Here is a 57,671-nt window from a genome sequence, read left to right as displayed (position 1 = left end):
CCTTTGTGAGCATGTTTTTTGGTACCATTCTTGGCTTTTTTATCGCTCTTGCCAGGATGGCGAATTCATGGATTCTTCGGCTGCCTGCACGACTGTATATCTCATTCATGCGAGGCGTGCCCATTCTGGTGATTTTGTTTATTCTCTATTTTGGATTCCCCTATATCGGCATTGAGTTCACAGCGGTCACTGCCGCCATTATTGGGTTCAGCTTTAATAGTGCTGCCTATATTGCAGAAATTAACCGGGCGGCCCTCTCCTCTGTTCCAAGTGGACAGGTGGAAGCTGCTAAATCATTAGGTCTCAGCTATTGGCAAACGATGCGTGGTGTCATTTTGCCTCAATCCGTCCGCATCGCCCTGCCGCCATTGACCAATGTCATGCTCGATTTAATCAAAGCTTCCTCACTGGCAGCAATGATTACTGTACCAGAGCTCTTCCAGCAAGCAAAAATTGTAGGCGGACGAGAATTCGATTATATGACCATGTATATTTTGGTCGCACTCATTTACTGGGGCATTTGCAGTGTCGTCTCATTGCTTCAGGACTTTTTAGAAAAACGCTATGCGAAATATCTGTAGCAAAAAAAGAGCAGATCTCATGGATCTGCTCTTTTTCAGCATGATAGAAAACCTTTGCAGCCCTAAGCACCGGAGCGCAGACCTGCGGGCGAATGCGAGGATTTGTCTACACGATAATTAATGAATAAGCCATAACCATACATATAACCCGAGTAATGTGATAATCAAGGTTGGGATGGTCAGGATGATTCCGGCTTTCATGTACGCCCCCCAAGAGATATGGACGCCTTTTTTCTTTAAGACATGAAGCCACAGCAATGTCGCCAATGAGCCGATTGGGGTCATTTTCGGTCCAAGGTTGGAGCCGATGACATTGGCATAAATCAGTCCGTCTCTCATGACACCTGCTGTATCTGTATGTCCAATGGCAATCGCATCAATTAAAACGGTCGGCAGATTGTTCATCACAGAGGACAGCACTGCGGCAAGCACGCCCATAAACATCGTTCCTGCAAGCAAGCCATGTGAAGCCCCTTGCTGGATCCATGCCGCCAATATTTCTGTAAGACCGACATTTTTCAGTCCATATACGACGACATACATACCGATCGAGAAAAACACAATGGACCACGGCGCTTCTTTGATCACTCGCTTTGTCGCCACTTGCGGACTTCTTCTCGCCAGCCACAAGAAAGCAAGGGCAATCCCGCCTACGATGATGGACACTGGAATACCGATCAGCTCCCCCGCAAAATAACCCACAAGCAGACAGCCGAGCACATACCAAGACAAACGGAACATACGGATATCTCGAATAGCTGATGCCGGTTCCTTTGCCTGTGACAGATCGTAGTTTTTTGGGATAAGCTTTCGGTAAAATACATACAGAACCAGCATGCTCGCTCCAAGCGACACAAGGTTTGGCACGAACATATTCGCTGTATATTCTAGAAAACCAATATGAAAATAGTCGGCTGATACGATATTGACCAGGTTACTAATGACAAATGGCAAGGAGGTTGTGTCTGCAATAAAACCGCTTGCCATCACAAAAGGAAGCACCATGCGCTCATCCAGCTTCAACGCTCTCACCACAGATAAAACGATTGGGGTCAAGATCAGTGCCGCTCCATCGTTGGCAAAAAAAGCAGCCACAACAGCGCCGAGCAATGTTAAGTAAATAAACATGCGGACACCGTTGCCTCTTGCGGCTTTTGCCATATGCAGGGCAGCCCATTCAAAAAAACCGATCTCATCTAAAATTAACGAAATGATAATAATGCCAATAAAGGCAAAGGTAGCGTTCCATACAATTTGCGTGACTTCCCACACATCGCCCAGATGAACGACACCAAAGGCAAGTGCAAGAATGGCGCCTCCACATGCTGACCATCCTATGGTGACACGTCCTGGCTGCCAAATGACAAGGACGAGGGTCATGATGAAAATCAAAATGGCTAAGGTGACTGATCCCAAAGGTGGCCCCCCTTTCACTTTTCTCATAAAATCTTTATCTATCATACAACGAAATGCTTCAGTTGTATGCCATTTTCGCATGTCACATGAAAACCCGCAGGTGATCCTATGCACCTGCGGATTCCATCATGATTATTGATCTTTTTTCATCAGCATCAATTCAATAAACAACTCACACCGCTGGCTAAAATGACTTAAGTCGATCGAAGTCATGTCAAAAATTTGTTTCATTCGATAGTTTAATGTATTTTGATGAATAAACAACTGCTCCGCCGCTGGCTTTAGCTTGCAGTTATTCAATAAGTAGACTTCCAGCGTTTTTAAAAACGAGGTTTGACTCTCGCGGTCTTTTTCCTTCAAGCGTAACAAATCTGGATTGAAGTCGTTTTTCTTTTTTTGATGGCTGTAAATAGAGTCTAAAAACCGGAAGACCCCTAAATTCTCATAATCATATGGAATCAGTTCTTGTCCTCCGACAATTTTCACTGCCTTGACGACCTCTATCGCTTCAAATCGACTTGTACTCATTTTCATGACATCACGATACTCTCTTCCCATCCCAATATACAAAGGGGAAGGATGGGCATTCGTTTTTGATTGCAGATGTGCGATGACATCAGCGGCAGTCGCTTTCGGTGAGTGCCGGTCTGACAGGCTGCCAAATATAACGACAATATCTGCTTGAACCGAATAGACGTGATTCACTTTATCCTCTAGCTGCAAATACGTTCGAATGACATCCTTCACATCTTCTGCCGTCTCACTTTTGTTATCGGCAGCGTGCACGACCATAACGGTAAATACGGCTGGCAGTGGAATGCTTAAGTTCTCAGCCTCCCATTTCAGCTCTTCTTCTGTATAAAAATGATCATCCATGACCTTTTTGAAAAACTCTTCAATCTTGCCTTCCTTTTTCTCAAGCTGTTTCTTATTCTTATAAATCACTTTTCCAACCTGAAAGGAAGCTTCGTGTAAAAATTGCAGCTCCTCCTGAGAGAGGGAGTCCTCAATGTCCTGCACCCAAATAAAGCCTACTACCTCTTGTTTATGCTTGGCGCTCACAGCCACCCGCCGATTAAATCCGAGCTCGTCATGGCCGCTCACATAAAAAGGCTTTGACTCCTTGTGAAGCCGCTCAATTACCCCTGTTTTCTTTAACCAATCGACCACAGACCCCGGACATTCCTTGGAGAAAATCGTTTGCTGATTGACTGGGTCAAACTGCTGAATGCTGTAAGAATTATAAGCAAGGAGCTGACACTCTGTGCTTTCTAAAATGACTGGTTTTTTTAAATAGCCGCTAATAAATGCAATTAATTTATCGACATCAAAAAATGTATGAAGCTTTTCTAATATCTCTTCCATCCCGATTGCTCCCTGATTAAGTGATACATTTATCATACTTCTTTCCAGTCAGATTTGTATAGAAACAAGTCGCAAGCAGGCGCAAAAAAAGCATGAACCCGTCAGTGCAGGTTCATGCTTTTCCATATTAAAACATTTCACTAATCGTTTTTGCCTGCATGTGCAGAGCTAGGTAATCTGGACCGCCTGCTTTTGAATCCGTTCCTGACATTTTGAAGCCGCCGAATGGGTGGTAACCAACGATGGCACCTGTGCAGTTACGGTTAAAGTAAAGGTTCCCTACATGGAACTCCTGCTTCGCACGGTTGATGTGATCACGATTATTCGTAATGACAGCACCTGTTAAACCGTATTCTGTGTTGTTGGCTACCTCAAGTGCCTCATCAAAGCTAGAGACTTTCGAGAAAGCCAAGACTGGTCCAAAGATTTCTTCTTGCATTAAACGGGAAGTTGGCTCAAGATCTGCAAAAATGGTCGGGTGGATAAAGTATCCTTCCGAATCATCACTCGTTCCGCCAGTGACTAAGCGGCCTTCCTGTTTGCCAACCTCGATATAATCCGTGATCTTGTCAAAGGACGCTTGATCAATGACAGGTCCCATGTAAACATCGGCAGAAAGTGGATTGGCTGTTGTTTTTGTTTCTGTGATTTCCTTCACTCGCTCAACCACTTGGTCATACAGCTTCTCATGGACGACAGCCCGAGATCCAGCTGAACATTTCTGACCTGAAAATCCGAAGGCTGATGTAAAAATGGCATTGGCCGCTAATTCAACATCTGCATCCTCATCGACAACCACTGTATCCTTACCGCCCATTTCAGCAATGACACGTTTTAAATGCTGCTGGCCTGGCTGCACTTTTGCTGCGCGTTCAAAGATACGTGTCCCTACTTCTCTTGATCCAGTGAATGTAATCAGGCTTGTTTTCGGATGATCTACTAAGTAATCCCCGACCTCTGCTCCGCTTCCTGGTACAAAGTTGACAACACCCTTTGGAAGACCGGCTTGCTCAAGCTCTTCCACAAAACGGGCTGCAATGACAGGCGTCGCACTTGCGGGTTTTAAAACAACTGTATTCCCAGTGACGATTGGCGCTACTGTTGTTCCTGCCATGATCGCAAACAAGAAGTTCCACGGCGGAATCACGAGCGTCACGCCAGTTGGTGTGTAAACATATTGATTGCGTTCGCCTTCGCGGCTGTTCACTGGTTTGCCTTTCGCCAGCTCCAGCATTTGACGGGCATAATATTCTAGGAAGTCAATCGCTTCTGCTGTATCTGCATCCGCTTCATTCCAAGGCTTACCTGCTTCTTTGACAAGAAGGGCTGAATACTCATGCTTTTTACGGCGAATGCTTGCCGCAGCTCTGAATAATACGCCAGCTCTTTCTTCTGGAGACGTGTAGCGCCATGTTTCGAATGCTTTCGCTGCTGCTTGAACCGCCTGCTCTGCCTCTTCCTTGCCGGCCTTCGATACGGTTCCAACCACTTCATCCTTTTTCGCTGGATTGATCGAAACAATTTTGTCTTTCGTTTCAATTCTTTCACCATTAATCACGAGCGGATAGGTTTGACCAAGTGATTCTGTTACTTTAGCTAATGCTTGTTCAAACGCTTTGCGGTTTTCTTCCTGGCTAAAATCCGTGAATGGTTCATGCTTGTAAGGTGTTGTCATTTTTGTCACGCTCCCGTTTCAAATTATTTTTTCGTCATCCCTTTTAGAGCAAAGGCAATGTTTGCCGGCCGTTCTGCAAGACGTCTCATGTAGTAGCCATACCACTCTCGTCCATACGGAGTATAGACCCTCATTTGATAGCCTTCTTTCACGAGTGCCTGCTGCGTTTCTGATCTCATGCCGTACAGCATTTGAAATTCGAACTGACTTGTCTGTATATTGTGTTTTTTCACAATATTTTTCGTGAACTCAATCATTCGATCGTCATGTGTCGCAATGGCTGTATAGTTCCCTGAGAGCAATTGCTTTTCGATCAGCTTTTGATAATTCTGATCGACGTCTTTTTTGTTTGGATACGCCACTTCGGCGGATTCCTTATAGGCACCCTTTACAAGTCTTAAAAATGGCTGCAGCTTATTTAAGTCATCAAGATCCTTTTCTGTTCTGTACAAATACGCCTGCAAGACCGTACTAACATACTCATATTGAGATTTCATCTCTTTAAAAATGTCCAGCGTTTTTTGACAGCGCTGTTCATCCTCCATATCGATTGTCACCATGATACGGTGTTTCTCTGCCGTATCTAAAATCCTTTTCATATTGCGATACACAAGGTCATCGTCAATATCCAGGCCAAGTGATGTCATTTTGAGTGACACGTGAGAATTGAGTCCCGCCTCTGCAATCCGCTGAATGGTTTGTATACACTCAGTCGTCCGTTCATTGGCAATCTCTGCCTTTGTGACAAACTCACCAAGGTGATCAACTGTCACAGCCATTCCTTGTTCATTTAATCGTTTGATGACAGGGATGGCACTCTCAAAGTCCTTCCCTCCGATGATTTTCTTAGATGCAACAGCACTTCCCCAATTACGAGCAATATGGTTCAAGAGACTGCTCTTTGACAAAAACAAGAAGAAATTTCTTGTGACCGACTCCATAAAGGGCACCTCCCACTCTTTGTAAGCTATGTCTTTATTGTAAAGCTCATAAGCTGTCCGCTACAATATTTGAAGATGACAAAAATTCTGACTTTTTTTGTGGTTTTATCACAATAAGAGATAAAAAAGAGCCTGCCGTGATCCGGCTGGCTCTTTCCTACTTACGCCCACACCTCATCAAGGGTAGACTGCAGCAGCTCATTTAATTCTTGCATCAGGTTGTCTTTTGGCTGATTGTAGCTTTTCACCAATTCATCAAATCGCGCGAGCTCTTTGTCGATAAATGGATGGACATAAGCGAGGCGGTTCTCTACATCCATTTCTTCTCCGTCCATTTTACGTTTGAGCAGCTCATGGATTTCCGCTAAAAGCGGACCTTTCTCCACTAGTTCTTCGAGCAGTTCATGAAAGTCCATCGGCGGAACCGTCCGGTATCGTTCAATCCACTGACAGGCAAGCAGCGGACGAAGCACATAGAAATACTTCTTGATTCGCACCTGCTCTCCTCGTAAATGCCCGCTTTCATTCCGCTTCGCCATATTGAGGTAATGATACATCAATGCTGGAGGATAAAACGCTCGATCCTTTAATTCTCTTAGCTGCTTTGCCAAAGAGAAAGATTCAGCATAGATGATGTCAGACGACAGCCATTCCATGATGGACGGATTTGATTTATTGAATAAGCGAAGTGCCTTTCTAAGCTCCCAGCCGCTGATATCAAGCGCATCATCAATCGGCCGTTCAATGACATCACGATGTTCTTCCATTGCCCAATACCATTCTTTTCGAGGAACATATAAAAAACGAACATCGTAATCACTATCAGTCGAGGGGAATCCCCATGCTCTGCTGCCTGACTCGACCGCGAGGCAAATTTTCACGTCATACGTTTCTTCGATGATTTTCAGCTCTTCCTTGATTCTCTCTCTCATCATCCATCAACTCTTTCTATAGAAATCTGCATGACTTCTTCACGTTTTGGTAAAATACGAATAAGACATATATGAAAAAGGAGTTGGATCTCATGTCTATATCTCGCATCATGAAATGGATCACCGGAATTTTTGAAGCCTGTCTTGCCATCCCTGTCATCGGAGGCCTATTTATTATTAGCAATGGCTATTCACCGCTCATGGTCATGCTTATTCTGCATATTATCACACTCGTCTTATCGAAGCGAGACCAAGGACCAATGATTGGCAGCATCATTGGGATTATCACATCCTGCCTCGCCTGGATTCCGATACTTGGATTCATCCTTCATATCATCACAGCTCTTGCCCTTATTATCACCGCGTTAGTGCCTGATGAAAAAACGAGACAAAATACGAGTTATTAAAAAAGAGGCCCTCCTAGAGCGGCCTCTTTGTTCTTTTATTTGAGTAAGTGCTTTTGTAAGAAGGAGAGCTTCTCTGTTTGAAAAGCCGGGATAAACTCGTGTCCAAAATAGCGATATACCTTAAGGTCTTTATCTGTTTCTAAATGGTTGTATGCCGCAAACACAGTAGATGGCGGGGTAATTTTGTCAATCAGACCGATCGCCATCAATGTTGGCTGTTTCACCCATCCAGCTAAATTGATTAAATCAAAATAGCTTAATGTCTCAAATGCCTTTTCTTCCACTTCCGGGTCACTATTTCTCCGAAAGTATGAATTGATTTCTAAATAAGGCTGCTCCAATGCCACGTCCACTGCACGCTCGAAGTTTGATAAATAAGGGTAATCTGCCGCGACGACCTTCGGAATATCTGAAAGAGCTGCTGCTGCTACCGCTAATGCGCCTCCCTGGCTTCCACCAATTACGCCGATCCGGTGTTTATCCACTTCAGGGAAGGACTGAATGACTTCGAGTGCACGAACCGCATCTAAATAAACACCGCGATAATAGTAGGTCTCTTTTGATAAAATGCCTTTTGTCATCCACCCTAAAGCGTGACCGCCTGGTGTCACTGTCTGATCTTCACTGCCGCCTTGACCGCGGACGAGCATACCAAATGTGGCGTAGCCGTGGAGCGCCCAGTTGACGATGTCGTGAATGCCGCCGTCATAGCTGGCATTATAGCCATGAAAACGAACGAGCGCTGGATGCGGGCCAGTTTGATCAGGTACAGCATAAAAGCCTTCAATTTTAGAATGTCCAAAGCTTTGATATGTCAGGCGGTACACCTTGACGCCTTTCACTGGATAGTCATAAGGTTCAAGTGATGGCTTTGCCTCCACTTGGCGCAGTTCTTCGAGCGATTTCTTCCAAAAGTCTGAGAAATCAGGACGTGCAGTTTTCTTTGGTTTATATTTTTTTAGCTCTTCTAGTGATAAATCGAACAATTGCATATCATACTATTCCCCTTTGTTTTATTAGTTATAGGTATCATACCACTCATTTCTTGATTGAGAAAGTCATTTAACAAAACCTTCTGACATTTCTATTGGCAAAGATGATGGAAACCTTTATGATAAAGAAACTGGCCTTGAAGACTAGAATAAACCATTACATACATTCATGATTTCCACATGACATATAGCAAATAAAGGAGGAGCCCATATGAAAATCGCCCTTGTCCAAATGGACGTACAAATTGGAGAACCTGAAGTGAATTTTAGAAAAGCAGAAGCGTTTTTAGAAGAAGCGGTCCGCGAGCAGCCTGATCTGATCATTTTACCCGAAATGTGGAATACCGGCTACGCCCTTGAACAAGCCGATCAGCTTGCGGATATAAACGGTGAACGCACAAAACAGCTCTTTTCCTCCTTTGCACGGAAGCACCAAGTGTATCTCATCGCAGGCAGTGTATTAAATAAACGGACAGAAGATGAACACATTACCAACACAATGTATGTTTTTAACCGCCAAGGTGAGCTTGTGTTAGATTATGATAAAATTCATTTATTCCGCTTAATGGATGAGCACAACTATTTAACCGCTGGTGATCAGCTTGGTTTATTTGACTATGGTGAAGATGTGACGATTGGTGCGATGATTTGTTATGACCTCCGCTTCCCGCAACTTTCCAGAACACTTGTGAACAAAGGAGCGAAGGTGCTCGTCAATACGGCACAATGGCCGTCAGCAAGAGTGGACCATTGGCGCAGCCTGCTCATCGCAAGAGCGATTGAAAACCAGTCATTTATGATTGCTGTTAACAGAACAGGCACAAGCAGAGACACGGCATTCCCTGGACACTCTATGGTAATTGATCCACTCGGCCGCATCCTGCTTGAAACAAAAGATGACGAAGATATTTATTATGCGGAAATTGATCTTCAGCTGGTGGATGAAGTCAGACAGCAAATTCCGGTTATGACGGATCAGCGTCTGGACTTATATTAAAAAGCAGGGTGCCCCCCTGCTTTCAGCGTGTAGACAAACCCTCGCATTCGGTGTCAGGTCTGCGCTCCGGTGCTCACGAATGTCAAATTCGCTCCGCTCCTGTACTCGCCCTTCCTAGACTGCAAAGGTTTTCTATCACGCTGAAAAGAAGACAAAGGGCTAAAATCAAGATCATTTTAGCCCTTTGTCAACAATCTTAAAGCAGGGTGCTCCCCTGCTTTTTGCGTTTAATTAAACGTTTGTTTAAGCTTTCCCTTGATTCTGATAAAGGTCCATGAAGGCTTGAGCGGCTTTCGTTAAATACCTTTCTTCCACATATGCAAACACAAGTGTGCGGGTTGGGCATGAATCAATGTGTAAATAAATGACCCCGTTCCTATCCTCTTGTGCCACCATTTTCGGCACAACGGTCACACCTAGTTCGTTTTTGACCAATGCCTGTGCTGTTTGAATATGGCTTGTTTCAAAAGCCACTTTTGGCTGAAAACCGTGATGACGGCACAGTTCCATGACCACTTGCCGAAAACCGTATCCCTCTTTCAGCATAATAAATGGGATACCTTCAAGAAGTTGAAAGGGAACGATTTCGTGACCGGACGCTTTTTGCCCTGCTTGCTTGATGATCTCGTTCAATTCCTCTGATAACCATGGCTGAGCAGCTTGCGGAACTGCAAGAAGGAGCGGCTCTGTCAGCATTTGTTTCGTTTTCAATGATTCATGCTCGACAGGCATAGATAAAATAGCCAAATCCAGTTTTCCAGCCAATAGACGTTTTTCGAGCTCACGAGGAGACTCTTCTATCAGTTGAACGTGAACATGAGGATACGTTTGACAAAAGGTTTTTAATAAACCGGGCAAGACATATCCCCCAGTCACTGCTGGCGCTCCAATGTTCAGCTCTTTCCCGATTTCATAAGCTGCTTCTCCCATTTCACTCAGCAAATCATCTCTTTCCTTCAAAATATTCTCAGCCCTTTTAATGAATCGTCTCCCTTGAGGTGTGGGCGTTACTTGTCCATACTTTCGAATAAATAGCGGTGTGTCTAATTCCTCTTCCAGCTTCTTCATTTGCTGGCTTAAAGAAGGCTGTGCAATATGAAGTTGATCCGCTGCTTTTGTAAAACTTTGCTGCCGGTACACTTCAATGACATATTCCATCATTCGTATATCCACTTTCATCACCTCATAGGTTTTAACTATCCATGTCATATCTTTTATGTCTTAGACAAATAACAGAAGGAATTCTACGATAAAGAGACCACAAAGGGGGAAAAGAAATGAATCCATATGCTAAAGCCGAAAACCAATTTTCACAAAATGCCGAGAACTATCGAGATTCACCTATATTTGCAGCCGGAGAAGAGCTGGAATGGATGAAATCAACAGCAAATGCGAAGGGACATGAGCATTTACTTGATATTGGCTGCGCGGCAGGACATACCGTTTTTTCCTTTTCAGACGTTATCTCTAAAGGGGTCGGCGTTGATGTCACACAAAAAATGATCGAGGTGGCCGCAGCACTCGCGGAAGAACGCCAACTAAAACATATTACTTTTGAACAGGCAGCCGCAGAAGCATTGCCCTTCTCTGATGAATCATTTGATTTCGTGACGTGCCGATTTGCTGCTCACCACTTTCCAAACCTTCCGGCAGCCATGTCGGAAATCAGTCGAGTCTTAAAAAAAGGCGGCCAATTTCTGCTCGTCGACCATTATGCACCTGAAAACCCTGCACAGGATTCATTTATTAATCACTTAAATAGACTGAGAGACCCTTCTCATGTGCGGGAAAGCTCGTTATCAGAATGGAAAGAGCTTTTCGATGACAACCAATTGACTCAGAAAGAGAGTCGTTACTGGGATCTGCATATTGATTATCAGGACTGGATTATACGTGGTCGCACGCCAGAGAATATTCAAAAGGAGATCGTTTCCCACCTTCAAGCCGCAGACTCTGACACAAAGCAGCTGTTTCAGCTTCAATTCGATGCACAGCATCAGCCTATTTCCTTCTGTTTAAAAGCTGCACTGCTTCAAGGAATTAAGAATTGACCTTATAGAAAAAGTCTACCCTAAACGGTAGACTTTTTTTATTTCGAATATAAATCCCAGCCAAGCTTGAGTGTGTCCACAATATAATTGGCGACTTCCTCAGCCTCTAAATGATCTGTTTCCACTCTTGAGTTATGAAGAGAATAAATCTCCCGGCGCTCTTCAAACAGCTCTTTCATCTCATCAAGTGTCCGGTTGTGAAGAACAGGGCGGTTTTCGATTAAAATATCAAGCCGCTGCTTCCAATTCTCCCACGATAGATCAAGGAAAAGAACGGTACAATGCTTCAAGCAGGCGCGTTTGATTTCTTCCTGTTTGAATGCACCGCCTCCAAGGGAAACGATCTTGAGCTGTGTATGTTCACATAAATCGACGATATAATCCTTTTCAGCCTGCCTGAAGAATGCTTCTCCTTTTTGCTGAAACATCTCTGGAATCGTCATGTTGTACTTTTTCTCAATCTCCTGATCGACATCAATAAAATCTCTATATAGCTTTTTGGCAACCAGCTGCCCAATGGTTGTTTTCCCAACACCCATAAAGCCAATGAGGACAATATTCCGCTGTCTTACAGGAATTTCTCTATTGATTTTCATGGTCGTGACACGTCCTCCCTACGACAAGGAATGCTACATAATGTTTCTATTATATGATAAATGGAGCGCGAAAAGATAGGCAATCTTAAAAATTGTGTTTGACGACGTAGCCGAGCTGTTCAGAAAGCCGCTGTGCCTGTTCTTTCACTTTTTGCTGCAACTGAGGAATGACTTCTTCAGTAAACCGATGGGTTGGACCAGATATGGATAAACAGGCTTTCACTTCACCATGAATGTTAAAGATTGGTGCCGCTACTGCCGCAGATCCTACCTCGCGCTCATCGATGCTGCAAGAAGTATACGTGTCAAGAATATGTTTACGTTCCTTTTGCCAATCACCCTTCACCACATGATCAGCCTCAGACGTAAATACCTTTTGTTGAAATTCTTCACTTTGAAATGCCAATAATACCTTTCCGCCTGCACCTGCGTACAATGGCAGCTTCTCACCAATCTTGACAAGATGCCGAATCGATTGCAGCCCTTCCGCTTGTTCAATACAAACCCTGCTTGTTGAATCCAGTACATACAGATTGACGGTTTCCTTTGTTTCATCACGAAGTGAGTACATGAGTGGTTTAGCCAGTTCCCTCAATTTAATGGACTTCCCTGCAATGTATCCGAGGAGATAAAGCCTTTGACCCAATCGGTATTTCATTGTTTCTTGATTCTTTTCCACAAAATGATTCATTTCAAGTGCCTTGAGCAGTCTCGTTGTCGTAGACATTGCTAAATTCATCTCTTTTGAAATATCCGTTAGCGTCAGCTCTTGACGTTCTTCACTAAAACAATACAGAATATCCAAAGCACGCTGAACTGTACGCAGTCCTGATTCTTCTTTTGACTTTTTATCAGTCATATTCACTTTCTCCTTTTCCCCTTTGATTTCTTATCGACATCAACGATCGATTTTGCTATAATCCATTTTAAACGTTCCACTAAAAGAAAACAAATTCCACCAGTCGGAATAAAATCAATAAAGATATTTGATGGAGGAGATATTTGAATGTACCTGCTCGTTTTTACACTTCTTATCAGTCTATATATAGTTCATCAACTATTTCCTGCTCCCATACTCTCCTATTTTGTTGGTCTGCTGGCCGCTGCTTCGCTCACCATTTCTTTTAAGAAAGCAAGCGGGCTTTATTTGAAAACAGGTGCTGTATTTCTCATCATTGGGTTGTTCTTATTCTTCTTATCCGGCCAGCCTTTGCACACGTTTTTTCTTCACTTTCATTCCATGCTGGGCTTGCTTTCTCTCTTTTTCATGCTGCCTTTTATTCATTCTCTCATACATGTTGGACATTTCGATACACAATTAAATAAACTGCTCACACTGCATACAACGAGCTCAAATCAGCTTTATCGCAAGAGTTCATTTGTCACTCATATACTCGGCATGTTTTTAAATATCGCGACGATTCCTTTACTATATACATCGCTCAAACCGTCGCTTGAATCCCTAAAAGAACAAGTGAAACAACATCTTTATACACGCAACCTCTTAAGGTCATATGCATTATGTTTAAGCTGGAGTCCTGTTGAAGTACTGGTAAGCGTCACCATTGATGCAACCAAACTAAAATATTATCAAATTGCACCTATTACTTTTGGTTTAATGGTCGTCGTGCTGGCGATAGATTGGATGCTTTTTTCTCGTCAAAGCAAACGATTACCAAACATCATTCAGTCTTCAGAAACAAACGCCAATCCTCATCGAATTAAACGAAAAACCCTTCAGCTCGCTTTCATGCTGCTAGGTTTTATGACAGTCGTCTCACTTGTCGATGCATGGATTGGGAAAGGCTATTTATTCGCTGTAGTACTGACGATTATTCCATTTGCTCTATTATTCTCTTCTGTTATCAAAAAAAGAAAACAATATATCGCTGTCTCTGTGCCTCATTGGAAAGAAAGAACCCGTCAGCTCTCCAACTATATGTGTCTATTTTTAAGTGCAGGCTTCTTTGTTGATATGCTCCTTGCGACAAACAGTATGCAGCCGATTCAAGCATTTATTGTCAGTATATCAGACCATGCCATTTGGGTTTATTGTGTCATTGGGTTGTATTTTCTGATCACCGCCCTTTGCGGTTTTCACCCGCTCGTCTCACTTGCTTTGTTAGTCAGCATGATGGCACCAGTCTTCCATGAACTGCCTGCTCTTCCCATTGCCATCATGCTGATCGTTGCTGGCACATCAACTGTTATGTTTAGTCCTTTTAATGTTTCTGTCTCCCTATTAGCTGATTTGATGAAGGTCAATCCTTACCGTATCACTCGCTGGAATATATGGTTTGCCAGCCTTTATATCAGCATGGGTATCGCATGTGCAGCGATCATCACCGTTATCTTTTATACATAAAAAAGAGAACTCATCCTTGAGTTCTCTTTTGCTTTCTCTCTATGGCTTTAATTGAATACGTTCAATTTTACCTACGATAAAGATGTACGACAATGCCCCGCCTAAAGCGACTAAACTGACGAATAAAATGCCTCCATTGTAAGAGCCTGTCGCCGACACGATGAATCCGATAATCAGCGGAGTGATGATCCCAGCTAAATTAGCAAAAAAGTTAAATACGCCGCCAGCCAGCCCCACCATTTCCCGCGGTGCCACCTCAGACAGCATCGTCCAAGAGATATTAGACAGTCCTTGCGCAAATGAAGCGATGGATAAAATGGTCAGCACAAGCGGGATATTTGTTGTAAAGTTTGCTAAAACAATGGTACTCGTCATCAGCAAGCCAACCACTACTGGCAGCTTTCTCGCTACATTCACTGATACGCCCTTTTTAAGCAGCCAATCAGACACATAACCTCCAAACAAGACCCCAAAGAATGCAGCAATATAAGGAAGAGACGCAGCAAAACCTACCTTGAGAAACGCCATATTTTTCGCCTCTGCCAAATAGGTCGGAAACCATGTTAAAAAGAAAAAAAGGGTAGACGCAACAGAGAATTGGCCAATATAAAGCCCGATCAATTTACGATATTTTAGAAGGGCGGCAAAGTCTGCCCATTTCAGCTTCTCCTGTGATGCGACTGTCAGCCCATCGCCTTGCCGGATTAATTCTAACTCATCCTCATTTATCTTCGGATGCTCTTTCGGTTCGTGATAATACTTGTACCAAAAGAAAGCAAATATGATACCGAGCGCACCTGCTGTAATGAAGACGGTTCTCCAATCGAAAGTCGTCATGATCCAAAATAGAAGAGGTGTCGCAAATGCAAGACCCACATACTCTCCAGCAGTATAAACACCTGTTGCAAAAGCCCGTTCCCGCCTTGGAAACCATGTGGTGACAATACGGTTATTTGCAGGAAAAGCGGGAGATTCTGTAATCCCAATAAACAAACGGCAGCCGAATAAAAAGGCAAAGCTGTTCGCAAACGCCTGTAAGCCTGTGAAAATAGACCAAGTAACAAGTGATATCCCATACGTTACCTTTGAGCCAAATTTATCGAGAATAAAACCGCCTGGTATTTGCATCGCTGTATATGTCCAGCTAAATGCTGAAAAAATCAAGCCTAATAAGGCAGGATTTAATTGCAATGAAGATTGAATTGCAGGAGCAACAATGGATACACTGGCTCGATCAATATAATTAATAGCGGTAATAAAAAACAACAGAATCAATATGCCAAAACGGGCTTTCGTTGGTTTCACATATGCGGGCTGCAATTCATTCCCCTTCAGTTCTGAATGCACTTTCATAACCATCCTCCTTTGTTTCCGCAGCGTGCGGTTCGGTTGAGCGTATTAAATTACCCCTTTTTCTTCTAACTGCTTACACTCTTCTTCTGTTAAGCCAAGCATATTTGTTAAAATTTCATAATTATGTTCGCCTAAATCAGGTGCAATGTGACGGATACTTCCAGGTGTTTTTTCAAACTTCGGAATGATCCCAGGCACCTTCACTTTTCCAAGACGAGGGTGATGCACCTCGACGATATTCTCTCGTGCTTTAAATTGCGGATGCTCAAAAATATCCCGAATACTTAAGATTGGGCTCACAGGAACACCATGTGTATCTAAAATTTCTAATACATCATCCCTTGTTTTCGACGCGATCCATTCAGAGACGATCGCATCCATTTCTTTGTTATGCTTCAGCCTGGATGCATTGACCGCGAATTTTTCATTCTCTAGTAAATCTAATCGATTCATCGCCTCTGCCAATCGATTGAAGGTCGAATCTGTACTCGTCACAAGAACCAAATAATGACCATCCTTTGTCTCATAGGTGCCGGCAGGGCTTGAATGTCCACTCAACCCCGGTGAACGCTCACGCACCTTCCCAAGCTTGTCATATTCTGCAACCAAAAACTCTAACATACGAAACACAGATTCATAGAGGGCCAAATCCACCATTTGCCCAGTTCCTTCTGGATGTGTATCCCTGTAATACATCGCTGTCACAGTAGCAAACGCCACATAGATGCCAGCAATATAATCAGTGAGAGAAAAGGAAGGGCTGACTGGATGCCGGTCTGGAAACCCTTGAATATATGTAAAGCCGCTAAACGCCGTCGCTGGTGTTCCAAATCCGGCTTTGTCCTTAAACGGGCCCGTTTGACCATAACCTGATACACGAATCATAATTAAACGAGGGTTGATTTCTTTTAACACATCGTACCCAACGCCCCATTTTTCGAGGGTGCCAGGGCGGAAATTTTCAATCAGCACATCGACCTGACCCGCAAGCTTTTTAAAAATGTCTTTTGCTTCGTCTTTGTGCAGATCCAGTGTAAGGGATTTCTTATTCCGTGAGAGACCAGACCATCTAAGTGGTTCCCCATCTGCAAAAGGACCGACATGCCGCAGCGTATCGCCTTTGCCAGGAATCTCAACTTTGATGACCTCTGCTCCAAAATCCCCTAGAAGCACCGCGCCATAGGGTGCAGCAATCATCGTAGAGACGTCTAATATTTTTATTCCTTCGAGCGGTGTGTTCATATTCATTGCTTGACTCCCTTTCATTCAAGTGATGAAGGGCTAAAATCATTCCTAATTTTAGCCCTTTTCATCTTTCTGATTGACCCGGAAAGCCCTGATGATTCAAAAAGAGGGCTTACCGGTACAGTTGTTTAATCCTTCGGAAGCTGCCCTTGCGGTGTGTAGAGCCAAATGAGCCATAAAGGTTCATCTCCTGTATTGACATGCTGGTGCGGGACACCGTCAGGAATGAACATAAAATCATTTTGTTTAAAGGACTGCCTTTCTCCATCACAAATGACTTCGCCAGATCCTTTAATCACAAAATCAAATTCCTCTGAACCCGGGTGATTGTGCACTGAACTTGCTTCCCCTGGTTCAAAAATGGTGAGACCCGCCATCATATGTTCTGAACCAACTGTATCCGGTGTAATGGTTTGAAATACCTTTCGAACCATTTGCTCCTCTGGACGATCTAAGCCTAACCATAATGGGTTCCCATCTTGAAACGGATTCAATACTTTAATTTTCATTGTTAATTCCTCCCTCGTTCTGATTAATTCACGCTGACATGTGAGCGCTTTGAATTTGGTGAATAAATGTCATTAATATTCCAATGTCCATCCGTAGGAACAGGATCATTTTTCATTGCGACATCAATAACGCAAGGCTCCTGAGAAGCAATGGCTTCAGCTAAAGCTTCTTTGAATTCAGAAGCAGAGGTGATTTTAATCCCCTTCATTCCATAACCTCTCGCAATGGCAGCAAAATCTGGTGAATAGCTTTCTCCATCTTTTCTGAAAACAGTGCCGTACGTCGTTTCATAGTGCGCCATTTGCAAGCCGGCTATTGTGCCAAATGCACTGTTATTCATCACAATCCACACAACAGGAATGTTCTCTTCAACGGCTGTTGCGAGAACGGATGGATTTTGACCGAAGCCGCCGTCTCCAACGAGTGACACAACAACACGGTCAGGCTGGGCAATCTTCGCCCCAAGTGCGGCAGGGGCTCCAAATCCCATCGTTGCAAAGCCGCCTGGCGTTAAAATGGTTCCTGGCGTCAACACTGGAAATTGCTGTCCGACCCCATTTTTGTTCCAGCCAACATCCGTTGTAATAAACGCATCTGGCGGCAATACTTCCCGCACTTCCTGCAAAATACGCTGCGGCTTCATTGGGAAGGATTCATCTTGAATATTCGTCAGATTGCTAGCGTGAAAATCCTTACGATATGCCGCAATTTCCTTTTTCAATTCAGGACGATTCAGTCCTTTTGGCAGCCTTTCTCTCGCCACTCGATTGAGTACAGTCAAGGCTTGCTTAAGATCGGCTACTGCTCCAATTTCAACAGGATAGTTACGTCCAATTTCATTCGGGTCAATGTCAATATGAATGAGCTTGGTTGATGGGAAGCGGAACGTATAATCTGATTCCCACGAGCTCGCATCAGCTTCAGCAAAACGAGTGCCTAAAGCCAATATATAATCCGCCTCTTTGCACTGATCATTGATAAATTTCGTCCCCCAAAATCCTGTCATTCCAAGGGTCATTGGGTGATCATCCGGCATGGCTCCTTTCCCCATTAAAGAATGGGCGACAGGGATACTTAGATGGTCAGAAAATGCCTTTAATTCTTCAGCTGCATCAGCTAATAAAATGCCTCCCCCTACATATAAGAGCGGCCTTTCTGCCTGCAGCAATCGATCTAATATCCGATTGGCCGTTTGATCATCAATAGAAGGTTTTTCAATGGTGTGTGTATGATGGTTGATTTGTTCAAACAGGGACACATCTAGGTCTTTTGAGAACACATCCATTGGAACAGAAATAAGCACCGGGCCAGGACGGCCGCTTTCAGCTAACTGAAATGCTTTTGATAAAATCTCTGGAAATAATTCTGGAATATCGACTCGCCATGCTCTTTTCACAAACGGCCGGTAAATTTCGTATTGAGAGGCATCGGAATGAAGATTGATCTCTTGATGTGGGTGCTTTCCGTAATAATGACTTGGAACATCTCCTGCAATGACAACCATTGGAATGGAATCAAGTGCTGCATTCGCTACCCCTGTTGCGGCATTGGTGAGTCCAGGTCCTAGATGACTGAGAACAACAGCCGTCTGTTTCTTTGCCCGCGCATAACCATCTGCTGCATGTGCCGCTATCTGTTCATGTCTGACATTTACAAATTGAATCGAGCTTTTTTCAAGCGCTGATAAAAAAGCAATATTCGTATGACCGCAGAGACCGAAAATATGCTCGACTCCCCGATTTTCTAAGTACTGAATAACCTGTGTAGAAATATTCTTCTTCATGTTTCTCTCCTCTCACGGTGCAGCTATGAATCTGCTACTCACTTATTCTTTGAAAACACAATAGATAGAACATTGTTCAAATCCTGTATCGCCACTTGCCCGGGAGCTGAGCTTTCTTTCCCTACAGCAAAGGTCATCACAGAACCAAAAAGCCCGCCAATCATTCTTGTAAAAGCCCCGTATTCCGCCATTGCCATGGAAATAATGGGAATTGAGAGCTGCTTTTTCGCATGGCTGGTCGCCGAGAGCAGTGTTAATGCATCGTCATAGGAATGCGGCATCACTGCGATCTTTGCGATGTCGGCGCCGACTGATTCTGCATTGACGAATAGCTGCACGAGACGATCCACCTCAGGGGTGCGATCGAAATCGTGATACGACACAATCAAGGTAACGCCATGTCTTTTAGCAGCCTGACTGACTTGCTGTATATGTGTCACATCATGCATGAATTCATAATCAACGGCGTCCACAAGCTGTGTGGAACAAAGCTCGGCTAGCAGAGAAACCTTCTCAGATTCTGAGAGTGATATCCTTTCGCCTCCCTCCTTTTCAGAACGAATGGTGAATAAAAATGGGATGTCCTTTGCCTTTTCTACCATTCCCTTAAGGGTTTCTATCACTTGATCCTTGTCATGAAGGTGATGAAAAAAATCCGCCCGCCACTCGATCACATCAGGCTTCTTCTCTGTTAACACCTCGACCTCATGAAACAATTCTTCCTTTGTTTGTCCGATGAGCGGCGTACAAATCATTGGCTGACCGCCTTCCTGCACACTTTTTACCTTTTGCTGAAATGCATTCACATCCATACGCCCCTTTCACAGACCATTTGGAAGCACGACCATTTTGGTTTCGGTCATCTCCTCGATGGCGAAACGCGGACCTTCTCTTCCAAGGCCACTTCGTTTAATCCCGCCATAAGGCCAATGATCCAGTCTAAAATTCGATGTCCCATTGATGACAACCCCGCCAGCTTCAAGCTCTTTTGCTGCGTGTAATGCCACATCCAGCTGATTCGTAAAGATCCCTGCCTGCAAACCATATCGACTATCATTTGCTTCTTTAATTGCCTCCTCCAGCTCCTCATAAGGGAGAATGCTGACAACTGGGCCGAACACTTCCTCACAGACGACCTTGGCCTGTTTCGGAGGGTTTAGCAAAATAGCCGGTGTGATGCTCGCTCCATTTCTTTTCCCCCCGCATAAAAGCTGGGCACCCATGCTCTCTGCCTCTTGTATCCATGCCTCAACACGCTGTGCGGCCTGTACATCGACCATACAGCCGATATCACTCTCGCTGGACAGCGGATCTCCAACAACAAGCTGCTCTACTTTTTGTTTTAATACCTCAGTAAACGACGGCATCATTTCCTGGTGGACATAAATTCTTTGAACAGAAATACAGCTTTGACCGGAATTACTAAAGCCTGTTTTGGCACACATGGATGCGGCTTGTTCAATATCTGCATCGTGATGAACAATCGTCGCTCCATTCCCTCCGAGTTCGAGCAGTACCTTTTTTAATCCCGCAGAGGTTGTAATGTGTTCGCCTCCGGCAGCCCCGCCGGTAAAAGAGATGAGATTCGTTCTTTCATCAGTGACTAACTGTTTCCCGGCGTCGACTCCGCCAATCACAAGCTGCAAACCAGCCTCAGGAAATCCTGCTTCGAGAAGGAGTTCGACAAACGCTGTGGCAACAGCTGATGTTTGCGGTGCAGGCTTCAAAATGATGACATTCCCTCCCGCAAAGGCCGGACCGACTTTGTGACAAATTAAGTTGAGCGGTGCATTAAAAGGGGTAATCGCCAGCACAACTCCGACTGGTACTTTAAATGTCATGGCCATTGCTCCCTGTCCGCGCGATGATACATTGCCAGGAATGGTCTCACCTATTAATCGATTCGCTTCTTCCGCCGATTGCGCCAGCGTCTCGATTGATCGCGAAACTTCATCTCTTGTATTTTTAAGCGGTTTGCCTAATTCTAGCGAAATCAATTTTGCAAAATGGTCTTTTTGTTCTTCAAGCAAGGTGGCTGCTTTTGTTAGAAGCTTTGAGCGGTCGATTGCCGATATTCCCGCTATTTGTTTTTTAGCATGCTGCGCACTAGAAAGTGCCTGTTCTATGTCTTCTGATGAGGCGAGATAGGATGTACCGAGCCTTTCTCCTGAGTAAGGATTGATGATATCTGTTTTCACACGACCGATATCCAGCCACTCGCCGTTTATATATGACAACGCTTTTAAACCACTCAAATTTTTTCTCCCTCCTTCAAGTGCCGCGTTCCATGTCCTGCATAACGAACCAATCTTTCTTCATTCGGACAAGGTCCTTTCACGAGGGCTCCTTTTGTCAGCTCCTCATATGCATGCGCCACGATGCCCATTCCTCTGGACAAGGAAAAAATGCCTTTTGCTGCTTCTGCTGGAATGTTTAATTCACATTGGATGGCAGCAGATACACCATCTATATTCATCGTGATTTTCTTCCCTTTCAGTTGTTCAAGCTCATGCCTAATTGCTTCGGCTAACCGTAAATATGTGCCGCTGATAAGACCTTGCTGGACATATGTGTGACTCAGCTCATATAGACGTCTCACCCTCGGATCATCATCATGAAGCTGATGGCCGATTCCTGGGATTTTTTCCTTGCGATTTAACCATGTTTGGCACACTTGCTTTGCCGCAGACTGTATATCCTTTTGATCATCGTAGATCGCTTTGGCCTCGTATAGCATGCGCATGGCCTTCTCTCCGGCTCCGCCATGAATGTCACCTAATAGATTCACCCCTGTTGCAACAGAGGAATTAAACGAAATGCCGCAAGTCACCGCCATTCTAGCTGCTGCAATAGATGGCGCTCTTGGTCCATGATCCGCACCTGCGACAAGAACACTTTCAAAAAGAGCTGCTTTTGAATCATCCAATAATTCACCAACAAGCAGTAAATAGAGCATTTGTGGATACGACAATTCACCAATCAGTTCTTCAATCGGATACCCTCGTAGTTCAATTGAATTTTTTTGAATATGACTAATCTCAGTCTCCCACCAAGCGCCTCCCTCTTTGTAAATTTCCAGTGCACTTCGATTTTTCATTGCGTCAATCATTCCTTTAGCTTCTTATTTGGAGGTGAATCACCCTTTTATTCCATCCAGCGGAATATAATTTCACTTTTCGGAATGTGGTTTCATTGTAAGCGCATTCTTTTCGTTCGTCAATAATCTTTCTGAAAATACTGTCAATAGAAGAGAAATTAAGTGAATCGAACTAATTATTTTTTATTTTTTTGATCAAAAAAAGCAATATTTAGTTAAATTGACTTAAGTAGATCGTTCTACTAATTTAATGAATTTTTGGTTATTTTGTCAAACCCAATTGAAATTCGACATAAAAAAACCTCTCCATCTGGAGAGGTCTCTGATTATTGACAAAGGGCTAAAATGATCTTTATTTTAGCCTTTTGTCTTCTTTTTAGCGTGATAGAAAACCTTTGCAGTCTAGAAAGGACGAGCACCGGAACGGAACGAATTTGACATTCGTGAGTACCGGCGCACAGACCTGACAAAGAATGCGAGGGTTTGTCTACACGCTGAAACCTCTCCATCTTCTGGAGAGGTTTCTTTTTTATTTCCACCAGTCATCAAACATGGAAGCGGGTACTTGGCGTTTATGCTCTGATTGAACATAACGCTTTTCAATCGCTTCGGCGGCTTGATCTGACACTGGTTTTCCTTCTAAGTAATCATCAATTTCATTGTACGTAATGCCGAGTTCTGTTTCATCCGTTTGCTGAGGTTTATCATCCAGCAGATCGGCTGTTGGTTTCTTTAAATACAGGCGTTCCGGTGCTTCTAGGGCTTCTAAAAGCGCACGGCCTTGGCGTTTTGTCAAACCTGTGAGCGGGAGAACATCTGCACCGCCATCACCATACTTCGTGAAGAAGCCGGTTACTGCTTCAGCTGCATGATCTGTACCGATGACAAGCAATCCCTCCTCACCACCTACAGCATATTGCGCGATCATTCTCATGCGTGCTTTGACATTCCCTTTATTAAAGTCAGACAATGGGCCGCCCGTTTCCTTTTGATATTGATCACTGAATGCTGACACGGCAGGTGCAATATCATATTTCCACGACTTGTCTGGCTGAATAAATGATAGGGCGAGCTGTGCATCATCTTCATCCTGCTGCACACCATGCGGAAGGCGTACCGCAATAAAGACCGCATCCTCTTTTCCTTCTTGACGAAGCTCACTGACAGCAAGCTGTGCAAGACGTCCGGCAAGCGTTGAATCCTGCCCGCCGCTAATGCCGAGTACGAATCCTTTTGCCCCGGTTTTTTTCAAGTATTCCTTTAGAAATCCAACCCGTTTTTCGATCTCCTGCTTTGGGTCAATTGAGGGCTGCACATGCAACTCTTGGCTGATCTTTTTCTGCAAACTCATACACTTTTCCTCCTAAGCATCCTCTACATGAAGAGAACAGGTTTTACTCACAATTCATTGATTTAACAACGTTTTTTGAATCTCCATTATACCATGTTTTCATCAAGAACATTTTGTTAGACGTTCCCCTATTTCTTAGATGATCAAACATTCACAAGTGAAAAAGACCACGTCTTTATGGACTGGTCCTTTTCATTTTTAATCAATTTCTACCCGTATAGATGTACAGCTTGATCCATTACACTTCCCAATATCAGCAGGACATGCGGACACGGCCACAATGAGGTCCATTTCAGCCCGCAGGCGAATGTAGTCACCTGGCAGCGATTTTGGCTCCTCCACAGACAGCTTTCCTTTTTCATCAATGACTGTATTCATAAAGGCGTTAAAAGGATAGTACATATCCTCCTTTGGAATTCCAAAGGGCTCAAAGGCAGTCCGCAAATTGTCGTAGCATGTATGCATGACCTCTAAGTGCGTCCGGCCGTATAAAAGCTGATACATCTCTTGCCGGCAGGCGGGCATGTATAAATCATGGCATTCTACTGTATCTTCAATGATCGTAAACATCGGTTTATATAAATTAGAATAAAGCTTATCGCCTTTTTTCACTTTAGACGAGAACAAACTGTCCATCGTCGCACCTTGGTCAAATTTTTCATAAAAATCTTTTTCATGATAGGCCATCACATCTGCTACTTGCTGGCCTTCGACATCAACCACTCGCATACATTGGCCTTTTCCTAAACGAAAGCCGAGTCTACCCTTTGGTAAAATGACGTGTTCTCCGTTCATCACATGCACTCCTTTCCATGACAGTATGCCCAAAATGTCCCCTTGATCATGTATAAAAAAAAGACGCGGTCACAAGCTAATGTCATGAAATAGAAAGGTGTTGCACTTGCATTGAAAGAAGAACAATCTTTATCTTGGTGGCAGCTTTCTCTCATCGGAGTCGGCTGTACAATTGGCACTGGGTTCTTCCTTGGTTCCAGCATCGCCATTACAAAATCCGGTTATTCCGTCTGCATCTCCTTTTTGCTTGCTGCGGCCGGAACGTATCTCGTCTTTAAACATTTAGCTGCGATGACAGCCGATAATCCTGATAAAGGGTCATTTTGTTCCTATGCTCGTAAAGCATACGGACGCTGGGCAGGGTTTAGCAATGGCTGGGTGTATTGGTTTGCAGAAATGCTGATTACAGGAAGTCAGTTAACCGCCATTTCTCTGTTTACCCGCCACTGGTTTCCTTCTGTTCCGCTTTGGGTGTTTTCTGCGATTTATTCCGCTCTTGCCCTGCTCGTCATTATCATTGGGCTTTCTTCTTTTCAAAAGACAGAAAATGTTCTTGCGGTACTGAAAACAGCGGCGATTTTTCTATTTATGATTCTTGCGGTGCTTGTATTATTCGGCATTTTGACAGAACATAAACCGACCCTTCATCTGCCTAACAAGGATCACGAATGGATGCCTCTTGGTCCGCTTGGTCTTTGGAATGGATTGATTTATGCGTTTTATGCATTTGGGGGAATTGAAGTCATGGGGCTGATGGCGGTTCATTTAAAGGACCCGAAGGATGCGGCAAAAGCTGGACGTGTCATGCTGATCATTCTAGCGGTCATCTATATCGTCTCGATCGGACTTGCTCTCTTGCTTGTCCCAGTGACAGCTTTTAATGAGAACAGCAGTCCATTTATTACTTCATTAGAGCCGTTTCATTTATCGATCTTTCTTCATATCTTTAATGGCATTTTCATTATTGCTGGTTTTTCGACATTGGTTGCCTCTCTCTATGCGGTCACAACGCTGCTCGGCACAATGTCAGAGCATCAGGATGCACCTGCTTGTTTTAAACAAAAAGATCCTTCGCATGTGAGATGGTCTTCGATTATCTTAACTGCTGCTGGCTTAATTGTCTCGATTTTGCTTGCACTCTTTTTGTCCAAACACATCTACGAGCATCTCACAACAGCAGCCGGTCTTACCTTGCTGTACACATGGATTTTTATTCTGTTCTCAAGTAAAAAGCTATCCAAGCCATCCACCCGCCAAACGTGCGAAATGATTCTTGCGCTGCTCTTAATTGGAGCCGCTGTATCAGGCACATTAACAGAGGCAAGCGGACGACCTGGCTTTTTTATCAGCCTTGGGATCATTGCAGTGATTGCCATCATGGTGCTATTTATGAGGAAAAAGTGGAAGCAGGATCAGACCGCATCATAATTTCATCATGTTTTTTAATGCAGTAAATGGACATTTGGCGGAGGCTGGTTTCTCCGCCTCTTCATCTGGGAGAAAGTATTGCTTCCATTCATGATTGGTCGGGTCCCCGTACCATTTTAATGATGGGTGAACACTGACCTCATCATATGCTTTGAGCCGCTTGCGAACGAGCTGGCTCATTTTTTGTCCAAACTTGGTCGATCCATTCAATTTCTCAAACACCCATCTAGGCTGAAATGCCATCAAGAGATAAGGGAAGTGGCGGCTTTTTCTGAGTTTGTGAGCAGGAGTGGAACACAAAATAAAATACGCTTCCCCATGGAAGCAATACTCCCACTCATGATGATGAGTATCTAGCGAAATCTCCTCAGGCCACGGTTCTTCATCTTTATGATGCAGCCGTTGAAGCAGCGACCAAAACTGCTGCTCAAACTCTTCAAGCGAGCTTTCCTTTAAATCCTGCGGTGTTTCAAAAAAACAGATAAATGAAGCATATTGACCGGTTTCTTTCGCACAGCCTTGATATTCTCTCAGCAGCTGGGCTAATTCATCCACCGCTTCCTCTTCCCTCGGGTCACCAACAAACCCATAGCGTAAATGATCGAGAAAAAATCCCTGTCTTCCGGGTACACAAGGGAATGTATCGGCTTCATCTCCTACCATCTCGCCAAATTGTGTGAAAGCATCCTGCTTCCATTCTTCTAGTGATCGTAGATTTTGATCAAGGCAACTTTTCGCATACAGCTGGGCCATTTCCTTACACCTCGTTTTAGTGTCTTCTCCATAGCCTATGAGGTGCAAATGGCTGTGGTGACTGTCCTTCCACGACTTCCTAGCGTATGACAAGATGGGTTTCCTATGATCAGACTAGTGAAAGTTAATAGAGAGCCTTTCGTCATACCTACGATGGATTCTCCATCAAAAAGACGGAATCCAGCACCCAATAAATAAGGGCTGCGCAGAAGCTAAACAAATAGACTTTATAGCTGATGAACACAACAAGCCCATAATCAATCCATAAAGCCAAAGCCGAACAAACTACCCATGCCGCAATAAAATAAATCAATAAGTCACGGCTTCGAAAACCTCTTAGGATGCCGGTGTAAAACAAGCTGAATCGGTGCAGCAAAAATGACATAAGCGAGCAAAATGAACAGACTGGTCATCTCCACATAACTAAAGCCCACTTCAGGCGGCATGAATAAAAACGTATAAACGAATGTTGCTGTGATGACTGATAAAATCAACATACACACATAGTTGAATACTGGCAAAAACAGTCGCATAGCAGAAGCTCCTTCAATCCATTTTCTATTCCATCATTATTCAAGAATGTGTTATGTCTGTCAATCCTTACAAAAAACAGACTGAATGTGTCAGTCTGCTTCAGATTATTGACAAAGGGCTAAAATGATTTTTTATTTTAGCCCTTTGTCTTCTTTTCAGCGTGATCGAAAACCTTTGCAGCCCTAGGAAGGGCGAGCATCGGAGCGGAGCGAATTTGACATTCGTGAGCACCGAAGCGCAGGACTGACAAAGAATGCGAGGGTTTGTCCGCGCGCTGAAACAGACTGAATGTGTCAGTCTGTTTTTCTACCCAATCAACGCCATAATCCCTTGATACCCAAAATAGGCGCCGAAACCAAGTAACGATAGACCTGCCAGAACGGATAAGCCATGTAAAACACGTTCACTTAAATAACGCCTGAACGAACTAGCAAGCAGCGCCATGCTGAAATCCCAGATCAGCATGCCGATAAAAATAGCCATACTGTACATGAGCATTTGGGAAGCTCCATACTTTTCGATCGTATTGGCTAAGATGCTGCCGTAGATGCCAAGCCAAAACAAAATACTGAGCGGATTAGATAAAGAAATGAAAAATCCGGTCATGAACGAATGGCCAACTGATGTGTTTCCGCTATCCTTTTTCGGACTCTCCTGTAAATTGATTTTACGCAGACTTTCAATGCCGGTATAGGTCAGAACGAAAAAGCCGAACAGCCACAAAAAGGTTTTTACAAGAGGTGCAGTCAAAAGCTGGGCGACACCAAAATAGATGAGAAGCATATAGACAATATCCGCAGCCATAGCTCCCACACCAAAAATCCACGCATGCCAAAATCCACTTTTAATCCCTCTGTCGATTTGGGCTGCATTGACTGGCCCAACAGGCGCTGAAAGTGACAACCCTAAAAAGATATAACCAAAAAACACCGCCACATAGACGTCCTCCTTTTGATGCTGACTTGTACATGTTATTCAAACTTTCTGCGTTTTAGTACAAGTCCTTTGTCATCATTTCAGGTGGACTAGCCGCTGGGTCATCCGCTTAGCGATCTGCTTTCAGTGCCGACTGCTGCGCGTGTACCGTTTCTTTTTTCTTAGAACGATTCATTTGAATCGCAGCTGCAAACAGAAGAACAGCTAAGAAGGCAAATACAAAGACCGCACTTGCCGCTCCTGCCCATTCCAGACTAAATCCAATCAAAAAGGACAAGCAGGCTCCGCCTAAGCTCGCGGCTGCAATAAAATAACTTGTCGCCTCATCGATGGCATTTTCAATCATTAAGGCAGACGCTGTCAGTGCGATTGGGAACATGCCAGCTGCGCAAAGGCCGATGAAAAAGATGAGAATCAGCTGCGCGGTAATGTGGGTTGTCAGAGCGAATATCACAAGCAGCAAAATCATCAGTGATGCACTTAGCTTTAAAAAACGCAGCGGATGCAGCTGATCAGCCTTTCTCGCAATTACGGTTCTGCCGATGACGATCGCTGTCCAGAAAGTAGAGACCGCAAAGAGGCCCCAATTTTCTCCCCCTTTTTCCAGCATGATGGACGGCAAAAAGTTCGCAAAATTCGTTTCAATCCCTGCGTAGAAAAAGGCAAAGCAAATCATAATGACCACGATCATTCGATTGTTTCGATCAACAAGTAAGGACGGCTTCCGCGTCCCGCCTCTGGAAGGGGCAGCCATCTGCCCATGAGGCAGCTTGTTCATAAAAACAAGCCAGAGCATAAGGAAAAATGTCAGCGCACCCACCTGAAATAAAAACACATACTGCCATGTCTGTTCTGTGACAGTCAGCAGAATCACTAGCGGAAATAACAGCGCACCTAATCCAAAGAAGACCTCCATAATACTGATACGCTTTGCACTATTAGCCATCGAAATGACATACGCACCGGCTGTTGTCTCAAGACTGCCTGCGCCGCTCCCAAGAAAAAAACCTGCCAGCACAAGCGTTGTCCAGCCCGGCACCAACAGCCCCAGCAGAAGTGAGCCGATCATCAGCAAAAGACCCATCGTCAGCACAGCGCCATAGCCTTTTTTTCTCACTAAAATGGGGGATAACAGAACACCTGTCAAAAAACCAATAAACTGAAAAAAAATTAAAGATGATAATTCCCCGGGACCCTTATCGTAACTCGACAGCAAATAAGGCGTTAAGCTGCCAAAAAACACATGAATGGTCCCAATAAAAAAATAAAAGACACAGCCAAAATAAAATACCTTTTTCATCTTTTCACTTCCTCTAAAAAGGAGCGGAGTCATCACATCCTCCGCTCCACCTCTTTAATATGCCTGGGCAGAGACGACTGCCTCTTCCCTCTCAAAGCATGTATTGAGCGCAGCCTGTGCGCGATAACCATCTTCAAAATCAGCGACCTTCATATGAGATGGGTATGGATCTGTATTCACCCAATGCATCAGCTGATCACGGAATGTATCGGACCATCCGTAAAATTCATTTGGCGGATCTGTCAGCAAGGTTTGCGGCATTTGATGACGCTCCACACACAATCCATCACTGATCTCATATTCGTTTTTCATGTTCGTATGGTATTTGAATACCTTGTCATGACCAACGACTTCTACACTAAATCCACATTCCTCAGGCTGCGTGCTTTTGGATGTCACCAAATGAAAGAACACTTGATTCTCCATCTGCCCGAAAATTTCGGTATGATCATCCACCTGAACCTTTTTCTCTTCTTTTTCCTTTACATGTGTCAGCATCTTGGTGTTAAGTGATTCTTTCTTCATTTCACTGCCAAATAAGTACCACAGCATATCAATCAAATGAATGCCAAGATCCCCTAGTGCACCGCTCGTACGCAGACTTTCACCGCTGTCTCTCCATGAAAAAGTCTTTCTTCTAAGGGCACTGTTTTTCTTAAAATGAGTTCTGACGGTTAAAATGCGGCCTAATTCACCGTTGGCAATCAAGTTCTTCAATATATTTACAAAGGATAAATAACGATAGTTAAAGCCCATACTGGCTTGAACTTGGAACTGTTTGGCTGTCTCCACCATTTCCTTCGCTTCCTTCAGCGACACAGCCATCGGTTTTTCACATAAAATCGGCTGTCCTGCTCTTAGCGACTGAAGGGCATGGTCCTTGTGACAAAAATTAGGGGATGCAATGATCAATCCATCAGATGCATCTGCCAGTGTCTCGATACTTGAATACACACGACCGCCGTACTGTTTAATGAATCCCTGTGCGACCGACTCATGCAAATCATAGACACCGGATAATTCTGCACCTTTGATCGTTGATAATGCTCTTGCATGTGCTTTTGCAATATTCCCTGCTCCAACAATTCCAATTTTCTTCATGAATGTGCCTCCTCATGTTTATACATCACTGTTTTCAGTGTTTCATAGATTCCTTTTGCATACCCATGATGACAAATTTGGTGATGGTGCCGTTTTGCTTCGGCTGTAGCATTTTGGACAAGGAAACCGTGTGTGACGGATTGAAGCATCCGCAAATCGTTCCCGCTATCACCAAAGGCAAAGCCTTGATCTTTCGATAAATCATATTGGTTCAGCATAAAACGGACAATTTCATCCTTCCCTGTTCCGACTGGTAAAAAATCGACATCATAGCAATCCGCAGGATCTCCTGCAAGCGGGTTGCATTTGTTGATGTTGACCGCCACGCCTCGCTCTTTAGCCAGTGTTTGGATAAATGATAGATGATGAAGATCTGTCCGTTCATCCTGCTCCTGATAATAGAAATTCTTCTTATACCCTGAACTGCCCAGCTGCGTTTGCGGTCTAAGGGAAATGCCCTTTTCTCGGATGGTTTGCAGGATGTCTTCGATTTTTTCATCTGAAAAGCCCTGTGCATCCAGCCGCTTCATCCACTCTGCATCTGGCTGTCCAAAATGAGCATCCGACGTATATACAATCTCAGTCCCTAAGTTCGACGCAATGAAATGCGGGAATTGATGAAACCCGCCTTTTTCCATTTTGCTCGTGACAGAATCGAGACTGCTTCCCGTCACCCAGCCCAGCAAGAGCTGTCCCGCTTCACTCTTTTCTGCTACAAAGGCTTCCAGCCGCTTGACATCCGCTCTCTGCTCCTCTGTCATTCCGTGAGAATAATACGTTTCATCAAAATCACAGAAGACGATCCACTGCGGATTCTTCGGCAGATTCAGCAGTTTTTTATTGAATGGAAGACTTGATAACATGATGAACCCCCTCAATGACCTTCTCCTGATCTTGCAGCGGCATTCCTGGATAAAGCGGCAAGTGAAGTAATTGCTGCGCTGCTTTTTCCGTGTGTGGAAGTGTCGTTTGTCTATATTTTTGAGAAACAAGATTTGTTTGATGCTGATGCGATAGAACCGGGTAATAGACATCCGTCTCTATGCCCATTTCCAGCAATTTCGCTGCCAGTTCATCTCGGTCTCCCTTCAGCACTCTAATCGGGAATAGATGCCATACATGATCATCTGTCAGCGTCGGGAGCTTCATATATCCTTCATCCTCAAGCGTTTGCAGCTGGTCAATGTATCGCTTGGCTAAATAAAAACGTTTAAAGTTTTGCAATCCTAAATACTTCATTCGTTCGAGTCCGATTGCTGCCTGCAAATTATCAATTTTCGAATTAAAGCCGTAGTCACTGCGTTTGACATTTTTCTTTCCAGCTTCAAAGCCGTGATAGCTGATCTCCATGCATTTTTCCGCTAGGGCCTCATCATTTGTAGCGATGGCTCCTGCCTTTCCGCAGACCCCAAGGTTTTTGTATGGATTAAAGCTGAGAACAAGTCCATCTCCATAAGCGCCAAGGCCGCTGCTGCCAATCGCCTGACAACCGTCTTCAATGATTTTCAGCCCATGCTGTTTCGCAATCGCCGAAATCTCCTTCATATCCGCTTGCTTTCCATATAAATGAACCGGTAGAATGCATACCGTTTTATCTGTGATATGCTTCTCTATTTCACTCGGTGAGAGGCAGTAGGTTTCAGGATCAATATCGGCATATACCGGAACAGCCCCAATGGCAAGCACTGCATTTTCTGTTGCAGCAAAGCTATTGGCCGGCAAAATCACCTCGTCTCCTGGATGGACGCCTGCTGATATGAGACTGATCATCAATGCATCTGTTCCACTTGACGTGGCAATGACATATTTTTTCCCTAAGTACTCAGCAATCGCCTTTTCAAATGTCGGAATATATGGCCCTGAAGTAAAACGGCCAGAGCTCAATACTCCCTTCAGCACCTGCATAATATCATCGATTTCATCTTCTGAAATCAGTTTGTCAACTGGCAGAAACGGTATCTTTTTTTCCTTATTTTGTTTATAATGGAAGAGAATTTTTTCCAAACCTGTGCGCTCTATATCTTGCTCAAGGAACGACACCAGTTTTTCATTTGCTAGATGCTTTTCAACTGAATCAGCCTTAACTTGAACACCTTGATTGATCATATCCAGCAAAGGAAGATAATCCTTGCTTTTACCTGATATCTTCGTCAATATTTGCATTCCATTCCCTCCAATTAATCAATTCCTTTTGTTAATATTTAACTTGTTTCACATTGTAAATGATGTTATCGATTTCAGAACAATAACTTTGTGTAAAGGATTTGTTAATATGTGTACAATTTATGAAATTGCCAAGCGCTGCGGGGTTTCAACCACCACCGTTTCCAGAGTGCTAAACCATCACCCATATGTGTCAGAAGAAAAGCGGCAGCTCATTTTACAGGTGATGAAAGAAATGGAATATACACCGAGTTCAGCAGCCCGCACACTAAGGTCACATCAGACAAAAACCATTGCTGTGTCTGTTCCAGCTGTGGACCATCCTTTTTTTGCACAATTGATTAAAGGCATTTCAAAGGAAGCACTGGATCAAGGATATAAAACCATCGTGCTCCAGACGTTTTATCAAGAAGCATTAGAGCTTGAAGGGCTTCAATTATTAAAAAGAAAAGAAGTAGATGGGGTTATATTGGGTGCGTTAGAAAATACATGGGAGAAAATTGAGCCATTTTTAACGAACGGCCCCATTGTCATGGCAAATGAATATCACCAAACAGCAAACATCCCGATTATTGGCTACGATGAACGGGAAGCCGCCTATAAAGCGGTGGACTATTTGATTCGGTCGGGGCGAAAATCGATTGGGTTTTGCTTTGATACAGAAAGCAGTGAAGCGCAGAAACAAAGGAAACAGGGATATCTTGATGCACTCTCAGCTCACGGTTTGCCGCTGCAGGATGATTGGCTGTTTGGAGAGGCTTTTACCATTGAAGACGGCTTTCGCTTAATGGAGGTCATCCATCATATGAAGGAAGCGCCTGATGCCATTTTCACCGGCAATGATCAAGTCGCAGCAGGACTCATTAAACAGGCTATTTCATACGGCTATCAAATCCCAGGGGATCTAGCTGTCATCGGCTATGACAACCAAGACATTTGTGAGGTGACAGCTCCAACGATCACCACAATTGACATACCGATCGTAGAGCTTGGCCAGCGGTCTGTACAGCAAATGATCGCACTCCTGCAAGATCAAAAACCATTACAGCGCGAACATATCCAGCTGCCTACCCGGCTCGTGACAAGAGAATCTACATAAAGAAAAAGACTGAGATCTCTCTCAGTCTTTTTTATACCTATCTATCAACCTATACAAATTGAGCGAGAATGAATGTCCATATACATACAATACCGAGCAAGATGAAGCTGTACTTCACGGTCTTTTTGAAGAGCTCAGATTCTTTCCCTGTTTCTCCAACAGCTGCTGTAGCGATAGCGATTGATTGTGGAGAAATTAATTTCGCCATCACACCACCGGTCGTATTCGCCCCAATTAACAAACCTGCCTGTGAACCGATTTGAGAAGCAGTGACCGCTTGAAGGTTACCGAATAAGGCGTTGTTACTCACGACAGACCCCGTAATAAACACGCCGATCCAGCCAAGCACCGGGCTGACAAGCGGGAACAAATCGCCCGTTTTGGCAAGAGCAAGTCCAATCGCTGAACTTAGTCCAGCAAAGTTCGCAAGGTTGGCAAAGCCCATAACAAAACAAATAGTAAGAACAGGAACCCAAAGCTCTTTCACCGCTGCTTTTAAGCAGACAGCGCCTTCTGTTAATGTAATATGTCTGCTAAACAGCCCTGTCAGCATCACCGCAATCAGAATGGCAGTACCCGTGGCACTGATGACATCAATTTTAAAGATCGCATCAATAGGTGTTTCCGTTTGTGCAATTGGTGGTAATTTCACAATTTGCTGATGTAAAAATGGCATTTTCACTAAAATGGTCGTCCAGTTAAGCGGTCCTCCTACAGCAAACAATGCTTTAAATGCCGGCAGACTCCATACCGTAATAACAGCAGTTAAAATATAGAACGGAGACCATGCTTTCAGTATTTCAACGCCGCGATACGTTTGTTTCTGTTCAATATCTGGCGCTCCTTCTTCACGATAAATGTGTTTTGGCTGCCATTTCCGAAGAAATAAAGCCAAAACTCCCATACTTGCTAAGGCAGAAATAATATTGGCAAGCTCAGGACCCATCGTCACCATTGTGACAGCTTGCAAAATGGCATAGGTACCACTCACAACAAGTAAGGCTGGCAGAGTTTCTTTGATTCCTTTCAATCCATCTACAATCAGAATAAGGAGAAACGGAATACAGAATGAAATAAACGGGATCGTATATACAAGGGTTTGAGATAACGCAAGCGGCGTCATATTGCCCATTTGCGCCCCTGTAATCACTGGAATGCCTACAGCACCAAATGCACCAGACGCAGCATTGGCAATTAAGCAGAGCATCGCAGCTTTCAGCGGTTTAAACCCAAGCTCTGTTAAGAGAGCGGCACTGATCGCAATCGGTACACCAAACCCAGCAGCGCCCTCTAAAAATGCGTTAAAACTAAAACCAATTAATAAGAGCTGAAGACGTTGATCTTGAGAGATTCCTGCAATACTAGATCGAATGACATCGAACTTACCAGATTTCACGGCAATTTTATAGAGCCATACCGCCATGATGACGATATATCCAATCGGCCACAGCCCATTAGATATACCGAGCAGCACAGCAGATAATGCTTTTTCAACTGGCATATGAAAGAAGAAAACAGCTGTTACAAAACTGACGATTAAGGTAAAACAAGCGGCTAAAACACCTTTTAGCTTAAAAACGGTTAATGCAAGAAGGAAAAACAAGATTGGGAGCATTGCCACCAATGCACTGACGAATTCATTACCAAACGGATCATATATTTGCTGCCACATAGTGATTCATCCTTTTCTGCTCAGATAGGTTGCTTTTGATTGATTAAAAATGAGGAGCCAAAATCTCTTTTAACACATTTACACTGTGTGCAAATTTTTCTTTCTCCGTATCATCCAGAGCAAGCTCCATCACTTCTGTTGCACCATTTCGATTCACAAGGGCTGGTACACCAATGTAGACATCTTCTGCTCCGTACTCTCCATCTAAGTAAGTGCTGACAGTTAAAATGCTGTTTTCATTGTGCAGGATCGCTCTTGTAATGCGGGCTAAACTCATTGCTACGCCGTAATAAGTGGCGCCTTTTTTCTCAATGATTTGGTAAGCGGCATGACGAACATTTTCCATGATTTCATCTAAGTCTTCTTGTTTGTATTGCTCATTTCTCTTCATTAATTCTGTAATTGGTACACTTCCGATATTCGCATGACTCCAAACAGCAAGCTCTGTATCTCCATGCTCGCCTATGATGTAAGCATGCACGTTGTGTGCCGCTGCTTCAAAATACTCACTAAGCATGTATCTAAATCTTGCCGTATCAAGCGTCGTACCACTGCCAATCACTCGTTCTTTTGGAAGACCACTGAATTTCCAAGTCGCATATGTCAAAATATCCACTGGGTTTGTGGCAACTAAGAAAATACCATCAAATCCACTTTTCATTACGTTTTCTACAATGCCTTTAAATATATTTAAATTTTTCTCAACAAGGTCAAGTCTTGTTTCACCTGGCTTTTGGTTTGCACCAGCACAGATACAGACGATATCTGCATCCTTACAATCCTCATAATCTCCATACCATGTATTCACAGGATGCGGGGCAAATGCTTTTCCATGGTTTAAATCCATCACGTCACCCATTGCTTTGTCTTGATTCAAATCGATGACAACCAATTCATCTGTGATTGCTTGATTTATTAATGTAAAGGCATAACTGCTGCCGACGAAACCTGCTCCAATAAGGGCTACTTTGTTTACTTTTTCGTTTGTCATTTATCTCATCCTCCTGAGTAAAACTAGGCTGCTTTTCTTATGTGAAGTATTTCACATTCTTATTGTGCAACACTTCACAAACTTTTGCAAGGGGACTGCTCAAAAAAAATATGTAGCGAATTTGTGAACACATTTATTGTGCTTTCAAAGCGCTGGCTCCATACATATTTCCACAAGAAAAAAGCTGCCAAACGCTCGTCGGCAGCTTCCTACATATTTAATAAGGTCCCCAGTTGATCATGACCCCGATACAAATAAATACAAGACCGATGACAAACCAAATAAGGGCAAGCGGCACCATAAAACGCAGCCACTTTACATAAGGTATACCACTTGCAGCAAGCACAGCCATCAATACACCAGAAGTCGGATTGATACAGTTGACTACCCCTTCGCCAAGCATCACTGCTTCTACAGCTACCTGTCTTGTGATACCCATTAAATCAGCGAGCGGCGCAAGAATCGGGATAAAGACAACAGCTTCTCCTGATCCTGATGAAATCAAAAAGTGAAGAAGCGCACTCGCAATATACATCCCGATCGCACCAGCGATTGGACTAAAGCCTGTCAGCATACTCGCCAAGCCATTAACCACTGTATCAAGCAGCTTCCCGTTTTCTAAAATGACCGAAATACAGCGTGCCATCCCAACAATAAGTGCGCCGTATACAAGGCTTTGGCACCCGATAATAAACGTTTTCGCAATATCATTCGCCGCTAAACCGCCGAGCAGTCCAGCAGCGATAGCCATAAAAATGAACACACCCGCCATTTCCTTATCGGTCCAGCCAAGCTGAAGTGCGCCATATAAGAAACCTCCAAGTGACAATCCGCACACTGCTAAAATCAGCTTATGTCTGCCAGTAAATGCAGGCTTGTCCACAGATTCCGCATCGGCTCCGCCAAGCCCCTTAGCAGGAAACCATTGATCGCCAAGAATGCTTCCCTTTTCTTTATTCTTCAGACGTCTTGTATATAAATAGATGTACACAATACTAGAAATAAGAAAACAAAGATAAATAATGACACGCAGGCCAATGCCGGAAAAGATCGGCAGCTCTGCAATCGTTTGTGATAAACCTAATGGAGATGGAGATAAAATCGTTGCGTTAAATCCTGCATAACAGCCGATGTATATGACAGCAGCTCCTGCCACAGCATCCCATTTCAAGGATCGTGCTACAATGATGCCGATTGGAATAAACCCAATGACAGAGTTCACGACAATTCCGGTCGTTCCAAGGACTGAAAATAATCCCCCAACAATACAAATAAACAATAATTGCTTCGTTTGAAACCGGCTGATGACATGGTGAATCATCCCGTTAATAGCACCTGTCTTCTCCAGAATGGCAATGGTTCCGCCCGTAAATAGAATCAGAAAAATAATAGAAGAGGACCCTACCATTCCTTCTTGTATCGCTGTAAAAAAGCCAACTGGACTTACTGGTGATTGATCAATACGGTGATAGCTGCCAGGAACGGCTGTTGTGATCTCCCCAGATGTCTTTCGGTCAAACTCACCCGCTGGTACAAAATACGTTGCTATTGTACAAATCAGTGCAATCATAAATAAGAGAACATACGCATCTGGCATTTGAAGTTTTCGTTTTTGTTTCTCTGGTGCTGATACTGTCGCTGTTTTCATGTGTCAAAACCCCTTTGTCCCGATCGGAATTTCACTTAATTTTCAGAATAATCAAATGATGTGTTATATTATAAACACTGTTGATATTTAAGATCAATATTATTTCACTAAAATAATGTTTTGGCAGATTATCTGTCAGCAAGGAGGCTTCTCATGACAACTTTGACAAACGAAATGAAACAAACCGTGACAGACATCTTTGAACACTTGCATGCCCACCCAGAAATCAGCTGGGAAGAAACAGAAACGACCGCTTATATTGAAGATATATTGAAAAAATTGGGCTGCAAAACTCAAACATTTGACGACTGTACAGGGGTGATCGGTGAAATTGGAGAAGGCGCACCAGTGGTCGCTGTGAGAGCTGATATTGATGCACTTTGGCAGGAAGTAGATGGTGAGTTTCAAGCCAATCATTCATGTGGCCACGATGCACACATGACAATGGCTCTTGGCACCTTCATGGCATTAAAGGAAAAAGAACGACCGAACGGCACGATCCGTTTCATCTTTCAGCCTGCTGAGGAAAGAGGCGGCGGTGCGCTGAAAATGATTGAAAAAGGTGTGCTCGCAGATGTCGATTACTTATATGGCGTACATGTGCGCCCAATTCAAGAAACATTAAACGGACGCTGCGCTCCTGCTATTTTGCACGGATCAAGTAATCATTACGTCGGCACCATTATTGGCGAGGAAGCGCACGGCGCACGCCCACATCTTGGCGTCAACGTAATAGAAGTGGCTTCAACTCTAGTGCAGAGACTCGCGCATATCCATGTCGATCCAAGAGTCGCGCATTCTGTCAAAATGACCAATTTACATGCTGGCGGGGGCAGCTCAAACATCATCCCAGGGAAAGCTTCTTTTACATTAGATGTAAGGGCGCAAACAAACGAAGTAATGGATGAGCTAGAAAAAGAAATTGAAAGAGCGGTTCATTCTGTAGCGGATGCCTTTGGCGCTTCCATTACACTTTCAACAGACCATCGTCTGCCTGCCGCCACCTTAAATGAGGAAGCTGTCCAGATCATGTCTCATGCAATTGAACAGGTTTTAGGTAAAGAGCAGCTTGATCCCCCGATTGTCACAACAGGTGGAGAGGACTTTCACTTTTATGCAGCAAAGCTTCCGCATATCAAATCCACGATGCTCGGTTTAGGCTGTGATTTAAAGCCTGGTCTTCATCATCCGTATATGACCTTCGACCGCTCTGCAATCTTTACCGGCATTGAGATTTTGACCGAAGCTGTCTATCAAACACTCCAGCAGCATTCATCATAAATGAAAAAGCCACCCGCCTTCTCATCAAGCGGGTGGTCTGCTTTATATTATGCATTCAGATCTGCCATGGCTGGAACGTTGATTTCTTTTACGCAAGATACCCTTGATAAATGAATCACACATCTCGCAAGCTCCACAATATCCTGGACAGGGATTCTCGTTTCATCATATAGAGTGATGGCCTTTTCGGCTCCATCCTCATACGGAACCTCCGCCGCCAGCTCTCCTGGATTGATACAGGTGACGGATATTTTATCTTTCCTCACATGCTCTCTCAGTGCATTCACAATTCCGCGCAGGCCAAATTTAGATGCAACAAACGAGACTTGCGGCAGGTTTGTATGGTCGAGTCCGGCCGTTGAGCCAATCACGATGATTTTCCCATTCTCTGATTTCCTTACGTGCGGAAGCAGTGCCTGGATGTATGTTATGGTTGAGGTCACATTCACATTGATTAAATGTGCAATAGCCTCTGGCTGATCGTGATCAAAGGAATAATCGTCTTCAAAGCCTCGTTTTTCCCATAAACCGACGTTATAGATGAGTACATCAATCGTCTGGTTCTCAAGGGCTTCAAGCATATAAGGGATATGCGTTCGGCTTGATAAGTCGATTTTCAGCCAAATTCTATGTACACCGTCATCTATGCTCAAACTGCTTGGTTCACTACGCGACACAATCCAAACTGTATCTCCACTTGAAGGGAGACCCTTTACAAAAGCATCTCCTAATCCTTGACTTGCACCGAATATGATATAGTTTTTACTCATAGCTCCTCCTTCTATGGCACACATACTGTAAGCGTTTTATACCTATATCATACAGATTCAAAGAGACTGGCGCCCCTTTTATGCTCGTCTTCACTTATTGATTGGCGCGGCTACTGGATTTCCTTTAATTCGACTGGTAATGCACGTGCCTCTATAAAACATTTGATCATTTCTGTAAAAAGTTCTTTCTTCTCAAAAGTAAATGTATGTCCAATACCGGGAACGATGACACCTGTTGCCTTCGGATGTGAATTCGTTATTTTTTTTGCTGACCGTTTCATAACGCCTTTTTCTTTTTCTCCCACTGTGACAAGAATGCGTGCCTTCGCTTGCTGGAACGTGTCAGGGAGCTTGTAATGGAGGTTTTCTTGAAACATCGTAAGAAGGGTTTTCTTTTGCAGATGTTTCGATTCCGCCGCATAATGATGCAGTACATGTTGCGAGAGCCCCATCTTTTCAGCTTGGAGCTGGATAAACCAATCTTTCTTTAATAATGGATACGTCAGTGGCAAGAGGGGTCTCACCATGAAATGGAGCCATGGCAAAGGCATCACAAGGGCGCTATTGATGACGGCTATGTCTACGATATCCGGCTCTCTTGATAACACATCAACGGCAATCTGCGCACCTAAAGAAAATCCAATCAGAATCACTTGACGGCCATTCGCATTTTCCTTGATCCATGAGATGACTTCACGGGTGCTTTCATTCATTGAAAATATCTGTTCTTTTGCTCTTGTCCCGTGTCCAATGAGATCAGGGGCAAAGCATTCATACGTGTCCTTCAATATTTCAACCTGCTCCTGCCACATCCAGCTGCTTACTCCTCCACCATGCAGAAAAATCATGATTGACTTATCCATCGCTCGACAACTCCATCCTTCTATATAAGAAAAAAGCAGCCGCTTTTTGAGCAGACTGCTTTTTCAACATGCTCCCTTCTATTATAAGGGAACCACTATATCATTGACTATTTTTTCAAATCTTCAATGGAGTTTACGTTCTTCATATATGTTGGAACAACTAGCCCCATTCGAAGACCTTTCATACTTGTACCAAGGTCATCATATTTTCCTTTAAACTTCGCTGCATACGTTTTATGCGTATTTGGCAGCCAAGCGGATAATGATGCATCCGCACTTCCGGTTGCAATTGCTGTCCACATTGGACCTGCTTCAACCTGAGTCAAAGTCACCGTAAACCCGAGTTCACGCAATACTTCTGCCGCAACATTGGTACTTGCAATCTCACTATCCCATGCAACGTAGGCAAGATTGACTTTTCCACCATTCGACTTTTTCACGCCTTTTGTCCATTTCGCTACTTGGTCTTTATGTTTTTTCACATATTTTAAGGCGGCATCCTTTGGTTTCACACCATCTTGGATATCAATCATGACTTCGCCCATGTCATCTTGAGACCATTTAAACTGACTAAGCATTTTGGCTGCTTCCGGCTGATCCTTTGCAAAGCCTTTACGTGAAATCGTATGAATTTCTTCCGCTTCACCGTAAGATTTTTTTGGATCATCTAAATATTTTAAATCATAGCGGGAAAACATCCAGTGTGGATTCCATCCAGTGATGATGATTGGCTTTTTACGGTCGTAAGATTTTTTGAGCGTTGCCGTCATGGCTGCACTTGATGCAGACACAACCGTCCAATCCTCTAAGCCGTAATCCTTTTTCGCTTGATCTGTCAGTGCCATAATCCCTGAACCAGGATCGATTCCGATAATGGTTTTATTCACCTGCTGAGCAGCACTCGCATTTGAATCTGTCTGCGCACCGCAAGCGGCTAGTAAAAAGACAAGCAGGGCGGTCATCCCAATGTAGAGAGACTTTTTCCACATTAAGCATTCCCCCTGGTTTTTTTCGTTTTAATGTTTTGGGTAATACGGTCAAGTGTAATCGCCACAATCACAATGGCAATACCTGCTTCAAAACCAATACCTGTTTTCAGCTGCGTTACCGCACTATATACTTCTGAACCAAGTCCTGGTGCACCTACCATTGCCGCAATGACGACCATTGATAGAGCCAGCATGATACTTTGGTTAATACCAGCTAAGATGGTTTTTGTTGCAAGTGGAAGCTGAACTTTGAATAAACGCTGGAATGTCGTTGAACCAAATGCTTCGGTAGCTTCAATTAAATCAGCCGGTACTTGTTTAATACCGAGAATGGTCATACGAATCGTTGGCGGCATGGAGAAGATAACCGATGCCACAACCCCAGGAACAACCCCAATATTAAAGAAGAAGATCGCTGGTAATAGATAAACGAATGCAGGCATTGTCTGCATTAAATCTAAAATAGGTGTCACAATTTTACGCACAGTTTCCTTCTGTGATGCCCAAATACCGATCGGAACCCCAATCACAATGGAAATGACCACAGCGGTCAAAACGAGCGCAAGTGTTTGAAGCATTGGATGCCAGTAGCCTAAATAGTCGATCAGTAAAAATCCAATAAGTGTGAAAAGAGCAACTCCTCTTGTACTGATCCACCAAGCAATGCCGGCAAAGATAAGGGTTAAAATAATGGATGGAATGACGCCAAGTGCTGCCACAATCCCATTTACTGTTCCTGCTAATCCATTTGTGATGCCATCAAAGAAACCACCAAACGTTAATGTTAACCAGTCAACAAATTGATCGATATATTCCGCGAACGGAATTCTAGGTAAATCACTCATACTAAACATCTTATTCTACCTCCTGTGCAGAAGGCTCTTGTGCTTTAATTTCCTCTAGCTTGTTAGAAGACATGTTGATATACTCATCATTTCCTGATAATGCACCAATCAATGCACCTCTGACCACAATGCCCTTCATTCTGTTTTTCTCATCAACAACGGCAATCGGAATGTTCGCATCAGACACCGCATCAAAGATCTCTGTCAAATACGTAGATTCCAACACTGTCGTAAATTCTTTATCGAGAACCGTTTCAAGCGACGCTCCCGTTTCTGCTGCCTTTTTCGCTGCTTGGGCAGAAATGACACCTAATAAATGCTTTTTCTTATCTACTGCATAGATAGACGAAATCCCAAGGTTTTTCATGAGCGTAAGCGCAACACGTGCCCCTTTATCGATCTGAACTGTTTCTGCACGTTTCATAATATGACCAGCGGTTAATACTTTAGAAAGGTCAACATCTTCAACGAAGCGTTCAACATATTCATTCGATGGGTTCATCAGAATTTCTTCTGGTGTTCCGATTTGAACGATATTTCCGTCCTTCATGAGGACAATGCGGTCACCAATACGAAGCGCCTCATCTAAATCATGGGTAATGAAAATGATCGTTTTTCCTACAGATGTATGAAGCTCAAGCAATTCATCCTGCATATCTTTACGAATTAATGGATCTAGTGCGCTGAATGCTTCATCCATTAATAAAATGTCAGGGTCATTTGCTAACGCACGTGCCAATCCAACACGCTGCTGCATACCACCACTTAATTGATTTGGATATTGCTCTTCAAAGCCTTCAAGTCCAACAAGCTTTAAAGATTCAAGCGCTTTTGGTCTGCGCTCTTCTTTATCGACACCTTGCAATTCAAGACCATACTCAGTGTTCTCAAGAATTGTACGGTGCGGGAACAATGCGAAGTTTTGGAAAACCATGCTGATCTTTTTCCGTCTGACTTCACGCAATTGATCCTTTGACATATTTGTTATCATATCCCCATCAATATATATTTCACCGGAGGTTGGTTCGATTAACCTGTTTAGCATCCGCACAAGTGTGGACTTTCCGCTCCCTGATAGCCCCATGATGACAAATATCTCGCCGTCATACACATCAAAATTTGCTCGATTGACACCAACTGTTGCGCCGGTCTCTTTTAGGATCTCTCTTTTTGTTTTCCCTTTTTCAAGCATTTGAGATGCTTTTTTAGCATTTTTACCGAAAATTTTAGATACATTATTTATCTTGATTTTGATATTTCTCTCTTCAGAATTCATATTTTCCCTCCAAATTAGCATCTTTATAACCGTAACATAAGCGTTATGATGCGAACAATCTTTAGAATTCGCTTATTTCCCCACAATATGTATGAATTCCATATAGAGGTCTGGTCATTAGAGTTTATACGCCGTATTACTCGTAAATCCTATAGAATGCTTCATAAACTACATATTTTACGGGGTATTTCCTCTCATCAGACAATATTTTACTGGAAATTCCTAATTGTGCTAAAAAATAAGTCGAATCCTCGTCATAGCGGTTTTTTGAATCATGGGCGAACCATTCCCCTTAACAGGATTTACCCGAAAATGGTCACATAAAAACCTTTTTCCTCAAATTTTATTTAAATTCATAAAAAAACTGCCTGCAACTTTAGTTACAGACAGCTTGTTTTTTTAGGACTCTAGGGCAGCCCGCTTAATATTATCTTGAAGCTCAAGCATACGTTTTGTTCCATCTTCGCGTAATCGCTTGTTCTCTTCTTCAATCTGTTTCGTCTCTTTCATCCCTTGTACAATTGTATTAAAGGAAGATTCGATCGTTTCAATGTCGATGCTTGGACGGCCAGATAATTTGGCAATCTCCACACTTTGACTTGAAATGTTTTCAGCATTTCGTTTCAGCATTTCATTTGTTCTTCTATCCAGCTCACTCATAGAATCAGCCACAAGCTTTTGTCTCTTCGCTGTAACAGCTTGAATGATTCCATTTTTGAAAATTGGAATCGTGATGATGAAGGCAGAGTTGATTTTACCGATTAATTTCGTATTCCCACGCTGAAGCAAACGGATTTGCGGTGCCGTTTGAAGCGCCACCATTCGTGCCATATCAAGGTCATACACACGCTCTTCAAGCGCTTGAATGCCATTACGAAGCGTATCAAGCTCCATTTGTGCCAGCTGGTTTCCACTAGCTGCTTTTTCTTCATATGAAGGAACCAATTGCTTTAATTCTTCGATTTTCATTTGACCGGCTACGACATACTTTTCCAGCTCCAAATAGTATTGAATGTTATGCTCATACATTTCTTCAAGCGTCACAGTCGATTTGGTCATTTCATCTTTATATTTACTAATTTCCACATTAATTTTTTCAATTTCTGCACCGAGCGTTTGATATTTACTGAAAATCTTTTCGATCATGCTGCCGCCGCGCTTAAAGATTTTTGACAACAAACCACCCTTCGGTTCGTCAAAATCATTTTTATCAAAGCGATCCATAATCTTACCAAGCTGCGTCAGCATTGTTCCTGAGTCAGTGACACTTGTTGAACGCATCATTGAAAGGATACGATCAGAGAACTTAGAGATTTCAACGGCTGGCTGTTTACCGTATTCAAGCAGTTCCAGCTGATTTTTCGCATCGATCTGTCTCGCAATATTTTGCACTTCTGGTTCATTTCGAAGCTGAACGCGAATATCGTCTGCCTTCTCAATCGTGATTTCCTCTTTATCAATTGAAATGATGTCATTTCCGTTTGTATTTGTCATAAGCTTTGATCTCCTTATCGGTTTTTAATGGATTGAAATAACTTTCTAACGATGGACGGCTCTTTAAACTCCTGGTTCATGACCATCTCATCAAGCCAATGGGTATCAAATAATTGTTCATCGATATACCGTTCGATACACTGATATCCCGCTGGATGATATACGAAGAGATCCACACCCATTTCATTTAGGAAAATCAGGGCGGCCGCATCAGAACGAGTCAGCTCACCATTATATTCCGTATGGTATAAAATCACTTTCGGTACGGTTTGTGCGTAATCAAAGGTTTGAATCAGTCCAATGAGATCCTGGCTTAAATGCAGAACCTGCTTGAATAAATAAATACGGACATCTAATTCGGTTTCATTGCCTTCTTTTAATAGCTTCGGATGCTGACAGATTCGAGATATCGCCTCTGCTATCGCACGCTGCGTGCCCTCATATAGATGAGAAAACTGCCACACATTGCTTTTCATTAATAAGTCAGGATCAATCTCTCCATTAGAAGAAAGTGCATGCTGATAATGAAATTGATAATTCGATGTCACTTCTTTCGTAAAAGGAAAATGGCGAATGGTCTTCGTCTCTTTCCCCTCCATTAACGTGTGAATGCGATCCCAGTATTCACGCTTGTCTCGTGTGACACCCATCATTTTCGCAAAAAGATTCGGAATCTGTATCGTGTCCCGGTCTGCTTTGAAATTCGGGCGGATAAAGGATCGTTCCTTTGCAATTAAAAACAGCTCATCATACGTGGTCTTCAGTGTAATAGAATGAGGAGTATGATCTCTGAATTGCCACGGCTTATACAGCATTGAATCTTCCGTGTGAAGCACCTCTTCAAGCTCTCTTGTCGAGCGGTACGCCACCGTTGATTTCCTCTCAGGCTTTTCAGTAGGGAACGGCTCAAGCTTTGAAGTCCCCGGGTACTGATCAATAAAAGTCAGCTTTTCTTCTGGATCTAATTCGCGGAACGAATCCTTGCCTTCTGGATGAAATAGCACAACATCACAGCCAATCAGCATGACGTAGTAAAGAAAATAAAGCTGACTTTTATTCGCCTCTCCATACCAAATGACAGCCGGCATTTTTTCTTCGATATTGACTTCCTTCAGCCATGGACCTAGATGATTATTTGAAAACTTCACGACATCCAGCAGGACCCGGCGGAAATCAGGATGCTGAAATCCATCCTCGTGCAGCTGCTTGAAATGCTCAAATACCTTGATCAATGAAAGACGGATATGCCGGTTCATCACAGGGTTTGGATGGCGTACAATCAGCTGTTCACCATCTAAAAAAGCCACAAAGCGATTCACGGACAATCCCTTTTCTTCTTGGTTAATCAAATGAATACGCTGCAGCGCTTGAAAATGCTCCGGCTCAATATGACGATTGAGTGTTTCACTTAAAATATGCATGCCGTCTGTTTCGTATAATTCATGTAAATAAATAAAATAATCGGTTGCATCATGCGGAGTTCCAAGGACCCGGGCGGCGAGACGCGGCAAGGACAACATATGCTCGTCCTTTACATAACCGTCTCTTTCAGGGAGCGGCTTTTTCAGCACATTTTTCCAGGCTTCCTGCTCCGCCCGTGTATGGGTGACATTGATTTCTTTATAACTCACGCCGCTCCTTCCTTTCTCCTATATTTTCTCGAAAGCTACTACTATCATATCATTCAGCCTTCTACTTCTGCTATCGAATCGAAGGCTTTTTTGCGTTCATCATTTGCTCGATGACACAAGCGGTGATCTCATCCGCTGCGGCCATGCCAGATGCCGATGTCGGCTCAAGTTCTGGATCAAAGTCGAGCACTTCTCCATGCCTTGGAGCAAAGCCCATATCTGATTGCCGAATGAGCCCCGCATCTAACAGAGAATCACCCGCACCATAGACGTATTCAAGCTGCAGCCTGTCCTTTAGAAAAGCAACAGCATCCCACTTATTAAGCGGCTGTGGAATAAAATAAAGCTTCCGTCCCTGTAGAGAAACCTGCCAGCCTCTCTCCTCACCCCACAGCTTCAATTCAGCAAGCGGAATGTGAGATAGATACTCCTCTTTCATAATCAAATAAAGGAATCTTCCCTCTGCCGTACGGGTACGCTTCACCCATGCCGCAACCGGAAGTTCCGAGATCGCCCTCAACATCTCTCTGACTGGCATACACTCCCTAAGTCTCTCATCAACAATGGCCTGCCAATCCTCAAGCGGCTTGCCATGGTGAAGAATACAGCCCCCATTTGTTGTGACGGCATATTCCGGATTAAGCTCTTGTTGAAAGAAAGTGATCCGTTCATACTGTGCGGTTGTTCTTGTCGTTACTGGTATGAACCAGCCTGATTGATGAATCGTCTGCAAAGATTTTTTCGTTTCAACAGACATATAGGAAAGCGGCCGTTCGTCCAGCACCTCAACTAAATCATACTCTCCTTCATACGCATACTGGTCAAGCACTCGATGTGAGTAAATCAGCGTCCGGTCTAAATCACTGGCAAATGCAAATGTCTTCATGACGTTTGCTCCAACGGGCGAATTAACCCACAGCACGTGTAAGACATATTGGCATATTCAATGACAGGAACACCTCTGTCCTCTGCCAAAAGCAAGATATGCTTCAGCTTCTCCTGAGATCTAGGCTGAATCAAGATTTTCCAAGGGATTCTTCTAAGCAGCACGCGGGTCGTTTCACCAACACCCGGCTTAATCAAGTGGGTATTTTCAATTTGAAACTCCTGACCAATTGCTTCAATGGATGCCATTCCCCGCCAATCTGCCGGTGCTCCTTGCGTAAGTATGGTTTCTGCTTTCTCTTGTACATTTGGTCCGAGGCTGGAAAATGCTTCTTCAATTGTATCCACATATAGATTGGACACATCTTCATCAAGCAGCTCTTTATAATACTTTGCCCCATGGAAATCATCGGCATTGATCCAGCGGTTGTTTAATACCGTACGACTGACAAGCCCTGATACTGTCGAATTCAGGCAGGCACTTGGAATGAGAAAGTCCTCCCTCGTTCCGTATACATGTGTACAATAGCCGGGGTCTGCCAGCACAGCCAGCTCACTCGAGAGACGCACACCATACTTTTTTTCAAAATCAAGAACAGCTTTTTGGAGCTCTTTCGAAATCGCCCCTTTTCCAGTCCATCCATCGATAAAAGCAATTTCAAAACCCGGATGTTCTTTCAGCATATAATGCAGTGCATTCTCGTCTATTCCTCGGTCGCGAATAATAGAGATGCTGTAATGAGGCAGATCGACACGATACGTCTTTCGAATATATCGTTTGATCAGCACCCCGATCGGTGTCCCTGCACGCGCCAAGCTGCAAAGCACGGTTTGGAAGCCTCGCTTCTTCACAATCTGTTCTGCTACAACAGCTACTGCTTCTGCTACCTTTTCCTTGCTTTCTTCAAGAGATTGATAGAATAAAGTCATATAAGATGCCGTTGGTTTGTACTCAATTGGCAGCATTTCTGAATAATGCGCACCGCTTTGAATCGAACGCTCCCGCTCTTCTGTACTTTTCTCCATCTCAATAGAGGATAAATCTTTGAGTAAGAAGGTTACATCCTGCTCTGGATAGCTCCCCATCTTTGTATACACATTAGCCATTCACCTTCACCTCGTCTGATAAAGTCACAATATGCACATGCTTCACATGCCGCTCCGCAAATAAGTGAACAAGCGGAAGCAATGCCTCCTGAGAAACCTTTTTCTCAAAAAAGAGAAATACATCATCATATTCACCTTTTGGAATGTTGTACACGTAGTGCTGAATTCGGGCATCCTCTGGATTCATAAAGGTAAACCCATTTTGGACAGCGTATCCATCCTTTTCGACTGGGTGAATAGGGCTTCTCGTCGTTGAATGAAAGAGAACGCCTTCCCCCATGTGTGCAGACAGTCTCATCGGCACATACATCAGCTCACCTGTCCCTAAGCAGAGTGTTTGTTTTCCTTTGCGTTCCTGCCGCAGCTTCAATCCCGCTTCAGCAGCTGCTTGGTCGAGCGCTTCCGTATCTGCTGCATTTAAACCAAAACGACCCGTTTCATGTATATATGGCGAATGACCAGCCGAATTTGCTGCATGAGAAAGTGAATAAGGCACTTGCTTAAAGAAAGGTTGAAGAGAGTGAAAAGAGAGACTTGGCTGCTTCTCTTGCTCCGCAATCTCATACGAATAAGCTGGTTCATCGAGCGTTTTGCCTCGAAAAATCATCTGCCCTTTTAATAAAGACAATGATGTGATGTGAATTCCAAGCTCCTCTTCAAGCTGGCACATGGCTATCTCATGCTCCTCCGTCCGCCAGTCCAAAATGGAAAGAATGGTATAAGAATGCCTTGGGTACTTTGCATGAAGGTCACGAATGATGTTGATATTGGTACGACCTGTTGTGACTTCATCATCTACTAACACGATGGGGCGGTCTGTGCGAAGGAATGCTTCGTCTGCATAACAAAGCTGATCTGTTGCATGCGAATGTTCTTCTTCAAATACCAATGACGGGTCAAGATCCAGCAGCTGTTCACGTGTCGTATGAATGTATGATGCGCCTTCTATCACATCATACACACCATGTCCAAGGGCTGTTGCCGTTTCCGCAAAGCCGATGACGACAGGCTCATTGCCTACTGAAAGCTTTTCTTCTTTGAGTGTTTCATAGGCTGCCGTTAACACCGTGTGATCATTCGTCTTGAGTGCCTCTACAAGAAGATCTTGGTGCGGGGGCATCTTTCCAGTTTGCTCTTTGGCATATGCCATCGCTAAAAGACCCGAGACAAGGAGCGGTTTTACTGGATGAACAGGAATATGCTTTCCAAGCACCTTACTCACGAATAAAAAGGCTCTTTTTTTGTTCACCCTTGCCGCCATCTCAAAAAGATGCTCTTTTTCAAGCTGGAGCGCACCTTCTTTGAGGTCAAGCTCAACCTCCATATGTTCCAAGATGTTCAGCGTATGCCGCTTCTGATTCTGTGAGTATGTCGATATAGCTTCTATTTTCATGAAACACCCCGTAAATGTCTGACTTCATTAAAATGTGCTCTGCCCACCTGTAATGCGGCTTTGTTTCATTCATCTTATTAGAGAAAGCACTCTTCATCACGCCAACTGTGCCGTCGGCATGTTCCAGAATGCTTAAAGCATCCAAGTACTCTTCCTTTGTCACAACGTACATGCTTTGCACTGGCTTGAGATGTGTTGGATGGATCACTGTCTTTCCATGTATGCCGTTGGCTACATCGAGTCTTGTCTCTTTGAATAAACCTTGTACGTCATCGAATTCAGATAAGGACAGCTCACCGCCCTTAGAAAGCGCACGGATGAATGGTTTTTGTTCCTTTCGTGCAGGACCAAAATGCTCCCATACAGCACCTGATACAACAAAGGAACGACCAAAATAATTGATAATATCTGTGATCAAATCAGCAATCAATCTGATTTCATAGATGGTGGTGTCGCGATCACGGCGAATGCCATATAAGCCGCAAAGATCCGTTGCCCCAATACGAATATTCAAAATATATTCTTCATCATTCAGCATGATCTGCTTTAACTTAGACAGCACCGTATATCTTGTTTCTTTTTCTAATAAATCGGGTGTTTCCAAAATGGGCATACCGTACAGCGTTGTCTTCGTTTGTACGGACGCCTGTTTCAAGCTGTCCAAATAATCCTTCGCATTATGAATAGAACACTTTGGAAATACAAAACCCGTCAATAAACGAAGAGATGGACCAAGCAAATCTGCCATTTTCAGCAGCTGCTTCGGCGAACGAACCCGAATAAATAAAAGCGGCATTTGTTCAGCCATTTCAGGTGTATGCGTTAATTTGTCCGACAGTTTGGCGAGTTGTACCACTAGATTCTGTTCAGCCATTTCCACTTCTTGATCACCGATGGCATCCTCTAAACAAAATACAACAGAGCAAAGCGCTTCATATTTCTGCGACAGCAGCATGTCTGCTATATCCTGTCTTGTCGCAGGCATATACAAAGTAGCACCTAATGCATGCGCAAGTACGTGCCTTGGCGTCATCAAATGCATCGCCCCCGGCCGTTTGAAAAAAATATCGTGCTGCCTCGCCTCTGATAAAAACTGAAAATACCGCATGCTGTGCCACCTCCTGTTGTTGAGAGAAAATCGAACAAATGACTTGATGATTCAAAAAAGGATGGAGCCGCTAATCAACTCCATTCCTTTTTGATCGTCCTATTCTTCTTTTGAAGCCGCAGCTTCGTTTGTCACTTCTTGATGTTTCTTCTTATTGATTTTATGAACGATAAACGTTCCGATAAATGCTAGGATAATAATCGCAAAGAATGCAAGATGCGGGATTTCAATGTGAGCAGCACTCAAGCCCATCTTGATGGCAATGATCCCGATGAGAATAAACGCTGTATTCTCAAGCTCTGGGATACGGTCAATGAGAACAAGGAATAACTGTGCGACTGTACGCATCATGAGAATTCCAAGCATTCCGCCTAATAGTAGAATCCATACTTCCTCAGATACAGCGAATGCTGCAAGAATACTATCAACCGAGAAGGCAAGGTCCATAATTTCAACAGAAATAACAGTTGCCCAGAACACACCAAAGACTCGAATCAACCAGCCTTCTTTTTTCAGTTCCTTCGCTTCATCATCGCCGTCACCTAACCAGAAGTGCTTAATAACAAGCCATGCTAAGTAAGCAGCTCCGAGGACCTTAATCCACCAGAACTTAATAAGCAGCATCCCTACGCCAATGAATAGAAAACGGAAGAAATAAGCGCCAATTAATCCGTAGGTTAATGCTTTTTTACGCTGCTTTTCTGGTAGATGTTTCACCATCACAGCTAATACAAGTGCGTTATCTGCTGATAACAATCCTTCAAGCACGACAAGCGTCCCAATAAGCCCCCAAGAGACAGGGTCTGTTAATACCTCTGCCCACATATGCCAATCAAAAAACGAGGCATATGTATCCAACATATGTTTCAAAATGTCCAACTGGTTTTCCTCCTATAAGTGTAGAAGCATCAGCAGGCTTTCGCCTGCTGCTATTCTTGATCGCTGTTTCTTTCTCACTTAGGAAAAGGCCCTCATATGAGCTTTTGACAGCATCTCTTGAATTGATTTGTTTCTCTTATTTACACTTCTAACCCATAATTTTGACAAAGAGCTGCAAGTCCGCCAGAGAATCCGCTTCCGATCGCGTTAAACTTCCAATCACTTCCGTGTCGGTACAATTCACATACCACAACAGCTGTTTCAATTGAGAAGTCTTCGCCTAAATCGAAGCGAATCAATTCTTCCCCGCCCTCTTCATTTACAACACGAACAAATGCATTAGAGACTTGTCCAAAATTCTGGCTGCGCGCTTCTGCATCATGAATCGTAACTGTAATTCCGATACGATCAATGTTAGCAGGAATTTTCGAGAAATCAACGAGAATTTGCTCGTCATCTCCATCTCCTTCACCCGTACGGTTATCACCTGTATGAGTGACACTGCCGCTCGGATGCTGAAGGTTATTATAGAACACAAAATCTGTATCTTGCTGACAACGATTGTTTGCATCCACCAAGAAAGCCGAAGCGTCCAAATCAAATTCGGCTCCGCCAGAATATTTATTCGTATCCCAGCCAAGACCGATCATCACTTTCGTCAGCCCTGGGTTGGTTTTGGTTAAATCGACACGTTGTCCTTTTGAAAGCTGAATCGCCATATTCGTATCTCTCCTGTCTTTGAAAATAGGAAACTATTGCGTTATCCGATATCTAAGCCAAAGTCCGTTGCAATGCGGGCAAGACCGCCTTGATAGCCTGATCCGACAGCTGAGAATTTCCATTCCCCGCCATGACGGTATAATTCACCTACAATAATGGCTGTCTCAATTGAGAAATCCTCTGCCAAATCGTAGCGAATGAGTTCTTCATTCGATGCTGCATTTAAAATACGTACATATGCGTTAGACACTTGTCCGAAATTTTGACTGCGCGCTTCTGCATCATGAATTGTAATGACAAACGAAATCTTTTCAATGCTTGCTGGTACAGCTGCAAGGTCAACATTGACCTGCTCGTCATCTCCGTCCCCTTCACCAGTGCGGTTATCGCCTGTATGTACGACACTTCCGCCTCCGCCAGTTGTTTGGTTGTAAAAGACAAAGTCAGATGGAGAGCTTGCTTTACCTGACGCATCTAAAAGGAATACACTTGCGTCTAGATCAAAGTCATGTCCTCCGTCATACTTATTGACGTCCCAGCCAAGACCGACGACTACTTTTGTTAAACCCGGATTCGTTTTTGTTAAATCAATTTTTTGACCTTTCGCTAAAGAAATTCCCACTAGGAACCTCTCCCTTCTGTTTAAATATAGTTTCTCGTAATATCTGCAAGCTTCGCATCATTTGTGCCATTTCCAAGCGCCGCAAACTTCCACTCATTCTCGTGACGATAAAGCTCTCCGACGATTAATGATGTTTTTCCTGCATAATCATCTTTTAAATTATATTTCACTAATTCTTGATTGTTTGAACGATCAACGATACGAATGTAAGCATTTTGAATCATACCAAAGTGTTGGTTCCTTCTAAGGGCATCATAAATGTTCACGACAAACACCAATTTATTCACATTACCCGGCACCTTGCTCAAGTTGACGAGGACTTGTTCATCATCTCCGTCTCCTTCACCAGTCAGGTTGTCACCTGTATGCTCAACACTGCCGCATTTGCTCTTTAGGTTTCCAAAATAAATCAAATCTTTATTTTCCGTAAACTTATCATTTTTCAGCATGAGCACTGAAGCATCACAATCAACATCAGCGCCGCCTCCGCCGCCAAACAGCTTTCCTAAAAATCCGCCGCCTTGTGATACAGGGTCCCAGCCAAGTCCAACAAGAATATTTGTTAGCCCTGTTTTCCCTTTTGTTAAATCAATACGTTGACCTTTTTCTAATGTAATCGCCAAATCAATCACTCCTCCAGCATAATAAAAATCTATTTATTAAGCGATGGACCCTATTAAAATCATCATACATGAAAATTCGACAAAATTCATGAAATGACATTGGAGCCTCTTACTCTTTTTTCTATTTACTAGTATATACGATCTATGTTCAAGATAGGTTTCAAACTCTTTATATTTTTTTTAACGAAAGATGCACATTGGAATGGTTCATGTCGTTAATGAAGTGTTTCATGTGAAACATTGTCGAAAGTTCCCGATGAACAGCTCTTGCTGATAAGGAGGGTATTGATGTGGTTTCATATGTTGATATAGAAAAGATAAAAGCAAAGGATAAAACCTTTCGTTTCCTTCCACCTATGGATTTCTTTATACTTATATTCAGCATGTTGATGAAAGGATGTTGATGATGCCATCACTTCATATATTAGATCAAGTCGCCATTCCTAAAGGTCAGTCTGCTCAGGAGACATTGATTCATACAACGCAGCTGGCTCAGCTGGCTGAAACGCTTGGGTATGAGCGCTATTGGTTCGCTGAACACCACAGTACAAGAGGGCTCGCTAGTACAGCGCCTGAAATATTAATGGCTCATATTGCGGCTCATACAACGACCTTGCGTACCGGATCTGGCGGTATTTTACTTCCTCAGTACAGTCCTTTTAAAGTAGCAGAGGTCACGCGGCAGCTTGAAGCCCTTTATCCTGGACGGATTGAGATTGGTGTCGGCAAATCTCCAGGCGGGATCGAAAGGACGAGGCTCGCTTTGACGGACGGCGTGCCTAAAGATCTGTCTCAGTTTGACCGCCAGCTGAAGGACCTTCTTTTTTACTTATCAGACAGCCTGCCTTCTGGTCATCCGCATGCAGGCGTGAAAGCTGCTCCGCTTGTTGATGCTCATCCGCCGGTTTGGCTGCTTGGGCTGGGAGAAAATAGTGCCATGCAGGCGGCGGAGCTTGGAATCAACTATATTTTTGGCCACTTTATCCATCCTGCACGCGGCACACAAGCATTTGAGACGTATCGATCACACTTTTCTCCATCTGTCTTTTCTAGGCAGCCACAATCTATGTTTGCCGTCTTTGTCATCTGCGGTGAAACAGATGAAGAAGCAGACAGGATCGCCAGCAGTACAGATTTATGGCTGCTTCGTGTTGAAAAGGGACTGGACAGCCGCGTTCCTTCTATAGAAGAAGCAAGCGCCTATCACTACACCACACAGGAAAAGAAAAAAGTGCTGCAAAACCGCCAGCGGATGATTGTCGGCTCGAAGAAAACGGTGAAAGAGCAATTACAGACCTTGATGGACCGCTATCAAACGGATGACATCATGATTCTGAACAATTCCTTTGATCCGATCGAAAAACAACGTTCCTTCAAGCGAATAGCAGAATTATTTTGAAGCCAGCTTTCCAGGCTTCTTTTTTACATTGTCATAAAAAATGGGAAATGTAACATCAAGATGTCAAAATCCTTCCGTCTGTCATCTGATCGCAAATGTGTCTTCTAATCGTTAGCGAACTGTAAACGCATAAGAGGTGTACCTTTTATATAGTAGAGGTACATATTCAATGAACGGTTTACAACGCTGAGAAAGAAGGAGATGACAGACATGAAAAAGAGACTCGATTGGGTAGATGCAGCTAAAGGAATCGGCATTCTGCTCGTGGTCATGGCGCATGTGCCCATTCCAGATTCGCTCAAGCAATTCATTTACTCTTTTCATATGCCGCTTTTCTTTTTACTATCAGGCATGATGTTTCGATCATCCTCATCCCCTGCTCTGTCATTTATTCAGAAAAAAGCCAAAAGCTTACTCTTGCCCTATCTCTATTTCTCCATCATTACGTATGTATTTTGGTTCTCCGTTACCCGTTTTTTCGCATTCAAGGGACAAACGGATATTGATCCTTTCGTTCCTTTTACAGGTATTTTCATATCCAATGCAGATGAAGCGAGACTCACACATAACCCAGCGATTTGGTTTTTAACGACGCTCTTTTTAGTGGAAATTTTATTTTTCTTTATGCATCGTCTTTCTAAAGGAAAACCCGCTGCCGTGATCTTGCTGACTGTTCTTTGCGGCGGTGCTGGATATGCCTCTACCTTGCTTTTAGATCAAAGTCTTCCTTGGAACGCCAATGTTGCCTTGACAGCTGTTGTGTTTTATTCGATTGGATTTTTAGCAAAGCAATGGTTTGTGGAATTAAAAACAGATCCAACCCTTCTTTTATGTACAGGTTTGCTTGTGCTAACGGCGTACATGCAAAGCTTTAATTCACGGATCGATATGCGCGTCAACGACTACGGTGATCTCTTTATTTTCTACGCATGTGCTCTGCTCGGTTCAGCTGCCGTGATTTATTTAAGCTTTAAATTGAAAACATCCCCTATTTTGACATATCTAGGACGTAATTCTATTGTCATTCTTGTCTTGCAGTTTGCCGGTATCGATATCATGAAAGCATTTGTTTTTTATGGACTCGGTATCAATATTGCTGATACAGCACAGCTCTCTTGGACACTTTTTTATACGATCGGCACATTGCTGCTCATGGTGCCATGTATCTCCTTCCTGAGCAAATACCCGATGCTGCTCGGCAAACCGGCCAATGCCGCTCAACGCTACGAACAAAAAACATCCGCCGGATGAACAGGCGGATGTTTTTTGGATTAATCATTGATTTGAGAAGGATAAAGTGTCATTCCACCATCTACAAATAAGGTGGTGCCTGTGATATACGCCGCTTCCTTAGAAACGAGGAATGCAGCAGCGGCCCCAATCTCCTTCGGTTCACCAAAGGTTCTCATCGGAATTTTCTCAAGCTGCTTTTGTTTTTTCAATTCATCCTGTAAATCATCATTCGATTCGGTTGCCATGGTACCCGGCGCAATCGCGTTGATTCGAATACCTGCTTCGGCATAATCAAGAGCCAGCGTCTTCGTCATCATATTCATTCCGCCCTTTGAAGTGGAATAATGAACGTTGAACGGGCGCGGAATTTCCTGATGGACACTGGAAATATTTAAAATAGATCCTTTGATGTCATGCTCCATCATATAGGCGAGCGCAGCCTTTGCGCCTAAAAATGCACCTGTTATGTTCACATC

Annotated in this window: 54 protein-coding genes (2 of these 54 running past the window's edge); 10 read left to right on the top strand and 44 right to left on the bottom strand. The window is 43.6% G+C overall.

What is annotated here, in order from left to right:
* Positions 1–581: the 3' portion of an amino acid ABC transporter permease gene (locus EV579_RS15110; RefSeq protein ID WP_034283291.1), read on the top strand. Its footprint begins 97 nt before the window's first position; 581 of the gene's 678 nt are visible here — the last part of the coding sequence; its start codon lies beyond the left edge, outside the window; its stop codon occupies positions 579–581.
* 117 nt (positions 582–698) lie between these two features.
* Here the strand turns inward: EV579_RS15110 and EV579_RS15105 are convergent, their stop codons facing one another.
* The 5 genes from EV579_RS15105 to EV579_RS15085 all read right to left on the bottom strand — a co-directional run bounded on the left by EV579_RS15105 (position 699) and on the right by EV579_RS15085 (position 6,910).
* Positions 699–1,997, bottom strand: coding sequence for an arsenic transporter (locus EV579_RS15105; protein ID WP_024424314.1), 1,299 nt, complete (start codon positions 1,995–1,997; stop codon positions 699–701).
* A 132-nt stretch (positions 1,998–2,129) separates the two neighbouring features.
* A complete protein-coding gene (locus EV579_RS15100) occupies positions 2,130–3,362 on the bottom strand; it encodes a PucR family transcriptional regulator (RefSeq protein ID WP_133744732.1) in 1,233 nt (410 codons plus the stop codon).
* A 127-nt stretch (positions 3,363–3,489) separates the two neighbouring features.
* A complete protein-coding gene (gene pruA / locus EV579_RS15095) occupies positions 3,490–5,037 on the bottom strand; it encodes an L-glutamate gamma-semialdehyde dehydrogenase (protein ID WP_024424316.1) in 1,548 nt (515 codons plus the stop codon).
* 23 nt (positions 5,038–5,060) lie between these two features.
* The gene (locus EV579_RS15090; RefSeq protein ID WP_133744731.1) at positions 5,061–5,978 is read right to left on the bottom strand and encodes a proline dehydrogenase family protein; all 918 of its coding nucleotides are present in this window, start codon (positions 5,976–5,978) and stop codon (positions 5,061–5,063) included.
* A 161-nt stretch (positions 5,979–6,139) separates the two neighbouring features.
* Positions 6,140–6,910, bottom strand: coding sequence for a nucleotidyltransferase domain-containing protein (locus EV579_RS15085; RefSeq protein ID WP_133744730.1), 771 nt, complete (start codon positions 6,908–6,910; stop codon positions 6,140–6,142).
* Between the two features lie 92 nt (positions 6,911–7,002).
* Between EV579_RS15085 and EV579_RS15080 the strand changes: the two genes are divergently transcribed.
* Positions 7,003–7,317, top strand: coding sequence for a hypothetical protein (locus tag EV579_RS15080; protein WP_024424319.1), 315 nt, complete (start codon positions 7,003–7,005; stop codon positions 7,315–7,317).
* A gap of 35 nt (positions 7,318–7,352) precedes the next feature.
* Here the strand turns inward: EV579_RS15080 and EV579_RS15075 are convergent, their stop codons facing one another.
* Complete coding sequence (locus tag EV579_RS15075) at positions 7,353–8,309, bottom strand: acetylxylan esterase (protein WP_133744729.1); 957 nt, start codon at positions 8,307–8,309, stop codon at positions 7,353–7,355.
* Positions 8,310–8,520: 211 nt separating this feature from the next.
* Between EV579_RS15075 and EV579_RS15070 the strand changes: the two genes are divergently transcribed.
* Positions 8,521–9,306, top strand: a complete 786-nt coding sequence (locus EV579_RS15070) for a carbon-nitrogen family hydrolase (RefSeq protein ID WP_044333518.1) — start codon at positions 8,521–8,523, stop codon at positions 9,304–9,306.
* Between the two features lie 243 nt (positions 9,307–9,549).
* Here the strand turns inward: EV579_RS15070 and EV579_RS15065 are convergent, their stop codons facing one another.
* Positions 9,550–10,467 (bottom strand): LysR substrate-binding domain-containing protein, encoded by a 918-nt coding sequence (locus EV579_RS15065; protein ID WP_133744792.1) that lies wholly within the window; start codon positions 10,465–10,467, stop codon positions 9,550–9,552.
* 116 nt (positions 10,468–10,583) lie between these two features.
* Between EV579_RS15065 and EV579_RS15060 the strand changes: the two genes are divergently transcribed.
* Positions 10,584–11,357: a class I SAM-dependent methyltransferase gene (locus EV579_RS15060; RefSeq protein WP_133744728.1), complete on the top strand. Its 774-nt coding sequence runs from the start codon at positions 10,584–10,586 to the stop codon at positions 11,355–11,357.
* A 38-nt stretch (positions 11,358–11,395) separates the two neighbouring features.
* Here the strand turns inward: EV579_RS15060 and EV579_RS15055 are convergent, their stop codons facing one another.
* On the bottom strand, positions 11,396–11,953 hold the full coding sequence (locus tag EV579_RS15055) for a shikimate kinase (protein ID WP_003214270.1): 558 nt from the start codon (positions 11,951–11,953) through the stop codon (positions 11,396–11,398).
* Positions 11,954–12,038: 85 nt separating this feature from the next.
* A complete protein-coding gene (locus EV579_RS15050; protein WP_133744727.1) occupies positions 12,039–12,812 on the bottom strand; it encodes an IclR family transcriptional regulator in 774 nt (257 codons plus the stop codon).
* Between the two features lie 147 nt (positions 12,813–12,959).
* Here EV579_RS15050 and EV579_RS15045 point away from each other — a divergent pair, with 147 nt between their 5' ends.
* Positions 12,960–14,318 (top strand): hypothetical protein, encoded by a 1,359-nt coding sequence (locus EV579_RS15045; protein ID WP_133744726.1) that lies wholly within the window; start codon positions 12,960–12,962, stop codon positions 14,316–14,318.
* A 39-nt stretch (positions 14,319–14,357) separates the two neighbouring features.
* On the opposite strand, the gene EV579_RS15040 is transcribed toward EV579_RS15045, so the two are convergent.
* From EV579_RS15040 to EV579_RS14995, 9 genes are all read right to left on the bottom strand, one after another.
* Positions 14,358–15,671, bottom strand: coding sequence for an MFS transporter (locus EV579_RS15040; protein ID WP_025092799.1), 1,314 nt, complete (start codon positions 15,669–15,671; stop codon positions 14,358–14,360).
* A 45-nt stretch (positions 15,672–15,716) separates the two neighbouring features.
* Positions 15,717–16,919 (bottom strand): CaiB/BaiF CoA transferase family protein, encoded by a 1,203-nt coding sequence (locus EV579_RS15035; protein ID WP_024427254.1) that lies wholly within the window; start codon positions 16,917–16,919, stop codon positions 15,717–15,719.
* A 125-nt stretch (positions 16,920–17,044) separates the two neighbouring features.
* Positions 17,045–17,425 carry a cupin domain-containing protein gene (locus tag EV579_RS15030; RefSeq protein ID WP_024424330.1) on the bottom strand — a complete coding sequence of 127 codons (381 nt, stop codon included), beginning with the start codon at positions 17,423–17,425 and terminating at the stop codon, positions 17,045–17,047.
* Positions 17,426–17,448: 23 nt separating this feature from the next.
* Positions 17,449–19,209, bottom strand: coding sequence for a thiamine pyrophosphate-binding protein (locus EV579_RS15025; protein WP_133744725.1), 1,761 nt, complete (start codon positions 19,207–19,209; stop codon positions 17,449–17,451).
* A gap of 38 nt (positions 19,210–19,247) precedes the next feature.
* On the bottom strand, positions 19,248–20,021 hold the full coding sequence (gene aroD / locus EV579_RS15020) for a type I 3-dehydroquinate dehydratase (RefSeq protein WP_133744724.1): 774 nt from the start codon (positions 20,019–20,021) through the stop codon (positions 19,248–19,250).
* 9 nt (positions 20,022–20,030) lie between these two features.
* The gene (locus EV579_RS15015; protein ID WP_133744723.1) at positions 20,031–21,464 is read right to left on the bottom strand and encodes an aldehyde dehydrogenase family protein; all 1,434 of its coding nucleotides are present in this window, start codon (positions 21,462–21,464) and stop codon (positions 20,031–20,033) included.
* Complete coding sequence (locus EV579_RS15010; RefSeq protein WP_080780825.1) at positions 21,461–22,318, bottom strand: citryl-CoA lyase; 858 nt, start codon at positions 22,316–22,318, stop codon at positions 21,461–21,463. Before EV579_RS15010 ends, EV579_RS15015 begins: the two co-directional genes overlap by 4 nt.
* A gap of 517 nt (positions 22,319–22,835) precedes the next feature.
* Complete coding sequence (gene nadE / locus EV579_RS15000; RefSeq protein ID WP_024424335.1) at positions 22,836–23,657, bottom strand: ammonia-dependent NAD(+) synthetase; 822 nt, start codon at positions 23,655–23,657, stop codon at positions 22,836–22,838.
* Positions 23,658–23,855: 198 nt separating this feature from the next.
* Positions 23,856–24,452 (bottom strand): DUF1989 domain-containing protein, encoded by a 597-nt coding sequence (locus tag EV579_RS14995; protein WP_024424336.1) that lies wholly within the window; start codon positions 24,450–24,452, stop codon positions 23,856–23,858.
* 111 nt (positions 24,453–24,563) lie between these two features.
* On the opposite strand from EV579_RS14995, the gene EV579_RS14990 reads away from it, so the two are divergent.
* A complete protein-coding gene (locus EV579_RS14990; protein WP_029706583.1) occupies positions 24,564–25,880 on the top strand; it encodes an amino acid permease in 1,317 nt (438 codons plus the stop codon).
* Here the strand turns inward: EV579_RS14990 and EV579_RS14985 are convergent.
* The 7 genes from EV579_RS14985 to EV579_RS14955 form a co-directional block, all read right to left on the bottom strand.
* On the bottom strand, positions 25,875–26,633 hold the full coding sequence (locus EV579_RS14985) for a YqcI/YcgG family protein (protein WP_133744721.1): 759 nt from the start codon (positions 26,631–26,633) through the stop codon (positions 25,875–25,877). The genes EV579_RS14990 and EV579_RS14985 overlap by 6 nt on opposite strands.
* A gap of 317 nt (positions 26,634–26,950) precedes the next feature.
* On the bottom strand, positions 26,951–27,166 hold the full coding sequence (locus EV579_RS19435; protein WP_241743505.1) for a UPF0715 family protein: 216 nt from the start codon (positions 27,164–27,166) through the stop codon (positions 26,951–26,953).
* Between the two features lie 307 nt (positions 27,167–27,473).
* Positions 27,474–28,103 carry a LysE family translocator gene (locus tag EV579_RS14975; RefSeq protein ID WP_044333548.1) on the bottom strand — a complete coding sequence of 210 codons (630 nt, stop codon included), beginning with the start codon at positions 28,101–28,103 and terminating at the stop codon, positions 27,474–27,476.
* A 109-nt stretch (positions 28,104–28,212) separates the two neighbouring features.
* A complete protein-coding gene (locus EV579_RS14970; RefSeq protein WP_133744720.1) occupies positions 28,213–29,403 on the bottom strand; it encodes an MFS transporter in 1,191 nt (396 codons plus the stop codon).
* 54 nt (positions 29,404–29,457) lie between these two features.
* Positions 29,458–30,504: a Gfo/Idh/MocA family protein gene (locus EV579_RS14965; RefSeq protein WP_024424339.1), complete on the bottom strand. Its 1,047-nt coding sequence runs from the start codon at positions 30,502–30,504 to the stop codon at positions 29,458–29,460.
* Positions 30,501–31,367: an HAD-IIB family hydrolase gene (locus tag EV579_RS14960; protein WP_044333551.1), complete on the bottom strand. Its 867-nt coding sequence runs from the start codon at positions 31,365–31,367 to the stop codon at positions 30,501–30,503. The genes EV579_RS14965 and EV579_RS14960 overlap by 4 nt, the downstream gene beginning before the upstream one ends.
* On the bottom strand, positions 31,342–32,667 hold the full coding sequence (locus tag EV579_RS14955; protein ID WP_044333553.1) for a DegT/DnrJ/EryC1/StrS family aminotransferase: 1,326 nt from the start codon (positions 32,665–32,667) through the stop codon (positions 31,342–31,344). The genes EV579_RS14960 and EV579_RS14955 overlap by 26 nt, the downstream gene beginning before the upstream one ends.
* 109 nt (positions 32,668–32,776) lie before the next feature.
* On the opposite strand from EV579_RS14955, the gene EV579_RS14950 reads away from it, so the two are divergent.
* Entirely contained in the window at positions 32,777–33,766 is a 990-nt protein-coding gene (locus EV579_RS14950; protein WP_044333554.1) for a LacI family DNA-binding transcriptional regulator, read from the top strand.
* Positions 33,767–33,815: 49 nt separating this feature from the next.
* On the opposite strand, the gene EV579_RS14945 is transcribed toward EV579_RS14950, so the two are convergent.
* From EV579_RS14945 to EV579_RS14935, 3 genes are all read right to left on the bottom strand, one after another.
* The gene (locus EV579_RS14945; RefSeq protein ID WP_103132604.1) at positions 33,816–35,438 is read right to left on the bottom strand and encodes an L-lactate permease; all 1,623 of its coding nucleotides are present in this window, start codon (positions 35,436–35,438) and stop codon (positions 33,816–33,818) included.
* A 43-nt stretch (positions 35,439–35,481) separates the two neighbouring features.
* Positions 35,482–36,429, bottom strand: a complete 948-nt coding sequence (locus EV579_RS14940; RefSeq protein WP_122631524.1) for an L-lactate dehydrogenase — start codon at positions 36,427–36,429, stop codon at positions 35,482–35,484.
* 217 nt (positions 36,430–36,646) lie between these two features.
* Positions 36,647–38,077, bottom strand: a complete 1,431-nt coding sequence (locus EV579_RS14935) for a YfcC family protein (RefSeq protein ID WP_024424344.1) — start codon at positions 38,075–38,077, stop codon at positions 36,647–36,649.
* A gap of 153 nt (positions 38,078–38,230) precedes the next feature.
* Here EV579_RS14935 and EV579_RS14930 point away from each other — a divergent pair, with 153 nt between their 5' ends.
* Positions 38,231–39,358 (top strand): M20 peptidase aminoacylase family protein, encoded by a 1,128-nt coding sequence (locus EV579_RS14930; protein WP_034623963.1) that lies wholly within the window; start codon positions 38,231–38,233, stop codon positions 39,356–39,358.
* A gap of 47 nt (positions 39,359–39,405) precedes the next feature.
* On the opposite strand, the gene EV579_RS14925 is transcribed toward EV579_RS14930, so the two are convergent.
* The 15 genes from EV579_RS14925 to EV579_RS14855 all read right to left on the bottom strand — a co-directional run bounded on the left by EV579_RS14925 (position 39,406) and on the right by EV579_RS14855 (position 54,563).
* The gene (locus EV579_RS14925; protein ID WP_133744719.1) at positions 39,406–40,128 is read right to left on the bottom strand and encodes an SDR family NAD(P)-dependent oxidoreductase; all 723 of its coding nucleotides are present in this window, start codon (positions 40,126–40,128) and stop codon (positions 39,406–39,408) included.
* Positions 40,129–40,238: 110 nt separating this feature from the next.
* Positions 40,239–40,991 carry an alpha/beta fold hydrolase gene (locus EV579_RS14920; RefSeq protein WP_133744718.1) on the bottom strand — a complete coding sequence of 251 codons (753 nt, stop codon included), beginning with the start codon at positions 40,989–40,991 and terminating at the stop codon, positions 40,239–40,241.
* 107 nt (positions 40,992–41,098) lie between these two features.
* Entirely contained in the window at positions 41,099–41,980 is an 882-nt protein-coding gene (locus EV579_RS14915) for a glycine betaine ABC transporter substrate-binding protein (RefSeq protein WP_044333560.1), read from the bottom strand.
* Positions 41,980–42,825, bottom strand: a complete 846-nt coding sequence (gene opuAB, locus EV579_RS14910; RefSeq protein ID WP_039182966.1) for a glycine/proline betaine ABC transporter permease subunit OpuAB — start codon at positions 42,823–42,825, stop codon at positions 41,980–41,982. Before opuAB ends, EV579_RS14915 begins: the two co-directional genes overlap by 1 nt.
* A 10-nt stretch (positions 42,826–42,835) precedes the next feature.
* Entirely contained in the window at positions 42,836–44,101 is a 1,266-nt protein-coding gene (gene opuAA, locus EV579_RS14905) for a glycine/proline betaine ABC transporter ATP-binding protein OpuAA (protein ID WP_024424349.1), read from the bottom strand.
* A gap of 399 nt (positions 44,102–44,500) precedes the next feature.
* Positions 44,501–45,595 carry a toxic anion resistance protein gene (locus EV579_RS14900; RefSeq protein WP_024427234.1) on the bottom strand — a complete coding sequence of 365 codons (1,095 nt, stop codon included), beginning with the start codon at positions 45,593–45,595 and terminating at the stop codon, positions 44,501–44,503.
* A 14-nt stretch (positions 45,596–45,609) separates the two neighbouring features.
* On the bottom strand, positions 45,610–47,226 hold the full coding sequence (locus tag EV579_RS14895) for a YceG family protein (RefSeq protein WP_133744717.1): 1,617 nt from the start codon (positions 47,224–47,226) through the stop codon (positions 45,610–45,612).
* Between the two features lie 70 nt (positions 47,227–47,296).
* A complete protein-coding gene (locus EV579_RS14890; protein WP_073203673.1) occupies positions 47,297–48,112 on the bottom strand; it encodes an HAD family hydrolase in 816 nt (271 codons plus the stop codon).
* Positions 48,109–49,218 (bottom strand): cysteine protease StiP family protein, encoded by a 1,110-nt coding sequence (locus EV579_RS14885; protein WP_133744716.1) that lies wholly within the window; start codon positions 49,216–49,218, stop codon positions 48,109–48,111. The genes EV579_RS14890 and EV579_RS14885 overlap by 4 nt, the downstream gene beginning before the upstream one ends.
* Entirely contained in the window at positions 49,211–50,542 is a 1,332-nt protein-coding gene (locus EV579_RS14880; RefSeq protein WP_073203667.1) for a phosphoribosyltransferase family protein, read from the bottom strand. Before EV579_RS14880 ends, EV579_RS14885 begins: the two co-directional genes overlap by 8 nt.
* A complete protein-coding gene (locus EV579_RS14875; protein ID WP_133744715.1) occupies positions 50,532–51,719 on the bottom strand; it encodes an HpcH/HpaI aldolase/citrate lyase family protein in 1,188 nt (395 codons plus the stop codon). The genes EV579_RS14880 and EV579_RS14875 overlap by 11 nt, the downstream gene beginning before the upstream one ends.
* Positions 51,720–51,818: 99 nt before the next feature.
* On the bottom strand, positions 51,819–52,598 hold the full coding sequence (locus EV579_RS14870) for a TerC family protein (protein ID WP_044333575.1): 780 nt from the start codon (positions 52,596–52,598) through the stop codon (positions 51,819–51,821).
* 140 nt (positions 52,599–52,738) lie between these two features.
* On the bottom strand, positions 52,739–53,317 hold the full coding sequence (locus EV579_RS14865) for a TerD family protein (protein WP_007498343.1): 579 nt from the start codon (positions 53,315–53,317) through the stop codon (positions 52,739–52,741).
* A gap of 41 nt (positions 53,318–53,358) precedes the next feature.
* A complete protein-coding gene (locus EV579_RS14860; protein ID WP_044333579.1) occupies positions 53,359–53,940 on the bottom strand; it encodes a TerD family protein in 582 nt (193 codons plus the stop codon).
* A 20-nt stretch (positions 53,941–53,960) separates the two neighbouring features.
* On the bottom strand, positions 53,961–54,563 hold the full coding sequence (locus EV579_RS14855; protein WP_024427228.1) for a TerD family protein: 603 nt from the start codon (positions 54,561–54,563) through the stop codon (positions 53,961–53,963).
* 406 nt (positions 54,564–54,969) lie between these two features.
* Between EV579_RS14855 and EV579_RS14850 the strand changes: the two genes are divergently transcribed.
* Positions 54,970–55,962: an LLM class flavin-dependent oxidoreductase gene (locus EV579_RS14850; RefSeq protein ID WP_044333581.1), complete on the top strand. Its 993-nt coding sequence runs from the start codon at positions 54,970–54,972 to the stop codon at positions 55,960–55,962.
* Positions 55,963–56,172: 210 nt separating this feature from the next.
* Positions 56,173–57,213 carry an acyltransferase family protein gene (locus EV579_RS14845; protein ID WP_133744714.1) on the top strand — a complete coding sequence of 347 codons (1,041 nt, stop codon included), beginning with the start codon at positions 56,173–56,175 and terminating at the stop codon, positions 57,211–57,213.
* Between the two features lie 20 nt (positions 57,214–57,233).
* On the opposite strand, the gene EV579_RS14840 is transcribed toward EV579_RS14845, so the two are convergent.
* Positions 57,234–57,671: the 3' portion of a glucose 1-dehydrogenase gene (locus tag EV579_RS14840; protein WP_133744713.1), read on the bottom strand. The gene runs 342 nt beyond the window's last position; the window shows 438 of its 780 coding nt (coding positions 343–780); the start codon falls outside the window, past its right edge; its stop codon occupies positions 57,234–57,236.

Origin of the sequence: Bacillus sp. BK450 (assembly GCF_004364885.1) — a bacterium.
Lineage (GTDB): Bacteria > Bacillota > Bacilli > Bacillales > Bacillaceae > Bacillus > Bacillus safensis.
The sequence above is the reverse complement of the archived record's forward strand: the minus strand, read 5'-3'. Positions and strand labels throughout refer to the sequence as shown.

What these genes read in the sequence shown, in the direction of transcription:
- EV579_RS14915 (WP_044333560.1), bottom strand. Translation starts at nt 41,980, where the DNA reads ATGTGGAAAAAGTCTCTCTACATTGGGATGACCGCCCTGCTTGTCTTT.
- EV579_RS14930 (WP_034623963.1), top strand. Translation starts at nt 38,231, where the DNA reads ATGACAACTTTGACAAACGAAATGAAACAAACCGTGACAGACATCTTT.
- EV579_RS14890 (WP_073203673.1), bottom strand. Translation starts at nt 48,112, where the DNA reads ATGAAGACATTTGCATTTGCCAGTGATTTAGACCGGACGCTGATTTAC.
- EV579_RS14845 (WP_133744714.1), top strand. Translation starts at nt 56,173, where the DNA reads ATGAAAAAGAGACTCGATTGGGTAGATGCAGCTAAAGGAATCGGCATT.
- EV579_RS15055 (WP_003214270.1), bottom strand. Translation starts at nt 11,953, where the DNA reads ATGAAAATCAATAGAGAAATTCCTGTAAGACAGCGGAATATTGTCCTC.
- EV579_RS14965 (WP_024424339.1), bottom strand. Translation starts at nt 30,504, where the DNA reads ATGAAGAAAATTGGAATTGTTGGAGCAGGGAATATTGCAAAAGCACAT.
- EV579_RS15060 (WP_133744728.1), top strand. Translation starts at nt 10,584, where the DNA reads ATGAATCCATATGCTAAAGCCGAAAACCAATTTTCACAAAATGCCGAG.
- EV579_RS14880 (WP_073203667.1), bottom strand. Translation starts at nt 50,542, where the DNA reads ATGGAGGTTGAGCTTGACCTCAAAGAAGGTGCGCTCCAGCTTGAAAAA.
- EV579_RS15035 (WP_024427254.1), bottom strand. Translation starts at nt 16,919, where the DNA reads ATGAATATGAACACACCGCTCGAAGGAATAAAAATATTAGACGTCTCT.
- EV579_RS14950 (WP_044333554.1), top strand. Translation starts at nt 32,777, where the DNA reads ATGTGTACAATTTATGAAATTGCCAAGCGCTGCGGGGTTTCAACCACC.
- EV579_RS14885 (WP_133744716.1), bottom strand. Translation starts at nt 49,218, where the DNA reads ATGGCTAATGTGTATACAAAGATGGGGAGCTATCCAGAGCAGGATGTA.
- EV579_RS15090 (WP_133744731.1), bottom strand. Translation starts at nt 5,978, where the DNA reads ATGGAGTCGGTCACAAGAAATTTCTTCTTGTTTTTGTCAAAGAGCAGT.
- EV579_RS19435 (WP_241743505.1), bottom strand. Translation starts at nt 27,166, where the DNA reads ATGCGACTGTTTTTGCCAGTATTCAACTATGTGTGTATGTTGATTTTA.
- pruA (WP_024424316.1), bottom strand. Translation starts at nt 5,037, where the DNA reads ATGACAACACCTTACAAGCATGAACCATTCACGGATTTTAGCCAGGAA.
- opuAA (WP_024424349.1), bottom strand. Translation starts at nt 44,101, where the DNA reads ATGAATTCTGAAGAGAGAAATATCAAAATCAAGATAAATAATGTATCT.
- EV579_RS15070 (WP_044333518.1), top strand. Translation starts at nt 8,521, where the DNA reads ATGAAAATCGCCCTTGTCCAAATGGACGTACAAATTGGAGAACCTGAA.
- EV579_RS15075 (WP_133744729.1), bottom strand. Translation starts at nt 8,309, where the DNA reads ATGCAATTGTTCGATTTATCACTAGAAGAGCTAAAAAAATATAAACCA.
- EV579_RS14920 (WP_133744718.1), bottom strand. Translation starts at nt 40,991, where the DNA reads ATGGATAAGTCAATCATGATTTTTCTGCATGGTGGAGGAGTAAGCAGC.
- EV579_RS14995 (WP_024424336.1), bottom strand. Translation starts at nt 24,452, where the DNA reads ATGAACGGAGAACACGTCATTTTACCAAAGGGTAGACTCGGCTTTCGT.
- EV579_RS14945 (WP_103132604.1), bottom strand. Translation starts at nt 35,438, where the DNA reads ATGTGGCAGCAAATATATGATCCGTTTGGTAATGAATTCGTCAGTGCA.
- EV579_RS15080 (WP_024424319.1), top strand. Translation starts at nt 7,003, where the DNA reads ATGTCTATATCTCGCATCATGAAATGGATCACCGGAATTTTTGAAGCC.
- EV579_RS14900 (WP_024427234.1), bottom strand. Translation starts at nt 45,595, where the DNA reads ATGACAAATACAAACGGAAATGACATCATTTCAATTGATAAAGAGGAA.
- EV579_RS14925 (WP_133744719.1), bottom strand. Translation starts at nt 40,128, where the DNA reads ATGAGTAAAAACTATATCATATTCGGTGCAAGTCAAGGATTAGGAGAT.
- nadE (WP_024424335.1), bottom strand. Translation starts at nt 23,657, where the DNA reads ATGAGTTTGCAGAAAAAGATCAGCCAAGAGTTGCATGTGCAGCCCTCA.
- EV579_RS14970 (WP_133744720.1), bottom strand. Translation starts at nt 29,403, where the DNA reads ATGAAAAAGGTATTTTATTTTGGCTGTGTCTTTTATTTTTTTATTGGG.
- EV579_RS14875 (WP_133744715.1), bottom strand. Translation starts at nt 51,719, where the DNA reads ATGCGGTATTTTCAGTTTTTATCAGAGGCGAGGCAGCACGATATTTTT.
- EV579_RS14865 (WP_007498343.1), bottom strand. Translation starts at nt 53,317, where the DNA reads ATGGCGATTCAGCTTTCAAAAGGACAACGTGTCGATTTAACCAAAACC.
- EV579_RS14935 (WP_024424344.1), bottom strand. Translation starts at nt 38,077, where the DNA reads ATGAAAACAGCGACAGTATCAGCACCAGAGAAACAAAAACGAAAACTT.
- EV579_RS14985 (WP_133744721.1), bottom strand. Translation starts at nt 26,633, where the DNA reads ATGGCCCAGCTGTATGCGAAAAGTTGCCTTGATCAAAATCTACGATCA.
- EV579_RS15040 (WP_025092799.1), bottom strand. Translation starts at nt 15,671, where the DNA reads ATGAAAGTGCATTCAGAACTGAAGGGGAATGAATTGCAGCCCGCATAT.
- opuAB (WP_039182966.1), bottom strand. Translation starts at nt 42,825, where the DNA reads ATGAGTGATTTACCTAGAATTCCGTTCGCGGAATATATCGATCAATTT.
- EV579_RS15050 (WP_133744727.1), bottom strand. Translation starts at nt 12,812, where the DNA reads ATGACTGATAAAAAGTCAAAAGAAGAATCAGGACTGCGTACAGTTCAG.
- EV579_RS15045 (WP_133744726.1), top strand. Translation starts at nt 12,960, where the DNA reads ATGTACCTGCTCGTTTTTACACTTCTTATCAGTCTATATATAGTTCAT.
- EV579_RS15030 (WP_024424330.1), bottom strand. Translation starts at nt 17,425, where the DNA reads ATGAAAATTAAAGTATTGAATCCGTTTCAAGATGGGAACCCATTATGG.
- EV579_RS14960 (WP_044333551.1), bottom strand. Translation starts at nt 31,367, where the DNA reads ATGTTATCAAGTCTTCCATTCAATAAAAAACTGCTGAATCTGCCGAAG.
- EV579_RS15025 (WP_133744725.1), bottom strand. Translation starts at nt 19,209, where the DNA reads ATGAAGAAGAATATTTCTACACAGGTTATTCAGTACTTAGAAAATCGG.
- EV579_RS14850 (WP_044333581.1), top strand. Translation starts at nt 54,970, where the DNA reads ATGCCATCACTTCATATATTAGATCAAGTCGCCATTCCTAAAGGTCAG.
- EV579_RS15065 (WP_133744792.1), bottom strand. Translation starts at nt 10,467, where the DNA reads ATGATGGAATATGTCATTGAAGTGTACCGGCAGCAAAGTTTTACAAAA.
- EV579_RS14940 (WP_122631524.1), bottom strand. Translation starts at nt 36,429, where the DNA reads ATGACAAACGAAAAAGTAAACAAAGTAGCCCTTATTGGAGCAGGTTTC.
- EV579_RS15085 (WP_133744730.1), bottom strand. Translation starts at nt 6,910, where the DNA reads ATGAGAGAGAGAATCAAGGAAGAGCTGAAAATCATCGAAGAAACGTAT.
- EV579_RS15010 (WP_080780825.1), bottom strand. Translation starts at nt 22,318, where the DNA reads ATGATTGACGCAATGAAAAATCGAAGTGCACTGGAAATTTACAAAGAG.
- EV579_RS15100 (WP_133744732.1), bottom strand. Translation starts at nt 3,362, where the DNA reads ATGGAAGAGATATTAGAAAAGCTTCATACATTTTTTGATGTCGATAAA.
- aroD (WP_133744724.1), bottom strand. Translation starts at nt 20,021, where the DNA reads ATGGATGTGAATGCATTTCAGCAAAAGGTAAAAAGTGTGCAGGAAGGC.
- EV579_RS14955 (WP_044333553.1), bottom strand. Translation starts at nt 32,667, where the DNA reads ATGCAAATATTGACGAAGATATCAGGTAAAAGCAAGGATTATCTTCCT.